Annotated in this window: 45 protein-coding genes and 1 pseudogene (2 of these 46 running past the window's edge); 17 read left to right on the forward strand and 29 right to left on the reverse strand. The window is 72.7% G+C overall.

Translation table 11 applies throughout. The annotated features are described in order from the left end of the window. On the forward strand, positions 1 to 526 hold the 3' end of the coding sequence (locus ACIBPC_RS13605) for an ABC transporter substrate-binding protein (RefSeq protein WP_398843881.1). The gene continues 824 nt to the left of window position 1, outside the view; 526 of the gene's 1350 nt are visible here — the last part of the coding sequence; its start codon lies off the left edge, out of view; its stop codon occupies positions 524 to 526. A gap of 476 nt (positions 527 to 1002) precedes the next feature. Here the strand turns inward: ACIBPC_RS13605 and ACIBPC_RS13610 are convergent, their stop codons facing one another. The 5 genes from ACIBPC_RS13610 to ACIBPC_RS13630 all read right to left on the reverse strand — a co-directional run bounded on the left by ACIBPC_RS13610 (position 1003) and on the right by ACIBPC_RS13630 (position 6137). Next, positions 1003 to 1749, reverse strand: coding sequence for a cupin (locus ACIBPC_RS13610; RefSeq protein WP_398843884.1), 747 nt, complete (start codon positions 1747 to 1749; stop codon positions 1003 to 1005). Continuing rightward, complete coding sequence (locus tag ACIBPC_RS13615; RefSeq protein ID WP_398843886.1) at positions 1743 to 2669, reverse strand: PmoA family protein; 927 nt, start codon at positions 2667 to 2669, stop codon at positions 1743 to 1745. The genes ACIBPC_RS13610 and ACIBPC_RS13615 overlap by 7 nt, the downstream gene beginning before the upstream one ends. Next, positions 2666 to 3787, reverse strand: a complete 1122-nt coding sequence (locus ACIBPC_RS13620) for a Gfo/Idh/MocA family protein (protein ID WP_398843889.1) — start codon at positions 3785 to 3787, stop codon at positions 2666 to 2668. The genes ACIBPC_RS13615 and ACIBPC_RS13620 overlap by 4 nt, the downstream gene beginning before the upstream one ends. A 204-nt stretch (positions 3788 to 3991) precedes the next feature. Continuing rightward, entirely contained in the window at positions 3992 to 5092 is a 1101-nt protein-coding gene (locus ACIBPC_RS13625) for a LacI family DNA-binding transcriptional regulator (RefSeq protein WP_398843892.1), read from the reverse strand. Positions 5093 to 5216: 124 nt separating this feature from the next. Next, positions 5217 to 6137, reverse strand: coding sequence for a LysR family transcriptional regulator (locus ACIBPC_RS13630; RefSeq protein WP_398843895.1), 921 nt, complete (start codon positions 6135 to 6137; stop codon positions 5217 to 5219). Positions 6138 to 6251: 114 nt separating this feature from the next. On the opposite strand from ACIBPC_RS13630, the gene ACIBPC_RS13635 reads away from it, so the two are divergent. Further along, entirely contained in the window at positions 6252 to 7523 is a 1272-nt protein-coding gene (locus ACIBPC_RS13635; RefSeq protein WP_398843898.1) for an MFS transporter, read from the forward strand. A gap of 88 nt (positions 7524 to 7611) precedes the next feature. On the opposite strand, the gene ACIBPC_RS13640 is transcribed toward ACIBPC_RS13635, so the two are convergent. Then, a complete protein-coding gene (locus ACIBPC_RS13640) occupies positions 7612 to 7995 on the reverse strand; it encodes a hypothetical protein (RefSeq protein WP_362967975.1) in 384 nt (127 codons plus the stop codon). Between the two features lie 353 nt (positions 7996 to 8348). Then, complete coding sequence (locus tag ACIBPC_RS13645; protein WP_362967974.1) at positions 8349 to 8879, reverse strand: hypothetical protein; 531 nt, start codon at positions 8877 to 8879, stop codon at positions 8349 to 8351. A gap of 715 nt (positions 8880 to 9594) precedes the next feature. Here ACIBPC_RS13645 and ACIBPC_RS13650 point away from each other — a divergent pair. Both ACIBPC_RS13650 and ACIBPC_RS13655 read left to right on the forward strand, forming a co-directional pair. Then, positions 9595 to 13140, forward strand: coding sequence for a ThuA domain-containing protein (locus tag ACIBPC_RS13650; protein WP_398843901.1), 3546 nt, complete (start codon positions 9595 to 9597; stop codon positions 13138 to 13140). A 292-nt stretch (positions 13141 to 13432) separates the two neighbouring features. Beyond that, positions 13433 to 15817, forward strand: a complete 2385-nt coding sequence (locus ACIBPC_RS13655) for a ricin-type beta-trefoil lectin domain protein (RefSeq protein ID WP_398843904.1) — start codon at positions 13433 to 13435, stop codon at positions 15815 to 15817. Positions 15818 to 15909: 92 nt separating this feature from the next. On the opposite strand, the gene ACIBPC_RS13660 is transcribed toward ACIBPC_RS13655, so the two are convergent. From ACIBPC_RS13660 to ACIBPC_RS13685, 6 genes are read right to left on the reverse strand one after another with little or no spacing between them, the layout of a single operon-like run. After that, complete coding sequence (locus ACIBPC_RS13660) at positions 15910 to 17388, reverse strand: glycoside hydrolase family 76 protein (RefSeq protein WP_398843906.1); 1479 nt, start codon at positions 17386 to 17388, stop codon at positions 15910 to 15912. A 38-nt stretch (positions 17389 to 17426) separates the two neighbouring features. Continuing rightward, entirely contained in the window at positions 17427 to 18356 is a 930-nt protein-coding gene (locus ACIBPC_RS13665) for a sugar phosphate isomerase/epimerase family protein (protein ID WP_398843908.1), read from the reverse strand. Then, positions 18356 to 19603, reverse strand: a complete 1248-nt coding sequence (locus ACIBPC_RS13670; RefSeq protein ID WP_398843911.1) for a substrate-binding domain-containing protein — start codon at positions 19601 to 19603, stop codon at positions 18356 to 18358. Before ACIBPC_RS13670 ends, ACIBPC_RS13665 begins: the two co-directional genes overlap by 1 nt. After that, positions 19600 to 20613, reverse strand: a complete 1014-nt coding sequence (locus ACIBPC_RS13675; RefSeq protein WP_398843914.1) for an ABC transporter permease — start codon at positions 20611 to 20613, stop codon at positions 19600 to 19602. The genes ACIBPC_RS13670 and ACIBPC_RS13675 overlap by 4 nt, the downstream gene beginning before the upstream one ends. After that, a complete protein-coding gene (locus tag ACIBPC_RS13680; protein ID WP_398843916.1) occupies positions 20610 to 21644 on the reverse strand; it encodes an ABC transporter permease in 1035 nt (344 codons plus the stop codon). Before ACIBPC_RS13680 ends, ACIBPC_RS13675 begins: the two co-directional genes overlap by 4 nt. After that, entirely contained in the window at positions 21641 to 23170 is a 1530-nt protein-coding gene (locus tag ACIBPC_RS13685) for a sugar ABC transporter ATP-binding protein (protein ID WP_398843919.1), read from the reverse strand. The genes ACIBPC_RS13680 and ACIBPC_RS13685 overlap by 4 nt, the downstream gene beginning before the upstream one ends. Before the next feature lie 137 nt (positions 23171 to 23307). Here ACIBPC_RS13685 and ACIBPC_RS13690 point away from each other — a divergent pair, with 137 nt between their 5' ends. Next, positions 23308 to 24528, forward strand: coding sequence for an ROK family transcriptional regulator (locus ACIBPC_RS13690; RefSeq protein ID WP_398843921.1), 1221 nt, complete (start codon positions 23308 to 23310; stop codon positions 24526 to 24528). Positions 24529 to 24967: 439 nt separating this feature from the next. Here ACIBPC_RS13690 and ACIBPC_RS13695 read toward each other — a convergent pair whose 3' ends face one another. From ACIBPC_RS13695 to ACIBPC_RS13705, 3 genes are read right to left on the reverse strand one after another with little or no spacing between them, the layout of a single operon-like run. Further along, the gene (locus ACIBPC_RS13695) at positions 24968 to 26938 is read right to left on the reverse strand and encodes a DUF3732 domain-containing protein (protein ID WP_398843924.1); all 1971 of its coding nucleotides are present in this window, start codon (positions 26936 to 26938) and stop codon (positions 24968 to 24970) included. Positions 26939 to 26942: 4 nt separating this feature from the next. Continuing rightward, complete coding sequence (locus ACIBPC_RS13700; RefSeq protein WP_398843928.1) at positions 26943 to 27428, reverse strand: three component ABC system middle component; 486 nt, start codon at positions 27426 to 27428, stop codon at positions 26943 to 26945. Between the two features lie 33 nt (positions 27429 to 27461). Further along, the gene (locus ACIBPC_RS13705) at positions 27462 to 28649 is read right to left on the reverse strand and encodes an ABC-three component system protein (protein WP_398843930.1); all 1188 of its coding nucleotides are present in this window, start codon (positions 28647 to 28649) and stop codon (positions 27462 to 27464) included. Positions 28650 to 28990: 341 nt separating this feature from the next. Between ACIBPC_RS13705 and ACIBPC_RS13710 the strand changes: the two genes are divergently transcribed. After that, positions 28991 to 29539, forward strand: a complete 549-nt coding sequence (locus ACIBPC_RS13710) for a GNAT family N-acetyltransferase (protein ID WP_398843932.1) — start codon at positions 28991 to 28993, stop codon at positions 29537 to 29539. Between the two features lie 12 nt (positions 29540 to 29551). Here the strand turns inward: ACIBPC_RS13710 and ACIBPC_RS13715 are convergent, their stop codons facing one another. Together ACIBPC_RS13715 and ACIBPC_RS13720 are read right to left on the reverse strand one after the other, a co-directional pair. Next, positions 29552 to 32356 (reverse strand): family 78 glycoside hydrolase catalytic domain, encoded by a 2805-nt coding sequence (locus tag ACIBPC_RS13715; RefSeq protein ID WP_398843935.1) that lies wholly within the window; start codon positions 32354 to 32356, stop codon positions 29552 to 29554. Then, complete coding sequence (locus tag ACIBPC_RS13720) at positions 32353 to 33639, reverse strand: MFS transporter (protein WP_398843938.1); 1287 nt, start codon at positions 33637 to 33639, stop codon at positions 32353 to 32355. Before ACIBPC_RS13720 ends, ACIBPC_RS13715 begins: the two co-directional genes overlap by 4 nt. Positions 33640 to 33805: 166 nt before the next feature. On the opposite strand from ACIBPC_RS13720, the gene ACIBPC_RS13725 reads away from it, so the two are divergent. After that, on the forward strand, positions 33806 to 34846 hold the full coding sequence (locus ACIBPC_RS13725; RefSeq protein ID WP_398843941.1) for a LacI family DNA-binding transcriptional regulator: 1041 nt from the start codon (positions 33806 to 33808) through the stop codon (positions 34844 to 34846). Between the two features lie 12 nt (positions 34847 to 34858). On the opposite strand, the gene ACIBPC_RS13730 is transcribed toward ACIBPC_RS13725, so the two are convergent. The 3 genes from ACIBPC_RS13730 to ACIBPC_RS13740 form a co-directional block, all read right to left on the reverse strand. Beyond that, complete coding sequence (locus ACIBPC_RS13730) at positions 34859 to 35698, reverse strand: GntR family transcriptional regulator (RefSeq protein WP_362968592.1); 840 nt, start codon at positions 35696 to 35698, stop codon at positions 34859 to 34861. A gap of 107 nt (positions 35699 to 35805) precedes the next feature. After that, complete coding sequence (locus tag ACIBPC_RS13735) at positions 35806 to 37245, reverse strand: cellulose binding domain-containing protein (RefSeq protein ID WP_398843945.1); 1440 nt, start codon at positions 37243 to 37245, stop codon at positions 35806 to 35808. 44 nt (positions 37246 to 37289) lie between these two features. Continuing rightward, positions 37290 to 38855 (reverse strand): beta-N-acetylhexosaminidase, encoded by a 1566-nt coding sequence (locus ACIBPC_RS13740; RefSeq protein WP_362963085.1) that lies wholly within the window; start codon positions 38853 to 38855, stop codon positions 37290 to 37292. A 507-nt stretch (positions 38856 to 39362) separates the two neighbouring features. Between ACIBPC_RS13740 and ACIBPC_RS13745 the strand changes: the two genes are divergently transcribed. Genes ACIBPC_RS13745 through ACIBPC_RS13770 form a run of 6 tightly spaced genes read left to right on the forward strand, consistent with a single transcriptional unit; the run spans position 39363 to position 44858 of the window. Further along, on the forward strand, positions 39363 to 40625 hold the full coding sequence (locus ACIBPC_RS13745) for an extracellular solute-binding protein (RefSeq protein ID WP_398843949.1): 1263 nt from the start codon (positions 39363 to 39365) through the stop codon (positions 40623 to 40625). Between the two features lie 32 nt (positions 40626 to 40657). Beyond that, positions 40658 to 41671: a carbohydrate ABC transporter permease gene (locus tag ACIBPC_RS13750; protein ID WP_398843951.1), complete on the forward strand. Its 1014-nt coding sequence runs from the start codon at positions 40658 to 40660 to the stop codon at positions 41669 to 41671. Beyond that, a complete protein-coding gene (locus ACIBPC_RS13755; protein WP_362963079.1) occupies positions 41668 to 42522 on the forward strand; it encodes a carbohydrate ABC transporter permease in 855 nt (284 codons plus the stop codon). Before ACIBPC_RS13750 ends, ACIBPC_RS13755 begins: the two co-directional genes overlap by 4 nt. A gap of 59 nt (positions 42523 to 42581) precedes the next feature. Next, complete coding sequence (locus tag ACIBPC_RS13760) at positions 42582 to 43070, forward strand: MarR family transcriptional regulator (RefSeq protein ID WP_362963077.1); 489 nt, start codon at positions 42582 to 42584, stop codon at positions 43068 to 43070. Between the two features lie 37 nt (positions 43071 to 43107). After that, positions 43108 to 43968, forward strand: coding sequence for an SDR family oxidoreductase (locus ACIBPC_RS13765; RefSeq protein WP_398843954.1), 861 nt, complete (start codon positions 43108 to 43110; stop codon positions 43966 to 43968). An 8-nt stretch (positions 43969 to 43976) separates the two neighbouring features. Then, positions 43977 to 44858, forward strand: a complete 882-nt coding sequence (locus tag ACIBPC_RS13770) for a dioxygenase (protein WP_398843956.1) — start codon at positions 43977 to 43979, stop codon at positions 44856 to 44858. A gap of 65 nt (positions 44859 to 44923) precedes the next feature. On the opposite strand, the gene ACIBPC_RS13775 is transcribed toward ACIBPC_RS13770, so the two are convergent. The 5 genes from ACIBPC_RS13775 to ACIBPC_RS13795 form a co-directional block, all read right to left on the reverse strand. Further along, positions 44924 to 46417, reverse strand: coding sequence for a tripartite tricarboxylate transporter permease (locus ACIBPC_RS13775; RefSeq protein ID WP_398843957.1), 1494 nt, complete (start codon positions 46415 to 46417; stop codon positions 44924 to 44926). A 3-nt stretch (positions 46418 to 46420) separates the two neighbouring features. Then, complete coding sequence (locus ACIBPC_RS13780) at positions 46421 to 46945, reverse strand: tripartite tricarboxylate transporter TctB family protein (protein WP_398843960.1); 525 nt, start codon at positions 46943 to 46945, stop codon at positions 46421 to 46423. Then, entirely contained in the window at positions 46942 to 47925 is a 984-nt protein-coding gene (locus tag ACIBPC_RS13785; RefSeq protein WP_362963067.1) for a tripartite tricarboxylate transporter substrate-binding protein, read from the reverse strand. The genes ACIBPC_RS13780 and ACIBPC_RS13785 overlap by 4 nt, the downstream gene beginning before the upstream one ends. A gap of 155 nt (positions 47926 to 48080) precedes the next feature. Beyond that, positions 48081 to 48785: a response regulator gene (locus tag ACIBPC_RS13790; RefSeq protein WP_398843963.1), complete on the reverse strand. Its 705-nt coding sequence runs from the start codon at positions 48783 to 48785 to the stop codon at positions 48081 to 48083. Next, the gene (locus ACIBPC_RS13795) at positions 48782 to 50455 is read right to left on the reverse strand and encodes an ATP-binding protein (RefSeq protein WP_398843965.1); all 1674 of its coding nucleotides are present in this window, start codon (positions 50453 to 50455) and stop codon (positions 48782 to 48784) included. Before ACIBPC_RS13795 ends, ACIBPC_RS13790 begins: the two co-directional genes overlap by 4 nt. A 194-nt stretch (positions 50456 to 50649) precedes the next feature. Here ACIBPC_RS13795 and msrA point away from each other — a divergent pair, with 194 nt between their 5' ends. The 4 genes and pseudogenes from msrA (at position 50650) to ACIBPC_RS13815 (ending at position 54896) form a co-directional block, all read left to right on the forward strand. Then, positions 50650 to 51159, forward strand: a complete 510-nt coding sequence (gene msrA, locus ACIBPC_RS13800; RefSeq protein ID WP_398843968.1) for a peptide-methionine (S)-S-oxide reductase MsrA — start codon at positions 50650 to 50652, stop codon at positions 51157 to 51159. A gap of 111 nt (positions 51160 to 51270) precedes the next feature. Beyond that, the gene (locus ACIBPC_RS13805) at positions 51271 to 52827 is read left to right on the forward strand and encodes a hypothetical protein (RefSeq protein WP_398843970.1); all 1557 of its coding nucleotides are present in this window, start codon (positions 51271 to 51273) and stop codon (positions 52825 to 52827) included. Between the two features lie 160 nt (positions 52828 to 52987). Next, positions 52988 to 53194 (forward strand): annotated as a pseudogene (locus tag ACIBPC_RS13810) (peptide-methionine (S)-S-oxide reductase); the annotation flags it as partial. 112 nt (positions 53195 to 53306) lie between these two features. Beyond that, positions 53307 to 54896: a hypothetical protein gene (locus ACIBPC_RS13815; protein WP_398843973.1), complete on the forward strand. Its 1590-nt coding sequence runs from the start codon at positions 53307 to 53309 to the stop codon at positions 54894 to 54896. A gap of 49 nt (positions 54897 to 54945) precedes the next feature. Here ACIBPC_RS13815 and ACIBPC_RS13820 read toward each other — a convergent pair whose 3' ends face one another. From ACIBPC_RS13820 to ACIBPC_RS13830, 3 genes are all read right to left on the reverse strand, one after another. Continuing rightward, positions 54946 to 55773 carry an alpha/beta fold hydrolase gene (locus ACIBPC_RS13820; protein ID WP_398843975.1) on the reverse strand — a complete coding sequence of 276 codons (828 nt, stop codon included), beginning with the start codon at positions 55771 to 55773 and terminating at the stop codon, positions 54946 to 54948. Positions 55774 to 56002: 229 nt separating this feature from the next. Further along, entirely contained in the window at positions 56003 to 56887 is an 885-nt protein-coding gene (locus ACIBPC_RS13825; RefSeq protein WP_398843978.1) for an NAD-dependent epimerase/dehydratase family protein, read from the reverse strand. Further along, on the reverse strand, positions 56884 to 57671 hold the 3' portion of the coding sequence (locus ACIBPC_RS13830) for a carbohydrate ABC transporter permease (RefSeq protein ID WP_398843980.1). 106 nt of this gene lie beyond the right edge of the window; the window shows 788 of its 894 coding nt (coding positions 107-894); its start codon lies off the right edge, out of view; its stop codon occupies positions 56884 to 56886. Before ACIBPC_RS13830 ends, ACIBPC_RS13825 begins: the two co-directional genes overlap by 4 nt.

Here is a 57671-nt window from a genome sequence, read left to right on the forward strand (position 1 = left end):
CGACCAGGGCGATCTGGTGACGGGCAGGACGGCGATGGGGTTCATCCCCGCGGGGATGTTCAACGCCTATCAGTCGGCCGCTCCCGACTACGGGTTCACCATCGCCGACTGGCCGACCGATCCGGACACCCACGAGGGCTTCCAGTACCTCAAGCCGTCCATGTACTGGGCCATCTCCTCGACCACGCAGCACCCGGCGGAAGCCGCCCTGCTGATCGACTTCTTCACCAACGACCCCCGTGTCGGGGAGCTGTTCGGGGTGGACCGGGGTGAGCCCGGCAACCCGCGCTTCCGGGAACTGATCGAATCCGATCTGGACCCGGGCACCCGGGAGGCGATGGCGTTCAGCAGCCGCGTCACGGCGGACATCCGTGACACGCCGCCGATCACCCCGCCGGGCGCCAGCGACCTGGAGACGGTGCTCGGCCGGTACAACCAGCAGGTCATCTTCGGTGACGCGAGCCCGGAGGAGGCGGCGGAGGACTTCCTCAACGAGCTGAACGACTCGGTGCGCGCGGCTGGTTGACGCCTGTCCGCCTGTCCGCCCTGTCCCGCTCCCCCGTCCCCGGCGCCTCCCGGGGGCGGGGGACGCCGCGTGAGGGGATGTCACGGAGCGTTGTCAGTGGTGCGTGCGACGATCCACGCATGAGGGATCGAAGCAGGACACAGCGGGGGGTGAGGCGGTGCCCCGGCCGCCGGGCGGTCACCGGGCGTTGGGTGTCCCGGCGCGGGGCGGTGGCCGGGCCGTTCGGCGCGGGTCTCCGGATGCGCGTGCGGCTCCGGTGGGTCCGGCTGCTGCACGGACAGGCGCCGCGACCGCCGACGCGGCTCGCGGGCGGGATGCCCGCCTTCGGGCGCCGGGTGGTGGGCGCCGGTCGTCGCGGTGTGGCGCGCGGTCTCGCGGGCCGGTGGCGGTGGCGGTGGCCGCCGGACGGCGGCGAGGCCGGCCCCGGCGGGCGCCGAGACCGGCCTGGGAGGGGACCGGGTGGGTGTGACGTCTTGTCAGTCGTCCAGCCGGTGGAGGGTGGTGCCGGGCAGCTCGTACTCGTCGCGGCGGCCGCACATGCCGTAGCCGCCGAGCCGCGAGGGCTCCGCGCCGTACGCGGTGGCCTCCGCCAGGTACGCCGGTTCACCGGCTTCGAGCGCCGCCAGGTGCGCGCCGGTGCGCTCGGCGGCGGCCAGCGCTCCCGCCCGCCACAGCTCGCGCCACTGGGGGACCCGGTCCCGGACCAGCCGCGCCGCCGCACGCTGGAACGCGAGGAACGGCTCGGGGTCGCCCGCCGCCAGCGCGTCCCGCAGCGGCAGATAGCCCTCCACCGCCAGGTCGCGGCGGCGGCGGGCGGCGGCCTCCGCCTCGGGCCCCGACTTCGCCGGGAGCGCCGCCTCCCCGGCATAGCGCTCCGGGTCGGCCAGCACGTCGGGCGGGAAGGTGAACACCGCGTCGCCGGCTTCCGGCAGCCCGCTGTTCTGCATCAGCACGGTGATGCGCAGGCCACCGCCCTGCACCATGCGGTGCACCGTGCCGGGCGTGAACCAGGCCACGGCGCCCTCTTCGAGCGGCGTGTCGCGGTACCCGTCGGGGCTGAGCGTCTGCACCGCGCCCCGCCCGCCGGTGACCGCATACGCCTCGGTGCACACCAGGTGCAGGTGCGGGCTCCCCCCGCACACCCCGTCGGCCGCCGCCCAGTCGTAGGCCCGCAGGTGGGAGAGTCCCACCGCGCCCGGCAGGGGCCGGGGCAGGCTCACCACGACAGCTCCGCCAGCGCGCCCGCCACCCGTTCGCGGTCCCAGGCGCCGTCGGCGACGAGGACCCGGTAGCGGAAGGCGAACGCGTCGCCCGGCGGCAGCTCGAACTCCTCGAAGAACGCCCAGGAGAACGCCACGGTGGGGATGGGCGTGGACCGCACGAACCAGTGCGACCCGTGCACCGCCCGCTCGGGGTCGAGGTTCTCCGGCGCGTGCGCGAAGACGAGCGTCGACGCCGCGTCCACGTCGTCGTGCGTGCCGGAGAAGGCGAGCCAGGGTCCCTGGGTGCCCATCAGCGCCTCCTGCCCCTCGGCGCCGCCGGGGCCGAACACCGTGCCGCCGGTGAGGTCCCGGGGCCCGCGCCACTGGAGGCCGGTGTACCCGGCCATCTCCCGCCCGGCGGTGGTCGGCGACCCGAAGCGCAGCGGCTCGTCGCGGAGGTTGGTCAGCCGGATCGACCAGTCGAGCGCCCAGGACCCGGCGGCCTCGTCCACCGCGTGGACGGTGACGCCGCGCCGTTCCCCGGCCCACTCGGCGCCGTCGTTCGCCACCCAGGTCAGGTCCTCGGCCAGCGTGAGCCGCTCGTCGGTGGCGGTGAGGTCGGCGAAGCCGTCGTGGCGCATCGAGCCGACACGCTCCGGGACGCGCTGGTAGCCCTGGTCGGGCCCGAGGTAGGAGTGGCCGCCCCAGAAGTTCTGGCCGGACAGGTGGCTGGCGGTCATCTGGAGGCCCTTGTGCCAGCGGTGGTCGTTGGGCCGGTAGCCGCTGACGAGTCGGCCCGACAGCGTGCGCAGCGGGTGCACGTACGGCTTGCGCGACTCGTACGGCTCCGGGTCCGGGCGGTAGACGTAGGAGAGCAGGTCCACGCCGCCCGCCGAGACGGTGATCCGCTCACCGTGGATGTGGTCGACCTTGATCGTCATCGCTGGGGCCTCCAGTCCGGGTGGTCGCCGTGCATGGCGGTGTAGTAGGGGTCGCCCTCGCCGATCTCCCCGGCGAGTACCGGCCGTCCGGTGAACGCGGACTTGTACAGCGCCGCCGCGAACTCGACGGTGCGGCGGGCGTCCTGGCCGCTGCCCGGGGGGCGCTCGCCCCGTTCGAGGGCGTCGAGCAGGGCGCCGAGCTGGGCCGCGTGCGAGCTGGGCAGGTCGTCGGCCGGGGTGCGCCAGCGGGCCACCCGCGCGTCGTCGCCGAGCCCGGGGCGCGGCGTGTACACCCAGTCCCCGTTGGAGTGGCCGTAGAGATGGGTCAGTTCGACGGTCGCCTCGGCGCAGTCCACGCGGATGCGGCTGACCTCGTCGGGCGACAGGACGCTGTTGACGACGGTGGCCAGCGCGCCGTTCTCGAAGCGCACCAGCGCGGTGGACACGTCCTCGCTCTCCACGTCGTGCACCAGCCGCGCCGCCATGGCGCGCACCTCGGTCCACTCGCCCAGCAGGTGGAGCAGCAGGTCGAACTGGTGGATGCCGTGCCCCATGGTCGGCCCGCCGCCCTCGGTCGCCCACCGGCCGCGCCACGGGACGGTGTAGTACGCCCGGTCCCGGTACCAGGTGGTCTGGCAGTGGGCGACGAGCGGGGCGCCGAGTTCGCCCCCGGCGATGAGCCGCCGCGCGTGCCGCGCCCCGGAGCCGTAGCGATGCTGGAAGACGACGGAGGCGTGGCTGCCGGTGGCGCGCTCCGCCGCGGCGACGGCGTCGTACTCGGCGAGGGAGAGGGTCAGTGGCTTCTCGCAGAGCACCGAGGCGCCGGCTTCGAGCGCCGCGACCGTCTGCTCCCCGTGGAGCGAGGGGGGCGTGCCGATGAGGACCAGGTCGGGGGACGCCTCGCGCAGCATGGTGCCGAGGTCGGTGAACTCCTCGGCCGCCAGGCCGGCTTCACCGGCCTTCCGCCGGAAGGCGGCCAGCCGCTCGGGGGCGACGTCCACGGCGGCGACGAGTTCGACGCGGTCGGCATGGGCCCGGAGGGCGGGGAGATGGCTGCCGGTGACGATGCCACCGGTGCCGACGACCGCCGCGCGCAGTCGGGACGGAGGTGAGGGCATGGGAGACGGCTCCTCGATTCAGAAAGCGCTTGCAGCACCCCACCCTACGATTTAAGTTATCGATCACACAAGACCCAGCGGAGCGTCGCCCACCGGCTGCCGGGAGCACGTTCCCGCAGGTCAGCCGGGCTTTCCGGCACCCTGGGCGCGGCGTGTCCTGGCGGTCAGGCGGTCAGGCGGTCAGGCGGTCAGGCGGTCAGGCGGTCAGGAAAGGGAGGCCGGCGCGGGGCCGACGGATCCGCGCGGCACCAGGCGGTTGATCCCGTCGCTGGTCAGCGGCGGGGCCACCGGCGCCTCTCCCCTGAGCAGGGCCAGCAGCCGGCCGAAGGCGACCCAGCCCTGCCGTTCCCGGTCCACGCTGACCGTGGACAGGGGCGGGTCGAAGTACCGCCCCAGTTCGTCGTCGTCCCAGCCGAACACGCTCACCCGCCCCGGTACGTCCACCCCGACGCTCTGCAGGCCCCGGATCACGCCGAACGCCATCTGGTCGTTGGCGGCGAACACGGCCGTCACCGGCGAGCCCGCGACGACGTCCCTGGCCGCGTCCCACCCGGCCCGCACGCTCCAGTCGGCCTCGACGACGGCATGCGAAACGAGCCCGAGATCGGCCACCGCCGACTCGTAAACGGCCCTGCGGTTGCGCGCCGACGGCCAGCTGGACGGCCCCGCGACATGGAGGAACGTGCGGTGCCCGAGCCCGGCCAGGTGCGCGACGATCTCTGCGGCCGGGGTGGCGTCGGCGAGGACGCCGCGCGAGCGCATGTTGTCGTCGTACTCCCCCTCGACGACCAGCGGGACGCGCAGCGCGGCGGGCGCGAGCGCAGCGATGTTGTCCGGGAGCGCGGCGAACGACAGCAGGCCGTCCACGTTCTCCGGCTGGAGGAGGGTGCCGATGCGGGCGGCGCGGGCGGTCGCGTCGCCTTCGAGGCCGACCACGTCCAGCAGGTACCCCGCCTCGTGCGCGGCCGCCGCCGCGCCCCGCAGCAGGCGGTTGGGGACGAAGCTCGTGGAGTCGGGCAGGATCACGGCGACCCGGTTGGTGCGCCGGGTGCGCATCGACCTGGCGGCGAGGTTGGGCCGGTAGTCGAGCGCGCGGACCGCCTCGGACACCTTGCGCACGGTGTCGGGCCGCATCGTCGGGTCCTTGCGCAGGAACCGGGAGACCGTCTGGTGCGACACCCCGGCGAGCCTGGCGACCTCGTAGATCGTCGCCGCCTTCCTGGCGGGCCCGGCCGCCGCTCCGGTCCCCGTCCGCGCGACGGTCGTCTCCGCGTCCCCCGGCGGTGTCGCGGGCTGCTCCGGCATCTGGTCGTCCCCTCCGGTCGGGTGTGGCGGCGTGGCGGCGGGCGGCGCCGGGGCACCGCCCGTGTGAACGTTCACCCAAGTCTGCCCTGCCCCCGCCCCCGGCCCGGCAGGGCGGCCCCGTGCGTCACGCCGGGAGGCGTTCGGGGGTGGGGGTGCGGGTGTGCTCCTCCGCCAGCAGGTGTGCGAGTGCGGTCAGTTGGGGGCCGGTGCGGTCGGTGCGCCAGACGAGGGCGAGCTGCGACGCGCCGAGCCCGTCCACGGGGACGTAGCGCACGTCGCCCCGGGTCGCGCGTTCGGCGAGCGGGCGGCAGACCAGCATGGTGTGCTCGCCTGTCGCGACGAGCGCCAGCCCTTCCTGGATGGTGCTGATCCCGGTGGTGGAGCGGATGGGCGTCCCGCCGGGGGTGGCGCGCGGCACGCGGGCGGCGCGCCAGTAGTCGGGGGCGTCGCCGACGGGGTGGAGGACGTCCAGACCGGCCAGTTCCTCGGCGTGCACGCGCGCGGCGGCGGCCAGCGGGTGGGTCGCGGCGACGGCGAGCAGCCTGTCCTGCGGCGGGAAGCGGAAGCCGGTGGTGAGTCCGGCCTCGCGCACGGGCAGTTCGACCACGGCGGCGTCGATCCGGCCGCCGAGCACGGCGGCGAACGGCGAGCCGAGCGGGATCTCGGTGAGCGCCACCGCCACGTCGTGGTGCCGCCGCAGACGGCGGAACGCCTCGGTGACCTCCTCGTACACCGCGCCGTGGAAGCCGACGCGCAGCTGGAGCAGGGCGCCGCGGCGCGCGCGGTCGCGGGCCTCGGTGATCACGGTGGACAGCGCCTCGAAGGCCGGGCGCACCTCGGCCACGAACTGCTCGCCGAAGCGGCTGAGCCGCACGCTCCTGCTGGTGCGGTCCACGAGCCGGACGCCGACCCGCCGTTCGAGCGCGGTGACGAGCTGGCTGACGCGGCTCTGCGAGCAGCCGAGGCGCAGGGCGGTCCGGCCGAAGTGCAGTTCCTCGGCCAGCGTCAGGAGGCATTCGATCTCCTGGACGTGGATCTGGTTCATCGCGTCCTCCCCGGCGCCCCGTCGATCAGGTGCGTCCCGTCGATCAGCCGGGCTCATCGGTCCATGAGGAGATCGTCGTTGTTCCCGGCCCTGTGCGCTGCTTGTTTTGAGGGCATGGATACGCAGGCACCGGTTCAACGTACCGGCTCGGAAGCGGCCCGCACCACGGCGGGGCAGTGGGCCTCGGTGGGGGTGCTCTCGACGAGCACCTTCGTGGTCGTGACGTCGGAGATGCTGCCGGTCGGGGTACTGACCCCGATGGCGGACGGCCTGGGGGTCTCCCCGGGCACGGCGGGGTTCAGCCTCGGCGTCACGGGCGTCGTGACGGCGGTGGCCGCCCCGGCGGTGCCGCGGCTGCTGGGCGCGCTCGACCGCCGTGCCGTGCTGGCCGTGGCGATGCTCGTGCTGGCGGCGGGCAACGCGCTGACCGCCTCGGCGCAGGGCTCCGCGTCGCTGTTCCTCTCCCGGGTCGTCCTGGGCGTGGGGATGGGAGGGGTGTGGGGGCTGGCGGCGGCGGTCGCGGCGCGGCTGGTGGCGGCGCGCGATGCCGCGCTCGCGGTGTCGGCGACGGTCGGCGGTGTGGCGGCGGCGTCCGTCGCGGGCCTGCCGCTGGGCACGCTGGTCGGCGACGGTCTCGGGTGGCGGGCGGCGTTCGCGTCGCTCGCGGTCGTCTCGGTGGTCCTGGCCGCCGGGCTCGGGGCGGCGCTGCCGCGCCTGCCGCGTCCGGCGGTGTCTCCGGGCGGCGAGGGACCGGCGGGGGGCGCGCCGCTGCTGCGCGGGGCGGCGGTGGCGGCCGGGCTGGTCGCGGTGGCGTTCCTCGTCACCGGGCACTTCGCGGCGTACACGTACGTGCGGCCCCTGCTGGAGGAGCGCACCGGGCTCGGGCAGGGGACGGTCGCGCTGGTGCTGCTGCTGTACGGGGCCTTCGGGCTGGTGGGCAACTTCGCCGCCGGTGCGCTGGCGGCGCGGCGCGCCCGTGCCACGGTGGTGGGGCTGGCCGCCGGTGTCTGCGGGGCGCTCGCGCTGCTGGCCCTCCTCGGCTCGGCCGCCGGTCCCGCGGTCGCCGGTGTCGCGCTGTGGGGGCTGGCCTACGGCGGGGTCTCGGTCGCGGGGCAGATCTGGATGACGCAGGCGGCGCCGCACCGGGTCGAGCAGATCACGGGGCTGTACGTGGGGGTCTTCACCGGGTCGATCGCCCTGGGGGCGTTCCTCGGTGGCGTCGTCGTGGAGGGGGCGGGGATCACGCCGCTGTTGTGGAGCGCGACGGCGCTGGCGGCCGTGTCCGTCGCCGTGGGGGTGCTCGGCCGGGGCGCGGTGCCGGGGGCGCGGGCGGGCGGTGGTCCGGTCGCGGCGTCGCGGGACGCGCGGGACGGCGCGGCGGCGTGAACCGGCCCGGCTCTTCCCCCGTCCGTCCGTGCCGGACGGGGGAAGAGCCGGGCGGGGAGCCGGTGATACGGCGGCGGAGCGCGGTGGGTCAGAACTTCTGCTGGCGGCGGAGGACCGGGATCATGAAGGTCCAGAAGAGGGCGAAGGCGGCACCGACGCCCAGGCAGATGAGCCCCACGGCCAGTTCGCCGGTCACCAGCATGAAGATGCCCAGCACCAGCACCACGGCCGTGGCGCCGATGCTCCTGCCCGCCTGGACGCGGATCCTGCTGCGCTGGGAGCTGCGGTCGCGGCTTTCGAGCTCGTCGTACTCCTCGCGCGACATACGGCCGGACTCGACCGCCGCCCATCTCTTGGCACGTTCTCTGCGGCCGATGAGGACACCCGCCACGACCAGGACGGCTGCCGCCGCGAGCAGCCACGGCCACCAGCCGTCCGGCACCCACGATCCGCTCCTTGCCAGCTCCACCATGACCAACTCCTCGTCTCGAACCCGTCGTTCGGATCTCCACCGGATACCCCGTACGCTCCCGTATGTGCGCGATCGGCGGCACCGTTCCGACGCGGGCCGACGCCCGGCCGACAGGGCGGCGTGGCGGCGTCCTTCACGGGGTGGGGCCGGGCTGCCCCTCACCGGCGTACGGGACGTGGCAGCGTGTCAGGCGGAGGGAACGGCCGGGCGGTGCGGATGCCGGGCGTTCCGCCTTGCCTCCATCATCGGACAGCGCCGGAACGACGCGATGGCGGCCGCCCCTTGGAGCGCCCGGTGGGAGGTGCCTGGTCGTGGGTTGGCCGTGCCGGGCCTCGGCGCCGGACCAGGCGTTGTCATCGCAGGGTTTCCAGGAGAGCGGCGCAGAGCTGCGCGTCACGCACGTCGGCGGGGATGAGCCGGTCCGCCTCGGTCAGCAGCGTGCTGGCCTCGCGGGTGACGTCGGTGTGGTCGAGGCCCGCCTTGAGCCCCACGCCTTCCCCTATGAGCCGAAGGCCCGTGCACGGGGTCGTGTCGACGTCGCGGGCCGTGAACCACAGTGCGTCCAGGCTGTACAGCGCGTCGACGGCGTCGTACGCGCCGAGGCGCCAGGAGCGGGCGACGAGCCCGCAGACGGTGTCCCAGAACAGCAGCGCGGGCAGTTCGCCCATCTCCTCGCGGGCCTGGAGGGCGAGGCGGGCGACCGCGTCGTCCTCGGCGTGCGGTGGCGGTGACGCCGCTGCCGCGAGCTCCCGGAGAGCGGGCCAGTCGCAGCCGAGGCGCAGCAAGGACAGTCCGACGGCACGCCAGCCGTCTCCGGCGACCAGCCAGCCGTCCGGGCAGGAGGCCACGGAATGGGTCACTTGGGCGAGGCTGCGCCGGTGCATGGGCCTGAGTCTAGGAAGTCCCTGTCGGCAGGCAGTACTTCGGATGGGCGTACGCGGTATGCCGATCGCGGCGGACGAGGAGCAGGGGGAGATGCGCGACGCGGGGGCGCTGCCCGATAGGGCGCACCGGCCAACCGGCCCGGGTCGGGCCGGGGAAGCGCCTGCGGGCGATCTCGCCGGTGCGGCCGCTGCTGTGGCCGCGGCCGGCTTGGCCGACCCGCTCATCGGCCGCTCCTCGGGGTCGGCACCGGCGGCGGGGAGACGTGGCGGTCTCGTCGGCGCAAGGGATCGTGCGGGCGCCTCCTGGAGGGTGATCGCAAGGATGCCGCTCGGAGCGCTGCGCGCGAAAGGACATCGCGCGGCGGGGCCGGACGGGTGCCCGCGCCGGGAGTGGCGGGAGTGCCGTGGGGTGCGCCGCTGACCGGGGAAGGGGCGGTGGCGGGCCAGGGGTGACCGTGCGGTGAGAAGTCAAAGTTCGTCGTGCGTCACGCAGAGCGCGCCATTTTCCGTTCGAAGAAGTCCTTACTTTGTCCCTTGACGAGCGGAACTTCTGCTCCGACAGTGCAGACGACGAACCGTACAGGTACATGACAGCGCATGAACCGTCAGGTCCGCACGGCTTTGCTCACCACCCGGCCGCCGCCCGGCGGCTCCCTCCGAGGCACGGCGCGTCCCGATCCCGTTCCGTCCGAACACGACCATCGGAGAGGAACCCATGAGAAGACCCCCGGGCCGCCGTCGCCTGACGGCGGTCACCGCCCTGCTCACCGCTCCCCTGCTCGCCCTCGGCGCGCTGCCCGCCGCCTCCGCGTCCGCGGCCGAGAGCGCCGCCCCCGAGTTCCACGCCCTGCTGTTCACCAGGGCGGCCGACTACGTCCACGGCTCCATCCCCGCGGGCATCGAGATGTTCGAGGAGGAGGCGGCCGAGAACAACTTCATGATCCACGAGACCGCCGACCCCGCGATCTTCAACGCCGCGGACCTCGCGGAGTTCGACGTCGTCATCATGCTCCAGAACTCCGGCATGGTCTGGGACACCGCGGCCCAGCGCACCGCCATGCAGAACTACGTGAACGGCGGCGGCGGGGTGGTCGCCGTCCACAACACCCTGGACATGGGCATCGAGCAGCAGTTCCCCTGGTGGGACGACCTGATCAACGGCGGCGCCCACATGCCGGCCCACTCCCCCGGCACCCTCCAGGGCACGGCCCACGTCGCCGACCGCGCGCACCCTTCCACCCGCACCCTGCCCGAACGGTGGGAGCGGGCCGAGGAGTGGTACAACTTCTCGCCCAACCCGCGCGGCGACGTGCACGTCCTCGTCACCGCCGACGAGACCACCTACAACCCGGGCGGCTCGGCCATGGGCGCCGACCACCCGATCTCCTGGTGCCGCGAGGCCGAGGGCGGCCTCGTGTGGGCCACCGCGATGGGCCACGAGGCGGCCGCCTACGACGAGGCGGCGTTCCGCGACCACCTCGTCGGCGGCGTGAAGTGGGCGGCCGGTGTGGAGCCGGGCGACTGCGGCGGCACGGTGTGGAGCAGCTACGAGAAGGTCGCGCTCGACGACAACACCGCCGACCCCATGGAACTCGACGTCGCGCCGGACGGCCGCGTCTTCTACGCCCAGCGCGGCGGCCAGTTGCGCGTCTACGACCCCGACAGCCACTCGACCGTCACGGCCGGGACGCTGAACGTCTACACCGGCGGCGAGGACGGACTCGTGGGCCTCGCCCTCGATCCGAACTTCGCGACGAACAACTGGATCTATCTGTACCATTCACCGGCGACCAGTACGCAGGACGTCAACCGATTGTCCAGATTCACCGTGCAGGGCAACACCCTCAACCTGTCGAGCGAGGAAGTCCTGCTGGAGGTCCCCGCCTACCGCGACCGCTCGTACCCCGAGCCGGGACACACGGGCGGCAGCCTCGACTTCGGCCCCGACGGGACGCTCTACCTGAGCACCGGCGACGACGTGGCGCCCAACCTGTCGACGCACTGGCAGGGTTACGCCCCGCTCGACTGGCGCGCCGGGCAGGAGCGCCTCGACGCGGCCCGTACGGCGGGCAACACGAACGACCTGCGCGGCAAGATCCTGCGCATCAGGCCGACGAACGACGGCGGTTACACCATCCCCAGCGGCAACCTCTTCGCGCAGGGCACGGCCAGCACCCGCCCGGAGATCTACGCGATGGGCTTCCGCAACCCGTTCCGCTTCACCGTGGACCAGGAGACGGGCTACGTCCACGTCAGCGACTACGGTCCCGACCGCGGCGGCCCCACCACCAACCGGGGTCCCGAGGGCCTGGTGGAGTACAACATCATCAAGCAGCCGGGCAACTTCGGCTGGCCCTTCTGCCACGGCAACAACCAGCCGTACGCGCCCTACAACCCGGACACCGGCGTGGTCGGCGCGAAGTTCAACTGCGCCAGCCCCGTCAACGCCTCGCCCAACAACACCGGCCTGCGGAACCTGCCGCCCGTGCAGATGCCCGACGTCTGGTACGGCTACGGCGCGTCCGCCGACTTCCCCGAGGTCGGCGAGGGCGGCTCCGCGCCCATGAGCGGCCCGGTCTACAACTACGACCCGGACAACCCGTCCCCCACCAAGTTCCCCGAGTACTTCGACGGCGCCAGCTTCTTCTACGAGTGGGCGCGCAACTGGGTGAAGGAGATCCAGCTCGACGAGGACGACGAGGTCCTCAAGATCAACGACTTCCTGCCGGACATCGACTTCATCAAGCCGATGGACATGACGTTCGGCCCGGACGGCTCGCTGTACGTCCTCGAATGGGGCAGCGCCTTCGGCGGCGGCAACAACGACTCGGGCCTGTACCGCATCGACTACGTCCAGGGCGGCCGCGCCCCCGTGGTCGAGGCGAGCGCGTCGGTCACCAACGGGCCGGCGCCGCTGACCGTGCAGTTCTCCAGCCAGGGCACCCGCGACCCGGACGGCGGGGCGCTCACCTACGCGTGGGACTTCGACGGCAACGGCACGTTCGACTCCTCGGCGCAGAACCCGTCGTACGTCTACCGGACGGTCGGCGAGTACACAGCGCAGCTGCGGGTCACCGACTCCGACGGCAACGCCGGGTACGGCAACATCCCCATCAACGTGGGGAACACGGCGCCGACCGTGCGGATCGACTTCCCGGTGAACGGCAGACTCATCGAGTTCGGCGACCAGATCCCGTACCGGGTGACGGTCACCGACCCCGAGGACGGCACCATCGACTGCAACAACGTGATCGTCAACCCGGCCCTCGGCCACGACGACCACGAGCATCCCACCACCGACCTCAGGGGCTGCCAGGGGACCCTGGACACCTCCAACCTCGGCGGGCACCCGGAGGGCGCCGACCTCTGGTACGTCCTCAACGCCCGCTACACCGACCGCGGCGCCACCGGCACCGGCGCCCTGACCGGCTACGGCCGCGCCGTCCTCCAGCCGCGCCACAAGCAGGCCGAGTACTACCACGCCCAGGCCGGGACGCGGATCGTCTCCCAGGCGGGGGCGGAGAACGGGCAGCGGATCGGCGACATCAGCAACGGCGACTGGATCGCCTTCGACACGATGAGCGTCGAGGGCGTCAACTCGGTGTCGTACCGCTTCTCCTCGCCGTCCGGCGGCGGTTCCATCCAGCTGCGCGCCGACTCCCCGACCGGCACGCTGCTGGCGACGACGCCGGTCACCAGCACGGGCGGCTGGGACACGTACCAGTCCACGCCGTCCGTTCCGGTCGCGGCGCTCAGCGGCACGCACCGGCTGCACCTGGTGTTCACCACCACGTCGGACAACTCCTTCGACGTGGACGCCATCCAGTTCGGCGCGCCGAGCGGGTACGAGACGCTCAGCGCCCGGCACTCCAGCAAGTGCGTGGACATCCCCGGGTTCTCCACGACACCGGGGACGGGCGCGACCCAGTACGCCTGCAACGGCGGGACCAACCAGCAGTTCACGGCACGTGACGCGGGCAGCGGCCGGGTCCAGCTGGTGAACCGGAACAGCTCGCTGTGCCTGGCGGTGGCCGACGGGTCCGCCGCGAACGGCGCCGCCGTCGTGCAGACCGCCTGCGGCAGCGCGACGAGCCAGCGGTGGCAGTTCACGGACGCCGGTTCGGGCTTCGTCCGGATCGCCGCCCAGCACAGCGGCAAGTGCCTGGACGTGGAGGCCGCTTCGACGGCGGACCAGGCACGCCTGATCCAGTGGACCTGCGGGACGGGCACGAACCAGCAGTTCCGCCGTACGCCGGTGTGATCCGTACCGGCTGAACGGCACCACCGCAGGTGAACCGTACGGCCCAGGGCCGTGCCGCCGGTCGCGAACCGACCGGCGGCACGGCCCGCCGAGGGCTGCCCGGACGGTGCGCGCCGCGCCGCCGGACCGGTTTTTCCCGGCGTGGAGAAGGCATGGACGGCTCCACCGCGAGTCCCTACCGTGTGCGTCACGGGCACTTTACGCGTACATGACATTTACGTGCGCGGGCCCGCCCGTCCCGCACCACCCCCGTTCCACCCCCTCGCTCCGCCTCGGCATGTCAGGAGGACATGTGAGAACACGGAAGCACCGGCGCACGCGCGCACGTGCGCTGGGTGTGCTCCTCAGCGGGCTGTTCTTCGCGAACCTCGCCTCGCCCGGCACCGCCACCGCCGCCGACGTCCCGCCCCAGGAACCGGGCGTGACCCTGCGCACCTTCGACGTCGGCATCCCGCTCAACGAGATCTGCCCCCTCAAACCGGGACAGACCCCCAACGTCGACAAGCTCCTGCCGACGATCGACTGGACGACGACCGACCAGTTCGGCGGCACCGACAACTTCGTCTCCCAGGTCATCGGCAACATCAACATCTCCCAGGCCGGCACGTACACGTTCCGGCTGATCAGCGACGACGGCTCCCGGCTGCTCATCGACGGCCAGGAGGTCATCGACCACGACGGGCTGCACTCCGCGACGCCGAAGGACGGCTCGGTCGCCCTCACCTCCGGCTACCACGCCCTGCACATCGACTACTTCGAGCGCGGCGCCGACCAGCAGCTCACCCTCCAGTGGCGGCCGCCGGGCGCCACCGCGTTCACCCTCGTCCCCAACTCCGTGCTCAGCACGGACGCGGGCGTCGTGCGCGTGACGGCGCCGGGCCGCAAGGAGTGCGAGAGCGGCTTCGACGCGCCGGGCGACGGCCTGCCGCTGACCGGCGTGCACCCCAACTACACGCTGACGAACCTGCGTCCGGCCGGTTTCGAGCCACAGGTCAGCGCGATGGACTGGCTGCCCGACGGCCGCCTCGCCATCACCACCTGGGGCGGCACCGACAACGTCACGGGCGAGGTCTACCTGCTCAGCGGCGTCACCGGCGCGACGAGCCCGAGCCAGGTCACGTACCGGCGCATCGCCCAGGGGCTCAGGGAGCCGATGGGCATCAAGTACGTGGACGGCAAGCTGTACGTCTCGGAGAAGCACCAGCTGACCGAGCTGAACGACACCAACGGCGACTGGGTCACCGACCAGTACCGGCGGGTCGCGCAGTGGCCGTACGGCGGGAACTTCCACGAGTTCGCCTTCGGCCTGCTCTACCAGGCGCCCAACTTCTACCTGAACCTCTCCGTCTCCATCAACTACGGCGGCGCGACGACCAATCCGCAGCCCGCGCCCAACCGCGGCACCACCATCAGCGTCAACAAGGACACCGGCCAGGTCTCGTACGTCGCCGGTGGCCTGCGGACGCCGCACGGCATCGGCTGGGGCCCGGAGAACGAGATCTTCGTCACCGACAACCAGGGCGGCTGGCTGCCCTCGTCGAAGCTGCTGCACGTCAAGCAGGACCGGTTCTTCAACCACTACATGAACCCGGCCGGGCCGTTCGACAACCGCGCCGTCAGCAAGCCCGTGCTGTGGCTGCCGCAGAACGAGATCGGCAACTCGCCCAGCACGCCCGTCACGCTCACCCAGGGCCCGTTCGCCGGGCAGCTGCTGATCGGCGACGTGACGTACGGCGGCCTCCAGCGCGCGTTCCTGGAGAAGGTGGACGGCGAGTACCAGGGCGCCGTCTTCCGCCACACGCAGGGGCTCGAAGCGGGCGTGACCCGGGTCAGCATCGGCCCGGACGGCTCCATCTACACCGGCGGCCTCGGCGCGGGCGGCAACTGGGGCCAGGAGGGCAAGCTCAGCTACGGCCTCCAGAAGCTCACGCCGAACGGCACCAACGGGTTCGACATCAAGTCCATGAGCCTGACGAACAACGGCTTCGTCCTCACCTACACGCAGCCGCTCTCGCAGGCCACGGCGGACGCCCTGGCGAGCAAGTACCGCGTGCAGCAGTGGCGTTACGCGCCCACGGCCGACTACGGCGGCCCGAAGCTGGACGAGGAGACGCTGTCCGTCTCGTCCGCCCAGCTGTCGGCGGACCGCACGCAGGTCACGCTCACCATCCCCGGCCTGAAGACCGACCGCGTCGTGCACGTCCAGTCGCCGCGGCCGTTCAGCTCCCAGTCGGGCGAGACGCTGTGGAGCACCGAGGCGTGGTACACGCTGAACGCCAGGCCCGGTGAGCGCGCGGGCCAGATCACCGGCCTCGGCGGCCTGTGCCTGGACAACAGCCAGAGCAACACCGCGGACGGCAACCCGGTCCAGACGTGGGCGTGCAACAGCAGCGGCGCCCAGCGCTGGAGCGTCGGCGAGGTGGACGACACGCTGCGCGTCCAGGGCAAGTGCCTCGACGTCAGCAACGGCGGCACGGCGGACGGCACGGTCGTGCAGCTGTGGACGTGCAACGGCACCGCCGCCCAGACGTGGCAGCACCAGGCCAACGGCAGCCTGCGCAACCCGCGTTCGGGCAAGTGCCTCGACATCCCCGGATCGAGTACCGCCGGGGGCACGCGGCTGACGATCTGGACATGCAACGGCGGCGCGAACCAGCGGTGGACCCTGCCCGCCTAGCGGGATGACCAGGCGCACCGTGTAAGACGGCACGAAGGGGCCCTGACCGGCCGGGAAGGCCGGTCAGGGCCCCTTTGCGTGCGGGCGGCGGATCAGCTCAGCTGGGCCGCGTTGAGCAGGTCGAGCGCGCTGTGCTGGCAGCCGTGGCCGACGGTGGTGCGCGGGCCGGCCCAGTGGGAGCTGTAGAGGTTCAGCTCGTTGCGGGCGTTGGCGTACGCGGCGTCGGCCTGCCGGTCGAGGTAGGCGTTCCACGGGTGGTCGGACAGGTACGCGTTGAGGGCGCCGAGGCCGCGGGCGTAGGCGCCCTTGAACGAGGGGCCGTCACCGGTGCAGCCGTCCGACTCGCCCGGCTCCCGCAGGATGCCGCCCGGGTTGAGGGATGACGAGCCGGTGGAGGCGTTGGCCAGGTTGCGGGCGGCGGTCAGCAGGCTGTTGTCGCCGGTGGCGCGGTGGAGTTCGGCCAGGCCGCCGAGGATGACGCCCTGGTTGTACGTCCAGGTGGGCTGGCCGTTGTTGGCGCAGCTGTCGTTCAGCCCGTCGTTGATCAGGTTGGACGAGTTGATCATCCCGCTGCTCCTGAACCAGTTCCACTCCTGCTGGGCCCGCTGCAGGTACACGGTGTCGCCCGGGATGCGGTTGTGCAGGGCGGCGTTGAGGTGGAGGTACAGCTCGTTGGTGATGGCGTTCTTGTAGTCGTCCGACTGCCGCCACTGGACGCCGCCGCCGCACTTGCTCGTCCAGTAGCGCGCCATGTGCTCGGCGTCGGTCCTGGCCGTGTCGAGGTAGCGGGTGTCGCCGGTCAGGTCGTACGCCTTGATCCAGGCGAGGCCCCACCAGCCCGTGTCGTCCAGGTAGTCGTTGCGGAAGTCGCCGCCCTGGTCGTCGCGTGCGCGCTCCCAGGTGCGGGCGATGGCGTAGGTGTAGCTGCCCATGCCGCTGATGCGGATGTTGTCGATCACGGCGGTGAGCGCGTTGGCCGACGTCCACCAGCCGTTGCCCTCGAACAGCCCGGTGTTGCGGTCGTACATGGCCATCAGGCCGGTGGCGGCGGCCGTGCTCCTGCTGCCCGCGTTGCGCGTGTCGCGCGCCCAGGGCGTGCAGGTGATCTCCGGGGCGCCGGACGCCTTGCCGCAGGCGCGCAGGGCGCCGACGCCCTGGTTGGCCCAGTCGTCCACGTTGTACATCTGGGTGCGCCAGCCGCCCCATCCCGCCGGGGTGGTCGTGGCGCCCAGCCTGCTGTTGTCGCCCCACGTCTTCCCCGCGTCGAACGAGCGGTCGAGCCAGACCTCGTCGCCCGCGCCGCCATTCTCGATCGACGCCCAGCCCATCGCCGAGGTGTCGTCGATGTGCAGGCGCACGGTGCGGCCGTGCACGGTGGAGCTGACGGGAACGCGGTCCTGCACCGCGTTCGAGGGGTCGCGGGCGTCGCAGTACGTGTTGCAGACGACCGCGAGCGGGACGACGGCGCTGTCCGCCGCCTCCCGTCCGTCGGCCTGTGCCAGGGGGGTTGTGCCGAGCAGCAGCGTGGACAGCACGACTGCGGCTCCCGATAACGTGCGGAACAAGGACATGTCACGCTCCTGCCGCGGCCGGTGCCGCGGTCACATGGTTACCTGTGGGGGATCGCCCCCTCGGTGGGGGCCGGGCGGCCGAGGGCCCGGCGCAGGAACGCCAGACCCTCGACCGCGATGGCGTCCTGGTGGGGTGCCAGGGGACGCCAGACCGAGGCGGCCACCGCGATGCTGTCGTTGTGCGCGGTGAACGACTCGATGCACAGCGGGCCGGTGTGGCCCGCCGCGCGCAGGGCGCCGAGGAACGCCGGCCAGTCCAGGTGGTCCCGGCCCGGCGTTCCCCGGTCGTTGGCGCAGACCTGTACGTGGGCGATGCGCCCGGCGGCCTGTGCCACGGCGGTGTCGAGGCCCGTCTCCTCGATGTTCTGGTGGTACGTGTCCAGGCACAGCCCGACCGCGTCGGCGGAAAGCCCTTCGAGGGCCTCCAGGGTCTGCGCGACGGTGTTGAGGAGGCTGGTCTCGTACCGGTTCAGCGGCTCGACGCCGAGGGTGATCCCGGCGGCGCGCGCGTGGTTCACGACCGGGGACAGGCGGTCGCGCCACTCGGCGAGCGCGGCGGCCCGTTCGTCCGGTGTCATGCGCCAGGTCCGGCCGACGGCGGCGTACATCGGGCCGGCAACCACCGGGGCGCCCACCCGCTCGGCGGAGTCCACGCAGCGCAGCAGGTACTCCTGGGTGCGCTTGACGGTGGCCGCGTCGGTGGCGACGAGGTCGCGTCCCGGCGGCATCACGGCCATCACGGCCGCCGCGGTGAGGCCGTGGCGGGCGAGCAGCAGGGCGACGGCGGCCGGGTCCCAGTCGTCGGCCTGCTCCAGGGGCAGTTCGACGGCGTCGAAGCCCCACGCGGCGAGCCGGGGCACCGTCTCCGCCAGGGCGGCGCCGTCCACCGGGGAGTGCCAGATCCAGGGGTTGGCGCCGATAGGGAAGCCGGGGGCGTCGGAAGTGTGAGGGGTGTCGGAGGTCGTCATCACTGGCCTCCCCAGTCCTGCGGGTAGCCCGGCAGGTCCTCGCAGCCGCACAGGCCGTAGTGCAGGGGCGGCATGTCGCCGGTGAGGTAGTCGTCGCGGTTCTCCTCGGTGATGACCGGCTGCGGCAGCACCCACTCGGACGGCACCTCCTCGCCCGCCAGGATGCGCAGCGCGGCGATGACCGGGGTGCGCCACTGGAACGTCGGGTAGCCGGGGGCGATCGCGGTCAGGCCACCGTCCCGCCAGGCCTCCAGGAAGTCACGCTGGTCCTCGCCGGTGATGGGCGGGACGTCCTCGCCCGCGTCCTCGAACGCCTCGATGGCCGCGACGGCGGTGGCGCCTGAGTCCATCCACACGCCGTCGATGCCGCCGTTGCGCTGGATCGCGTCGGTCACGATGGACTTGGTGGTGGCCGGGTCGCCCTCGGTGAACTCGACGCCCACGACGTCGAGTCCGCCCTCCTCCAGGGCGCGTTCGGCGGCGGCCCAGCGGTGTTCGAGCACGTCCACTCCGGGCGAGATGCGCAGGGCCAGCACGCTGCCGCCCGGCTCGACCTCGTCCACGAGGAAGTCGGCGGCGGCCGCGCCGTACGCGTACCCGCCGACCGGGTGGATGAAGGTGACGGGGCAGTCGGTGGTGACGCCGCGGTCGAAGACGACGACCGGCAGCCGCGTGCAGGCGTCCTCGATGGCCGGGGTGAGGGTGGCCGTCGTGTTGGGCGAGACGATCAGCAGGTCGCAGTCGCGGTTGCTGAGGTCCTGGATGTCGGAGATCTGCTTGTCGTCCTGGCCCTCGGCGTCCAGCACGGTGAAGTCGGTGATCTCCTCGTGCTGCGCGACCTCGGCCTCCATGGTCGTCAGGCCGACCTGGCGCCAGGGGTTGAACACGCCCGCGTTGGAGAAGCAGAGGTGGACGCCGTCGGCTGTGTCCGCCGCGTACTCCTCGGTGCTGACCAGCTCCGGGCTGAGCATCTGCTCCCAGGGGCGGTCGGCCGGGCCCTCGGGCGTCTCCTGGGCGAGGGCGAGCTGCCGCTGGTACTCGTCCTCCTCGAAGAACTCGGTCTCCGCCGCGTCGGTCTCCTGCGCGTCGCCGGAGCCGGATGAGCCGGAGGGTGCGCCGGGGGTGTCCTGCGGGACGTCGCTGCTGCACGCGGCGAGCAGGAAGGCCGACAGGAGCGCCGTCGCCGCGAGCGCGGGGCGGCGGGCCGTTCTGGAGCGGGCGGTGCGGAGCGTGCTGCGTGCGGTCATGCGGCGGGACCTCCGGTTGTGGTGGAACGGCGGCGCAGGCGGGACCAGTCGGCGGCCCCGATCGCCACGGCGGCGATGACGATGACGCCCTGGACCGTGGGTTCCAGGGCGCCGGACACTCCTCGCAGGTTGAGCAGGGTGAACAGCGCGGTGAGGGCGAACGCCCCGGCCATGGCGCCGACGACCGACCCCCGGCCGCCGCCGAGCAGCACGCCGCCGAGCACGACGGCGGTGATCGCCTCGAACTCCATGCCGCTGCCCGCCTGGGCGGAGACGCCGGAGAAGCCGCCGACGAGCACGGCCGCCAGCGCGGCGACGGCGCCGGAGAGGACGAAGACGGCGACGCGGACGCGGTGCGTGCGCACGCCGGACAGTTCGGCGGCGCGTTCGCTGTCGCCGGTGGCCATCAGGGTGCGGCCGAAGCGGGCGCGCATCAGCAGGGCGACGGCGACGCCCGCCGCGAGGCAGACGACGACCGCCCAGGGCAGGCCGAGGACGTCCTCGCGGCCGATGGCGCGGAAGTCGTCGGGCAGGCTGCCCCGGGGCGAGCCGCCGGTCCAGTAGAAGACGCCGCCTTCGAGGATCAGCATCATGCCGAGCGTGGTGATGAACGACGGCACGCCGAGGGCCGTCGTCACCAGCCCGTTCACCGCGCCGACGGCGGCCCCGGCGAGCAGCAGGGCGCCGGTGACGACGAGCCAGTGGGCGCCGGGGAACGCGTCGTAGATCTCGGCGGCGACCACGACCCCGGTCGTGACGACCGCGCCGACCGACAGGTCGAAGTGGCCGCTGACGATGACGAGGTACTGCCCGGCGGCCAGCAGCACCAGGGGCGCTGCGCGGCGGACGAACGCGAGGAGCCGGTCCGGTTCGTAGAACGACGGGTCGGTGACGGCGAGGGCGGCGAGCAGGACGAGGAGCAGGGCGTAGACGGGCAGGGCCGTGCCGAGCAGCTGCGTGAGGCGGGCGCGGCCTGGCGCGGCGGCGGGGATGGGGCGCGCGATGGTCATGCGGTCCTCCTCGCGGAGCGGCGGCGGCGTGTGTAGACGGCCACGGCCGCGATGATGATGACGCCGCGCAGGACGTTCTTGAAGAAGGGGTCGACGGCCAGCTGGTTGAAGACGCTGTCGAGGACGGCGAGGACCACGACGCCGCCGAGCGTGCCGACGACGCTGCCGCGTCCCCCGGCGAGGATGGTGCCGCCGAGGACGACGGCCGCGATGGACTCCAGGTCGTAGCTCGCCTCGGTGCCCGCCCAGGGCGAGCCCGCGCCGAAGCGCGCGGCGAGGAACAGGGCGGCGATGCCCACGCACAGGGAGCACAGGACGTGGGCGGCGACGACGGTGCGGCGGGTGCGGACGCCGGAGAGGCGTGCGGCGTGCTCGTCGCCGCCGGTGGCGTACATGTGGTGGCCGAGGCGGGTGCGGCGGCAGACGAACCACAGGGCGAACGCGACGGCGGCGAGGAGGAGTACGGCGAGCGGTACGGGGCCGACGCGGTCGTAGCCGAGGCGGCGGAACGTCGCGGGCACCGCTCCGGCGGGTCCCGTGTAGTTGTCCTCGATCCAGCCGCGCAGGATGAGGGCGACGCCGAGGGTGGCGATGAACGCGTTGACCTTCAGGCCGGTGACGATCAGCCCGTTGGCCAGGCCGACGGCCGTGCACAGCGCGAGGACGGCGAGGACGGCGATGAGGACGTTGCCGTCCTGCCCCGCCATGGTCTCGGCGGCGACGAGGGTGCCGAGGCTGGCGAGGAAGGCCACCGACAGGTCGAGCGATCCGGTGAGGATCACCAGCGTCTGGCCGAGGGCGATCAGGCCGAGGGCGACGCAGTTCTGGAGGATGCCGGTGATGTTGGGCTGGGTGAGGAACTCGCCGCCGCGCGCGGTGACGACGATCCAGCCGAGCAGGGTGACGCCGAGCGCGGCGAGCCAGATGCCCACGGCGGGGTCGGCGAGGCGGCGGCGCCACGTACCCGCGCCCGTGGCCGGGCGGCGGGCGAGCGCCGGGAGGGGCGCCTCGGAGGGCGAGGTGGCGGTCATCGGCCGGCACCGTCCTCCCCGGCGGAGCCGGTGAGGGGCGAGGCGGCACGGGGCGGCGCGGCCGAGGTGGCGAGCCGCATGATGTCCTCCTCGGTGGGGCCCGCGGGGAGTTCGCCCGCGGGGCGCCCGTCGGCCATGACGAGGACGCGGTCGCTCATGCCGATGAGCTCCGGCAGGTCGGACGAGATGAGGACGACCGCCATGCCCTCGGCGGCCAGTTCGCGCACCAGGGTGTGGATGGCGGCCTTGGCGCCGACGTCCACGCCGCGCGTCGGCTCGTCGAACAGCAGGACGCGGGGGCGGACGGCGAGCCACTTGGCGATGACGACCTTCTGCTGGTTGCCGCCGGAGAGGAAGCGGACCTCCTGGCGGGTGCCGCGCGAGGTGAGGCGTACGCGGTCGAGGAGGCGGGTGACGCCGTCGTCGCCGCGCGGGCGGTCCGCGCCGGACGGCGGCACGGCCCGCGTGACGAGCAGCGCGTTGTCCTGGACGGACTGCCGCAGGGCGAGCCCCTCGGCCTTGCGGTCCTCGGTCACCAGGGCGATGCCGGAGCGGATGGCCTCCCGGGGGCGGCGCGGGCGCAGCGGCCGCCCGCCGAGCGTCATCGTGCCCCGGGTGAACGGCGCGGCGCCGAAGACGGCGCGGGCCAGCGCGCTGCGGCCCGAGCCCTGGAGGCCGCCGACGCCGAGGATCTCCCCGGCGCGGACGGCGAACGAGACGCCGGACAGCCGGTCGTTGCCCGCGTCGTCGACGGCGAGCACCGTCCCGCCCAGGGCGGCGGTGTCGGCGCGCGGCGGGTAGTAGGCGCTCAGCTCGCGGCCGACCATGGACCGGACGATCTCGTCCACGGTGGTGCCGGCCGTGTCGACGGTGGTGACGTGGCGGCCGTCCTTGAGGACGGTGATGCGCTGCGACAGGGTGAAGATCTCGCGCATGCGGTGCGACACGTAGAGGATGCCGAGGCCGCGGGCGGTCAGCCGCCTGACCAGGGCGAAGAGGGTCGCCACCTCGTGCTCGGCGAGCGCGGCGGTGGGCTCGTCCATGATGAGGATGCGGACGTCCGCGGCGAGCGCCTTGGCGACCTCGACGGTCTGCTGCCGGGCCACGGACAGGTCGCGGACGGGGGTGTGCGGGCCGATGTCGGCCGCGTCGAGGTCGGCCAGCAGCTGCGCGGTGCGCGCCGCCATGGCGGCGCGGTCCACGAGTCCCCTGCGGGTGGGTTCGCGGCCGAGGAAGACGTTCTCGGCGACCGTGCGGTCGGGGAGGAGCGCCAGCTCCTGGTGGATGATGCCGACCCCGGCGGCCTGCGCCTGGGCGGGGTGGGTGAACGAGCGGGGCTGCCCGTCGATCTCGATCCGTCCCCCGTCCGGGACGTGCTCGCCGCTCAGCAGCTTCATGAGGGTGGACTTGCCCGCGCCGTTCTCGCCGACCACGGCGTGCACCTCGCCCGCGCGCAGGTCGAGGGAGACGCCGTGGAGTACTTGTATGCCGAGGAACTTTTTTGTCATGCCCTGCATCGACAGCATGCAGGCAATGTCGGGGCGCCAGAAAGGTCTGTCAATACTCAAAGCATGGGTAAGACCGAACGGAATCAAGGAAGTTGGTCCGACGACCCCGGCCACTTTGTCCCGTTGGAAGCAAAAGTCCGTCCGCTGGAGGCATCATGCTCACACCGTCCGCACCGGATGCGGGACAGGTGCTGCCCGCGCTCGCCTCGCCGGGCCGGGTCCTCGCGCTCGTGGCCCGCGGGGCCGCCGAGACACGCGCCGACATCGCCCGGCTGACCGGCCTCGCGCGTTCGACCGTCTCGCAGCGGGTGGACCTGCTGATCGAGCACGGCTTCCTCGACGAGGCGCCGGACGTGGGGGCGTCGGGGCGGCGGCTGCCGCGGCGGCTGCGGCTGCGGACGCGCGACCAGCTGGTGGTGGGGATCGGACTGGGCGCGACGCACTGCCGTGTGGCGCTGCTCGACGTGGGCGGGCAGGAGGTGGTCAGCCGCGAGGAGCCGCTGCTGATCTCGGACGGGCCCGAGGCCGTCCTGGAGGCGACGGTGCGCACGGCGCGCGCGCTGCTCGCGGAGTCGGGACGGTCCGCCGCGTCGGTACGGGCCGTGGGGGCGGGGGTGCCTGGTCCTGTGGAGTTCGCGACGGGGCGTCCGGTCGATCCCCCGATCATGCCGGGCTGGCATCTCTTCCCGATACCCCAGTACCTGGCGGAGCGGCTCGGCGCGAGCGCGCTCGTGGACAACGACGTGAACGTCATGGCGCTCGCCGAGCGGCACTGGGTGCTGCCCGACGTGCAGCATCTGCTGTTCGTGAAGGTCGGCACGGGCATCGGCAGCGGCGTCCTGGCGGGCGGGCGGCTGCACCGGGGGGCGCAGGGGTCGGCCGGGGACATCGGTCACATCCGGGTGGGCGCGGACGACGCGCCGTGCCGTTGCGGCAACACGGGCTGCCTGGAGGCGTTCGCGGGCGGCGCGGCGCTCGCGCGACGGCTGACGGCGTCGGGCGTGCCGGCCGCGACGGCGGCGGACGTGGCGCGGCTCGTGGCGGCCGGGGACCGTACGGCGGTGCCGATGGTGCGGGAGGCGGGGCGGCGGATCGGGAACGTGCTGTCGAGCCTGATCACGTTCTTCAACCCGGAGGCGATCGTGTTCGGCGGGGCGCTGTCGTCGGCACACGAGCTGCTGGCGGGGGTGCGGGAGGCGGTGTACGAGCGGTCGCATCCGCTGGCCACGCAGTACCTGCGCATCGCGGCGAGCGGGACCCGGGAGAACGCGGTGGCGCGGGGCGCGGGCCTGCTGGCGATCGACCACGCGCTGTCCCCGTGCCAGGTGGACGGACTGCTCGACGCCCACGCCGCGCCCACGGGCGCCGCACCGTAGCGACGGCGGGCGGAGCCGGTCGGCCACGGACGGCACAGGCGTGCCGCACTGCCCACCTCATCCTCCGCCCGGCGGAGCCGCTTTGCGGCGAGCGGGGTTCACTCGGTTCCTTCCGACGTAACCCCACCGGACCGGCTCGCAGCGCACAAGCGTCCCGGCAGGCTCGCATTCATCCCGGCCACCCGACAACGTGGGCCCCGGCCCTGCCCGGACCCACCGCGTACAGACGGCACATGCGCCGTGGCTACGGGCCATCGCGGGACAAGCCCCGGTACACCCGGCTAACAAGCCGATCTCCGGCTGGCCCCGCCGCGTCCTGCGCCGCGCAGCCGGTAGAGGGACGCGAACCACCGTTCCGTCAAGAAGTCGCTCGCCTCCGTCCGTTGTCCGTTTTCCGCAGTGTCTTCCGGGGAGACACGGCCCAGCCGGGCAACAGTCGTTACGACGCCGACGGCCCCAGGGTGGCCTCGTCGATCCATTCCTGAGGAATGAGCTTCTCACCATGGCGCCAGTTGTGGACCACCGAGTCTTGGAACCAGTCTTCGGCGAGATTGGCGTGGTCGCAGATGATCACCTGCAGGTCGGGGGAGAGCTCGTGCACCACGTCGTAGATAAGGCGAAACAGCCGACCCACTGCTTCGCGGTCGGTGTCGCTGCGAGGTTCGCCGGAGCGTTGGTCGACCTCGGAGCGATACCAGGCCTGTGTGGGCTGGTCGAGCATCAGGATCCGCGGTACGGGCCTATTTTGGCGAACGAAATAACGATGCAGCGCAAGGTGGGCGACGAGATGATAGCCGACCCAGTTCTCGCCGCTGCCGATACGGAAGAGCGGGGCCGGACCTTGCTCAGTGTCTGCGACGACGGTAAGGCGGCTCAGATCCAAACGCACGCTGCTGCTACCGTGCTCAAGCTGAAGGCGGTTCGCCCATGTTGTCATGTCTTGGCCGACCGCCACCAGCCGGGAAGTCACCTGCTCACGTTCCTCCGCAGGGTCGAGTTCCGCTTCCAAAGCGCTGACTCGCCCCTGAGCAAACTCCTGCAGCTGGCCCAGTCGCTGGAGCTCCGCATCCGAGGCAGCGGGCAGGGACGTAAGGGTGGCGTGGATGCGCCCACGCATGAAATCGCGCGCCGCGCCTTGGGGCAGTTGCTCCACGGCGGAGGCCGCTGCAGAGAGCTGGCGCAGGGCGGCCTCGACGGTGCGCAACTGCCCGCGAAGGCCATCGGAACGTTCGTCTATAGCCGTCAGCGCGGCGCGACGGGCAGGGCGGGCCGCCTCAATGCCGTTCAGCTGGTCGCTTAGTCGGCGAAGGTGCTGGTCCAGGTCGGCAACCGATGGATCGGGATCTGTCAGGGTACTGCCGCATAGCGCACAGGCCGTAAGCGGGATGCTCCCCTCGGGCGTGAGCCCCAGTAGCTGCAGGCTGCTCAGCCTGGCGGTCTGGGTGCGCACAGCGCCCTCGAAACCGACCTCAGTCGATTCTTGCTGTAGCAGCAGTTCCCGCTCAGCCGCGACAGCTCGTAGCTGGTGACGCAGGGTATCCCGCGCCTGGACCAACTGGTCCGCGCGTGTGGCACTCTGCCTGTCGGTCGCAGGAGCTGGTCTGGACTCCGCGGGGGCGATGGCCGCTTGAAGTTCGGCGACGGCCGCGGCACGTTCCGGCTCCTCGAGAGTTGCCACCATGCCGAGTGCATACGCTTCCTGCCACAGCGTTGACAGGGCGGCTCCGGCAAGCTGGGCAGCCTCCTGGGCTCTGCGGTAGGCGGTCTCGGCTGTCTTCAGATCGCGTCTTGCCGCGACAAGTTGAGCACGTCGCAGAGCCTGGTCACGAGGGACCGCGCCGAGGAAGTATGGGATCGTGCCCTTTAGGGTCTGGGCCATGCCCTGCTCACCCTGCCGGTGGAACAGGAAGTTCGGGTCGTCGATCTCGCTTTGCCGTTGCAGGCAGAGCAACGCGGCGTGACCGAGATGGGCTTCGACGTGGTGACGGGCGGACCCAGGCGGAGGTTCGTGAAGGTTTTCCTCGATGCCGATCCTGCGCCCAAGCTGCTCGCGTACCGCGTTAGAGTCCACGTCGGCTTCCAGTTCAGCAAACTGCAGAGCCTCCAGGTCGGTTCCCAACCGTAGCATGGCGCGCTGCGTCGAATTCCTGCCGGGGAGCGGGGCTGGACGGGCAACGAATGCCCGGCCGTGGCCTAGGTCGAGAAGCGCCGCGTACCAGGCAACGGTCTGAGTGATCGGCCCAATTGGCATCTGAAGGCTGTCACGCCCGAGGCAGTACTCCAGGATGTCCAGCAAGGCACTCTTGCCAGTCTTGGACTCGCCAGTGACGACGTTCAGCGATCCGGGCTCGAACTCCAAAATCCGCCGGTCACCGGTGTTGTTATAGAGGATGATCGCGAGGAGCTGCACTGGATCAGGGTGCCACGCCCAGCAGCGCAAGCACAGTTGCCGGACTATCGGTCTTCGCCAGCCACCGGCCCACAAGATTGCCCTTGCGTAGGATCTCGTTGAGCTGAGGCGGAGGGTGTACTCCGCGCGGCCGCTTGCGCGGGACGGCGTACAAGCGGCCCCCGTCGATAATGAGCACGTCGTAGGCCAGACCGAAGCGAATGCCCGCCCGGACCGGTTCCACGAGGCTAACCGAACGTTGTGGAAGCCCCGCTCGCAACACTGGGTTCCGAGACACCCAGGTGGCTAGGTGCGTCGCTGTGGACGCCGGAAGGGCTTCGCGTGTGCCCCGGTGCAGCACGAGCGGGGCGGCGACGAACGACAGCACCACAGGCACACCCTGCCCGGTCTCCTTGACGTGTCCCTCGGCAGTAGTAGCCAGGAGCGCAGCGATCAATGCCGGATTCAGCATCGCCGCGACGACGGAGGGGCGCTCACTCCATCCGGTCATCCGCGCTTCCCCCTGATCGGCCGCATGCCCAACTCAGGCATGCACTTGCAGTAGTTGCTTGATTCGATCCTCGAATTCAGGATGCCATCCAACCCTGCCAACGTCAGCCAACGCATGGCGGTGGCCGCGGGCGAAGAACGGGTCGTTGTAGCGGGAGCGAACAGTGATTCCTGTCTGCCCAAGCAGAGTGCGTAGCAGACTCCGGCCTGCTGCCTGTCTGGCCTTTTCGTCCACTTTCTCCGCAAGTCCCTCCATCATCCACTCGAACTCGCGTTCCCACTCGTCGACCAACTCGGCTTCGAAGCGTTCAAGTTCCGCGATTCCGATAAGGTCCTCGTCCACCCACTGAGTCGCCTGGGCATAGGCGCGGTAGTAGTCAACGATCGCTTTCTGCAGGTTACGGGGCGGGTAGGCGACCCACTCCATCTGCTGCACAAACGGACGGGTGCGATGCTGCTCACCAACCTCGTCCTCGTTCACGTCCATAAGCTGTACCAGCGTAGGCAGGTTTTCGCTGGTGAACTGATCCCGGATCTCAGCGATCGCAGCCTGGGCCGACCCCACGTCCAAGCTGGTCAGGCGGCCCTGCAGGAGAGCCAGCGCTTGGCCATCCCACCACTTCCATACCATGGCCATGAATAGTTGCTCATGACCGGTGGGTAGCGTCCACTGCAAAGCAGTCCGGGCCACGGCATGTACCTCCTCGGCATGCGGCGAGCCATCGGACACGCGAATGCGGTGCACGAACGTGCGCCGCACCGAAGGGCCGAGCGCAAGGAACCGGCGCCGCGTCTCACGCGTTTCACCCGCCCCCTCCTCGTCCGCGACCGCTTCCAAAATCCTCAGAGCGGACGCCTCGTCCCGGCCCTCAGTCCGCAGAAAGGCCATAGCGCTTCCCGGTGCCGCCACCTGCGTAGTCACCAGGATCAAAGAGGGGCCGCTGGCATCACCGGGCGAAGACTCGTCCATCCACACCCGGATGGTCTTCCACACATCCACCGCCCGATCAGTGAGCCGCCGAGCACTTCCACGGTGGTGTTTGATCTGCAGCAACTCTGAAGGGGTCCCCAGCACGTCCCAGGCGATGTCGTCATACATCTCCAGCGTGAGCGAGGAGTCCGGACGCTCGGGGCCAGAGCGAAGCAGTTCCACCAGCGCCCACCACGTCTGATGCTGGTAACCGACCGCACTGTGAGCGGCGTCGTGCGATCCCTGAGACATGTACCTGAGTGTCCAACAACGCAAAGCACCGGGTCCAGACGACAAACTGGACACTAGCGGAATGTTCGATCGACTCGAAAACGAAGGCGCTCAATGCGCTGCCCGGTTTCAGAGGCTCAGGTCAACCCCGCCGCAGGTATGTAGGTCCAGATCAGCGCGCTGCCCAGCCTTCTGGGCAGGCATCCCTTTCGAAGAACCGACTCCCCGCAGCCGTCCGGCCGATGGCGGGCGCGGGCAGCGGGTCCGGGGCCCGGGGGCGGCGCGGCGTTCACGACTGTCGCACACGTGAACGAGGCCCGGGACGCTGGACGTCCGGGCGGTGGTGGGCGATCATCCGCACGGTGACGGAGACCACAGGCCCCGCGGGCGAGCGGGTGCGTTTCACGGCGCTGACGGCGGAGGCGCTGACGGCGCTGCTCGACGGCGACATCCCGCGCGCGAGCGAGGAGGCGGGCGTCCCGCTGACCGACTGGTTCACGACCCGCGAGGCGCAGTGGGTGTGGCGGTTCAGACTCGGCCAGTTCGCCGCCGACCCGGCCGCCGTCCGGTGGGCCCTGCCGCAGGCGGTGACCGTGGACGGCGGCCCGGCCGTCGGGTACTGCGGGTTCCACGGGCCGCCGGGCGAGGCGCGAACGGTCGAGATCGGCTACTCGGTCGCCCCCGCGTTCCGCCGCCGGGGCTACGCCACGGCGATGGTCGCCGGGCTGCTGCGGCGTGCCGCGGCCGAGCCGTCGGTCACGACCGTGCGCGCGTCCGTCCGCCCCGACAACACCGGCTCCCTCGCCACCCTCGAACGCTTCGGCTTCCTGCCGGTCGGCGAGCAGTGGGACGAGGAGGACGGCCTGGAACTGGTCTTCGAGGTGCCCGCCGCCGGGGGCGGGCACCTCTGACGGCGGCGGGCGTCACTCCCCCGCGAGCACCGCGTCGAGCGCCTCCTGCAACCGGTCCACCCGGTCCCGGCGCGCCCGGGGCAGCACGACCTCGGCCAGCCGCTCCGGCGGCAGGTCGAACCCCCGCGCGGCCAGCGGGAACGTGGCGGCCAGGTCGGGCACCGCGCCCTCCTTCACCAGCACCTCTCCCAGCGCCGTCCACAGCGCGGCGTCGTCCACGGCCTCGCGGATGCTGGCCGGGCGCCGCCCGTCACCGGACGCCCAGGGGACCTCGAACCGGTGCTCGCCGGGACCGACCCGTTCGCCGCCCGTGGCCGCCGCGCCGGGCAGCCGTACGGTCGCGTGCGCGCCGGGCGGCACGGTCACCTCCACCACCAGCCGGTCCCCGGTGACCCGCCAGCCGGCGGCGGCCCGCCCGTACGGCGTGTCGAGCGCGGCCCGCGCCCACGCCAGCCCCGGGCCCGGCACCGGGCATACGTCGATCTCGCGGTAGCCGGGCGCCGCGGGCGCGAGCCCCGCGACGCGCCGGTGCAGCCAGTCGGCGACGGCGCCGAGCGCGTAGTGGTTGAACGACGTCATCTGCCCGGGGTTGACGCTGCCGTCGGGCAGCATGCTGTCCCAGCGTTCCCACATGGTGGTCGCGCCCATGGTGACCGGATACAGCCAGGACGGGCAGGACTCCTCCAGCAGCAGCCGGTACGCGAGGTGCGCGTGGCCCGCCTCGGTGAGCGCGTCGGTGATCAGCGGGGTGCCGACGAAGCCGGTGGCCATGCGGAAGCCGTTGGCCCGTACGAGGTCGGCGAGGCGGTCGCCCGCCGTGGCGCGCTGCCGCGGCGAGGGCAGCAGGTCCCAGACCAGCGCCATGGCGTACGCGGTCGGGGTGTCGCTGAGGAGGCGCCCGGCGGGGGTGGCGAAGGTCTCGGCGAACGCGGTCCTGACGTCGGCGGCGAGGCGCGCGTACCGTGCCGCGTCCTCGTGGTGGCCGAGGAGGCGGGCGGTGTCGGCGAGGATGCGGGCGCTGCGGGCGAAGTGGGCGGTGGCGACGAGGTCCTTGTCGGTCCGCGCGGCGCCCGGCTCGTCCGGCGGGGCGGCCGGGTCGAGCCAGTCGCCGAACTGGAAGCGGCCCGCCCACACGTGGTCCTCGCCCGCGGCGCGGTCCAGGTGGTCCACCCAGCGGCGCATGGCCGGGTACAGCTCGGCGAGCGTGTCGCGGTCGCCGAACCGCTCGTACAGCGTCCACGGCACGACGGTCACCGCGTCGCCCCATGCGGCGGCGGCCGGGAGGATGTTGCGGTGCACGTCGGGCACGGCGAACGGGACGGTGCCGTCCGGGTGCTGCTCGGCGGCGAGGTCGCGCAGCCAGGAGGCCAGGAACGCGTCGCAGTCGGCGAGGAACGCGGCGGTGGGGGCGAAGATCTGGATGTCGCCGGTCCAGCCGAGGCGTTCGTCGCGCTGGGGGCAGTCGGTGGGGATGTCGAGGAAGTTGCCGCGCATGCTGCGGCCCACGTTCTCGTGCAGGGTGCGCACGCCGGGGTGGGAGCAGTCGAACGTGCCGGTGGGGCGCAGGTCGGAGCTGAGGACGACGGCCTCGGCCCGCAGGATGTCCTCGGGGGCGACGCCTTCGACGGTCGCGTAGCGGAAGCCGTGGAAGGTGAGGGGCGAGTCGAGCGTCTCGGTGCCGCCGCCCGCCAGGATGTAGCGGTCGGTGGCGGCGGCGCCGCGCAGGGGGCGGGTGCTCAGCTCGCCGTCCTCCAGCACCTCCGCGTGGCGGACGGTGACCTCGCGGCCCGCCTCGCCGCGTACGTCGAGGCGGACGCGGCCGACGACGTTGGCGCCGAAGTCGTAGAGCAGCGCGCGCGCCGGGGTGCGGGTGGGGGGCGCCGCCGGGTGGTGCGCGACGGGGCGCACGGGGGGCGTGTCGGCGGGGAAGAGGCGGCCGGGCGGGATGTCGAGGACGTCCACGGGCCCGGGGCCGCCGCGCGGGCGGCGCAGGTCGGTGGTCTGGCCGTCGTACAGGTCGTCGGCGAGGACGCCGGTGTCGTGCGCGTGCCAGGTGCCGTCGGTGGCGATGACGTGCGTGCTGCCGTCCGCGCACTCGACCTCCAGCTGGGCGAGGAGGGCGAGGCGGTCGCCGTAGACGGCGCGTTCGCCCGCGCCGCCGAGCTTGCCCCGGTACCAGCCGTTGCCGAGGAGCGCGGTCAGCTCGTTCGTGCCGGGCCTGAGGGCGGCGGTGACGTCGTGGGAGCGGAAGCGGAGGCGGTGGCGGTAGGAGGTCCAGCCGGGGGCCAGTTCCTCGTCGGTGACGCGGTGGCCGTTGAGCCGGGCGATGTGGATGCCGAGCGAGGTGAGGTGGAGGCGGGCGCGGGTGGCCTCGGCGGGCAGTTCGAACGAGCGGCCGATCAGCGGGGCGGGACCGTGCGGGGCGCCGAGGGTGCGCGGGGAGACGAAGCGCGCCCGCCAGTCGCCGGCGTGCAGCAGCGTCGTCTCGAACGGGGCCGGGTCGCTCCACGGGGTCCAGCGGCCGTCCGCCTGGACGGCGACCTCGACGGTGCCGCGGGCGCGGGACGGCAGGAGCGCGAACGGCCAGGGGGCGCGTACCTGTTCCGGTGACGCGGTGGTGCGGGTCTCGGTGCGGCCGTCGGCGTGGGTGAGCCGCAGGCGGTGGGCGGTGGGCGCGCCGCCGGGGAGGGGCGGGAGCTGCCAGGAGAGGCGGGGCGCCGCGCGGCCGAGGACGGCGGGGGCGCTGCCGGGGGCGGCGGCGTCGTCCGCGAACCGGATGGCGGACGGGGCGGCGTACGCGGAGGTCGCCGCGGTCACGGCGCGACCGCCTCGGCGGCGGCGGGCAGCGTCGCCGCGTCGTCCTCGCGCTGCTTCCGCGCGCGGGCCAGGGGCACGATCCACAGCCAGGCGACCAGGCCCGAGATCAGCACGCCGACGAGGAGGATGGCGATCAGCGCGTCGTGGCTGACGTCGAGGATGCGCGGCGTGACCAGGGCGAATCCGGCGGAGACGAGGCGGGTGAAGGCCATGACGACGCCCTGCGCCGTGCCGCGCAGCAGGGTCGGGAAGAACTCCTGCGCCCAGACCTTGAACATGATCTCGCCCGCGAAGGCGCTGCCGATGGTGACGCAGAGCTTGAGGATCACCAGCGTCGTGAGGTTGAGGCCGAAGACCAGGGTGACGGCGGCGCCGCCCGCCATGAGGACGATGCCTGCCGTGAAGATCGACATGCGGGCGGGGCCCTCGACGTTGCGCATGTAGAACAGGACCGCGCAGATGCCGACCGGGTAGGCCAGCATGCCGACGAGCGTGGCCGTGGAGACGGCGGCGCCCGCGACCTCGGTGAACAGGTAGGTCTGGAACTGGCCGAAGGTGTTCGCCGCGAGATTGCCGATGGCGTAGAAGAGCCCGAGGGCGATCACGGCGGCGGCCATGGGGCCGGCGAGCAGGTGCCGTACGGAGTCGCCGCGCTCGGCGGCCGCCGGGACGTGCCGCTGCTCGGCGTGGGCCGCGCGCCACTCCTCGGACTCGCCGAGGCGGCTGCGCAGGACGAGCACGACCAGCGAGACGACCAGGACGTGGCTGTACAGGATGCGGGCGCCGAGGACCTCCATGTCGGAGACCAGGTAGCCGATCAGGTAGGCGGCGAACCCGCCGACCGACCAGAGGGCCTGGGACGCGGCGACCATCCGGGAGCGGCGGCCCTCGGGCGCCTCCTCGGCGACGAGCGCCAGGGACGTCGGGATGTCGGCGCCCATCGCGAGGCCGGTGACGGCCACGCCTATGCAGAGCATCCAGGAGTTCACCGCGAAGGCGAGCAGGGCAAGACCGGCGGCGAAGACGACGAGGTCGTAGGTGAAGACGCGGCGGCGGCCGAGCAGGTCCCCGAGGCGCCCGCCGAGGAGCGCGCCGATGCCGAGTCCGAGGGTCAGCATCGCGGAGAGGAAGCCGATGGTCCAGGAGCTGAGGCCGAGGTGGTCCTTGTAGAGCACGAGGGCGGTGCCCGTGCTGATGATGGTGGCCGCGTCCATGTAGGAGGCCATGCCGCCGAGGACGGCTGTCCGCCAGGCGCGCTTGCTGCCCGTAGCACTGATCGACATTGATCCCTCTTTGCGCTGTTCCGACGACTCTAGACAGATCTGTTTGTTTTGCGGCGTGCTGTCTCACCGCCGCATCATGTTCGTAGATCGATCTACAAAGCGCAAGGGTCCTGCCGTACCGATCCCGGCGCGGGAGGGAGCGGCGACGCTCGGTTAGGTTGGGGGCATGGACCGCTCACCGCTCCGCCGACCGACCATCTCGGACGTCGCCGAGGCGGCGGGGGTGTCACGGGCGGCCGTCTCGAAGGTGCTGCGCGACGCGTACGGCGTCAGCCCCGCGATGCGGGAGCGTGTCGGGGCGGCGATCGACGAGCTGGGGTACCGGCCGCGCGAGAGCGCCCGCGCCATGCGCACCTCGACGCACACGGTCGGCGTCGCCCTGCCGATGCTGCGCGGCCAGTTCTTCGCGGACGTCCTCGACGGGATCTACGACGCGCTCGACGCCACCCCGTACCGGATGCTCGTCGCGCCCTTCGACCACGAGACGGAGGAGCGCAACCCCGGCATGGAGGCCCTGTGGGACCGGTCGGTGGACGCCATGATCGTCGTCTCGCCGACCGTCGCCGCGTCCTGGCTTGAGGAATTCGCGCGGCGGGTGCCCACCGTCGTGGTCGCCCGGCACGACGCGGCCGTGGCGTACGACAGCGTCGTGGACGACGACCGGACGGGCGCCGCGCTGATGGTCGAGCACCTCGCCGGTCTCGGGCACCGGCGGATCACGCACGTGTCGCACGTGATCACCGAACCGCCGCGCAGCCTGGCGCAGAGCCCGCACAGCGTGCGCGAGGACGGGTACCGGGAGGCGATGCGGCGGCTCGGCCTGGCCGAGCACATCCACGTGGTCCACACCCGTGGCAGCGAGCAGGGCACCTGCGACGCGACGGCCCGGCTGCTCGACGAGGGGCACGCGCCGACCGCCCTGTTCGTAGGCTCGGACCAGGGTGCGTTCGGCTCGCTGCGGGCCCTGGCGGAGCGCGGTCTGGGCGTCCCGGCGGACGTGTCGGTGGCCGGATACGACGACACCCAGTTCGCCTCGCACCCCCGTTTCTCCCTTACCACCATCGCGCAGCACGGCGCCGAGATGGGCCGCAACGCGGCGCTGCTCGCGCTGGAGCGCGTCGAGGGCCGCGACGCGGCACGCCGCTGGGTGTCGCACCCGCGCCTGGTCGTCCGCGACTCCACCGGCGCGCCGCCCGCCGGGAGTTGACGGCGTGACGCGCTAGTCGGCGGGGTGGATGTCGCCTGTCGTGGTGGACAGGATGGGGCGGCCCGTTGCCGGGCCCGCGGGGGGCATGCCGGGGTGGTGGCCGCCTTGCGGGGCGGTGGCGGGCGCCGCGGTGCCCAGGGTGAGGCGGGACATGATGCGGTACCGGTCGCCCCGGTAGAGGGAGTGGCAGTACTCGACGACGCGGTGCTCGTCGTCCGTCGTGATCCGTTCGAAGAGCAGCGCCGGGGAGAACGGCGGGACGTCGAGGAGGTCCGCCTCCTCCTCGCTGACGACGGTGGGCTCGATCGACTGGACGGCCTCGCGGACCCGGATGCCGTGCCGTTCGCGCAGGTGGTCGTAGAGGTCGCCGGTGGTCAGCTCCTCCTCGCCGAGTCCCGGCACCAGGTCGGCGGGCAGGTGGAGGTACTCGACGGCCATCGGGACCGACTCGACCAGGCGCAGCCTGGCGCAGTGGACGATCCGCCCGGCCGGGGACATCCGCAGCTTGCGGCCGACGCGGGCGCCCGCCGCCTGGACGCCGTGCGCGAGGACCCGGCTGCTCCAGGCGCCTGAGGCGGGCGGGACGGTGAACGCGTCGGCGCGGGAGACGAGTTCCTGTGTGATCTTGCCGGGGGCGATGAACATGCCGCGGCCGTGCTCCCGTACGAGCTGGCCGGTCGCGACCAGTTCGTCCACGGCGGCGCGCAGGGTGGGGCGTGACACGTCGAGCCGCGCGCACAGGGAGCGTTCGGAGGGGATGGCGTCGCCCGGCCGCCGCTCCTCGATGAGTTCGAGCAGATGGTCGCGTACGCGGTCCCGTTTGAGCGCTGCGCCCTGCGGCCCCCTGGGCATCCCGGCCTCCCCGCGTCCCCGTGTCGGCGATGGTCGTTGACCAGCATATGACCAGTTGGGTCCGGCCGGTGCGCGCCGGACGCGCGCACCGGCCGGGCGGAGGGGGGTCAGGAGGCGGGGACGGTGTCCTGGAAGGCGACGCCGTCGGCGCGGTAGTCGGCGACGAGGGCGTTGACCTGCTGCGGTGTCAGCACGGTGTCGGCGGCGTGGAAGACGTAGTCCACCTGCTGGTCGTACGCGCGGGGGGTGGTGCTGGTCTGGCCCGCAAGGTCGATGAACCACTGGTTGAAGTTGATCGACATGGCGCGCTCCGGCAGGTACGGCTCGCCGTGGACGCCGAAGAGGCGGCCGTCGACGTAGTAGCGGATGCTCTGGCCGTCGATGGTGATGACGAGGTCGTGCCAGCCGGCGAAGCTGGTGCGCTCCTCGCTGTGGGCGTTGACCGCCTCCCAGGGGTCGGGCCGGTAGGTCTCCCAGGAGGTGGCGTACAGGATGTTCGACGGCTCGCCCCAGCCGCCGTTGGGGAGGTACTCGAAGTCGTACTCGGCGTAGTCCGGGTGCATCGGCGCCTGGAGGTCGTTGATGGTGAAGAACGTCTGCACCAGGCGGTCGCCGTCGGGGCCAGAGCGGGGGGCGTCGGAGAAGCGGACGCGGGCGGCGTAGGTGCCGTTGCGGAACTTGACCGACGAGGTGTACAGCTCGGACTGCTCGGTGCCGGCGGCGGTGCCGTTGGTGCCGGACTCCAGGTTGAGCACGGTGGAGCCGCCCGAGGTCGGGAACGTGATGTTGTCCGCCGCCCAGGTGGCGCCGGGCACGCCGGGGCCGCCGGAGTTGGAGCGGACGACCCAGCCGCGCTGCGCGAGGCGGGGGTCGGTGTGGCCGGTGTAGCTGAAGTCGTCGAACAGCGCGCGGGACGGGGGTTCGCCCGGCTCGCCCGGCTCCTCGGGCTCGCCCGGGTCGTTGCCCTCGGGCGCGGTGCCCCAGACGAGGCCGCCGTCGAACTGCACGGTGACGCGCTGCCAGGGGGCGTACGAGGTCTGCGCGCCGTTGAACGAGTAGTCGTCGGACTGGGTGAGGCGCTGCCAGTCGGTGCGGTGGTAGCGCAGCTGGAGGTCGCCGGTGTCGGCGCCGGGGGCGAGGGTGCCCGCGCCGCCGGTGAAGCCGACCTCCAGGTAGCGGTCGGCGGTGGCGGTCGGGGCGTTCAGCAGGCCGAACGTGCCGGTGACGTTGGCGCAGCCGCGTACGGCCCAGGAGCAGCTGAACCGGTAGCCGGTGCCCGCCGATTCGGCCGTGAAGTAGTAGCGGATGGTGAGCTGGCTGAGCTGTACGGGCGTGGTGCCGGTGTTGACCAGTCGGAACCAGGGTTCGGCCTGGTCGGCGGTGCCCGAGGAGCTGCTGGTGCGGTACTGGGCGACCACCTGGGGGCCGTCCGCCGCGGTGGTGGCCGGTGCGGCGGTGGCGGTGACGCCCGCGCCCGCGGCCAGGCCGAGGACGGCGGCGAGGACGGCCAGGCGGCGTAAGGGGCGTGCCGTACGTCTGCGACGCATCGTTTCTCCTTCTCCGGTGGGGTGGTGCGACAAGGGGGTGCGGGTCAGAGGCGGGCGGCGGCGTTCTCCAGGCCCGTGGGACTCGGTGGCGTGCGGTGGCGCACGCCGAGGGCGTCGAGCCGGTCGCCGTGCCGGACGAGCCGGGCGGCGAACGACCTGGGGCCCTCGCCGCCCGCGTCGCCGGGTGCGCGCCAGGCGACGTCGGCGAGGGCGGCGAGGCGGGGGAACGCCTGGTACTCGACGTGGGCGGGCGTGGGCATCAGCTCGCTCCACAGCTGCGCCTGCGTGCCGAGGACGGACGCCGCGTCCGCGCCGTACTCGGCGGCGGGTGCCGGGTCCCAGCCGGTGATGTCGTCGAGCGTCACGGGCCCGGGCTGGCCGAGGCGTTCGGCGGGGTCGTCCGACCTGGCGTAGTCCAGGTACGTGTGGCGGAACGGTGTCGTCACGACGCGGTGGCCGCGCGCGACGGCGGCACGCGCGTGCGCCGTGGTGCGCCACGGCATGGTGAGCACGTCAGGCGGGAGCGCGTCGGCCTCGCCCTCGTCCCAGGTGACGGGGGTGCGGCCGTGCTCCTGGAGGAAGGACGCGATGCGCCGCAGGAACCAGCCGCGCAGCGCGGGTGTGCCGGGCAGCCCCTCGTCGTGGACACGCTGCCGCGCCCTGGGGTCGCTCTGCCATTCCCCGGCGGGGCACTCGTCGCCGCCGATGTGGACGTAGGGGGACGGGAAGACGTCCATCACCTCCGTCAGGACGGCGCGGCAGAAGTCGAGGACCTCGTCGTGGACGCCGAGCACCGTGTCGCACACGCCCCAGTCGGTCCAGACGGGGAGTTCGCGTCCTGGGACGGTGCCGAGGTGGGGGTAGGCGGCGATGGCGGCGCGGGCGTGGCCCGGCATCTCGACCTCGGGGACGACGGTGATGCCGCGGGAGGCGGCGTGGGCGACGAGGCCGGTCAGTTCGGCGCGGGTGTAGGAGCCGCCGTGGGGGGTGTCGTCCCACTGGCCGCTGGTGCGCCGGCCCAGGCGGGAGCGGGTGCGCCAGGCGCCGGTGCCGGTCAGGGCGGGGTAGGCGGGGACGGGCATGCGCCAGCCCTGGTCGTCGGTCAGGTGCAGGTGGAGGACGTTGAGTTTGTGGAGCGCGAGCAGGTCCACGAAGCGGTGGACGAAGTCGATGGGCATGAAGTGGCGTGCGACGTCGAGCATGGCGCCGCGCCATGCGAAGCGGGGCCGGTCGGTGATCTCGACGCAGGGCAGTTCCCAGGGGATGCCGCGTACGGGGGTGGCGGACAGGGCGGGGGGCGGCAGGAGTTGGGCCAGGGTGTGGACGCCGTGGCGCAGGCCGGCAGGGGTGGCGGCCCGGAGGATGACGGCCTGCGGGCTGACGGTCAGGCCGTAGCCCTCGGGGCCCAGGCCGCCGAGTGCGTGGTCGAGGGTGAGCGTGACGCGTCCGTCGGCGCGGGCGGGCAGGGGCAGTCCCGTGCCGGGGGTGATGGCGGCGCGCAGCAGGTCGGCGGCGTCCTCGGTGCCGGGGGTGACGCGCAGGGCGGTGTCCTGGTCGAGGACGAAGTGGCCGGATCGCTCCAGGAGATGGCTGGGCAGCGGGACGAGCACAGGGGCCTCCGGTCCTGGGGGTGCCCGGACCGGCGGCCGGGCATGCGGGGGATCGCTGTCCGCGACAACCGATCCAATTGGTAAGCCAAGGGCCGGTATTGGTAAGAAAGTGGCAGCAGTCGGAGGGCGCCGTCAAGAGGTCTGTTCGGGCCAGCCCGGATGATCAACGACAGCGGCGCGGCCGTCAGTTGGCGCCGCCGCCCGGACGCGGCACAGGAAACACGGGGGCCGTCGATTCGTTACCTGCGGGCGGTGGTCGGCCCCTTGACGGGTTCAAAAGGTCTATGCCACCTTCAACTCTCATCACCGCGCAGCAGGCCAATTGGTCACGTCAGCCGTCTCCCGCCCCGTACGTCACACCAGGCTCCCGCGCACCGTCCCAGGCGGCTCCGGCCGCTCCCCCGGCCCCGTCCGCCACAGCCCGCCGCGCTCCGCCACGGCCCGCCCCGCGGCGCCGTGGCCCCCCGCACCACCCGGCCCGTCCCGTTCCAGACCCCGAGGTGAACCGTGAAGATCCGCACCCTCGCCTGCGTGACCACCCTCGTCACCGGCATCGCCCTGAGCGGCTGTTCCAGCGGCTCGGACGACTCCGGCGGGTCGGACGGGCCGCGCACCCTCGACGTGTGGCTGATGCGCGACAGCGTCAGCCAGGAGTTCCAGGACGAGTTCACCACCGCGTTCGAGGACGCGCACCCGGACATCCGGCTGAACATCCAGATCCAGCAGTGGAACGGCATCGGCGAACGCGTCACCGCCGCCCTCGCCAGCGGCGACGCCCCCGACGTCATCGAGGTCGGCAACACCCAGGTCGCCCAGTACGCGTCCAGCGGCGGCCTCACCGACCTGAGCGACCGGGTGGACGACCTCGGCGGCGAGGACTGGCTGCCGGGCCTCGCCGAACCCGGCGCGTACGAGGGCGCCCAGTACGGCATCCCCTACTACGCGGCCAACCGCGTCGTGATCTACCGCACCGACCTGTTCGAGGCCGCCGGGATCGACGCCACCACGCTGACCACCCGCGACGCCTGGCTGGAGGCCACCGAGGCCCTGAACGAGCCCGAGGGCCAGCAGGGCGTCTACCTCCCCGGCCAGAACTGGTACGTGCTGTCCGGCTTCATCTGGGACGAGGGCGGCGACCTCGCCGTGGAGAACGACGGCCGCTGGGAGGGCGCGCTCGACACCCCCGAGGCGCTCGCCGGGATGGACTTCTACCGGCAGCTGCAGGCGCTCGGCCAGGGCCCGCGCGACTCGGACGAGGCGGAGCCGCCGCAGGTCGAGGTGTTCGCCTCGCAGGAGGTCGCGCAGATCGTGGCCGTCCCCGGCGGCGCCCGGCTGATCACCGAGCAGAACCCCGAACTGGAGGGCCGCATCGGCTTCTTCCCCGTCCCCGGCATCACCGCCGACGCGCCCGGCTCCGTCTTCACCGGCGGCTCCGACCTCGTCATCCCGGCGGCGGCCGGCAACCAGGACGACGCGTACACGTTCATCGAGGAACTGACCGGCGACGACTGGCAGTCCCGGCTCGCCGCCGCGATGAGCTATGTGCCGAACAAGACGAGCCTGTCCGGCGTCGTGGCCGACGACCCGGGCACCGCCGCCATGGCCGCGGGCGCCGCCAGCGGCCGCGCCACGCCCAACACGCCGACCTGGGCCGCCGTCGAGGCCGAGAACCCGATCAAGGACTACATGACGGCCGTCCTCACCGGCCAGGACCCGGCGGACGCCGCGGCCGAGGCGTCCGAGGTCATCACCCGGGCGATGAACCCCTGACCCGGCGCCCGTCGGAAGCGAAGGGACATCCGATGCCGGTCACCGGCCCCCGCACCACCGCGTCCGCGCCCCCGCCCGCCTCCCCCGGGACCGCCGCGGTCGCCACCGCGCCCGGCGGACGCGCCGGGCGCGGGGCCGCCCGTACGCGCCGCCGCGCACGCGCCGCCGGCTGGTGGCCGTACCTGCTGATTGCCCCCACGGTGGCGGGCGCCGCGTTCCTGCTGGTCTACCCGCTGCTGCGCGCCCTCGTCATCTCGACGCAGCGCTACGGGCTGCGCGAACTCATCAGCGGCGACGCCGAGTTCGTCGGCCTGGAGAACTACCGCACGCTGCTGACCGACCCCCGTTTCTGGGAGGTCGTCCGCAGGACCTTCCTCTTCATGGCGGTCAACGTCGTGCTGATCGTCGTGCTCGCCACGCTCGTCGCGCTGCTGATCGCGCGGCTCGGGCGCTTCGGCAGGACCGCCGTCCTCAGCGGCCTCGTCCTCGCCTGGGGCATGCCGGTGATCGCGGCGACGACCGTGTTCCAGTGGCTGTTCCACTCCGAGTACGGCATCGTCAACTGGGCGCTGACGAGCCTGGGCCTCGACTCGTTCGACCGCTACGCGTGGCTCGCGAACGGGCCCGCCGCGTTCACCATCCTGGTGGTGCTGGTGGTGTGGCAGTCGGTGCCGTTCGCCGCGGTCACGCTCTACGCGGCGCTGACGACCGTGCCGGCCGAGCTGAACGAGGCGGCGCGCCTCGACGGGGCGAGCGCCTTCCAGACGTTCCGCTCCGTCACCTTCCCGATGCTGCGGCCCGTCTTCATGCTGGTCATCTGCCTGGAGGTGATCTGGACGTTCCGCGCGTTCGTCCAGATCTGGGTCATGACGCAGGGCGGCCCCGGGGACGCCACGACACTGCTGCCGGTCTACGCGGTGCAGACCGCCCTCGCCGCGCAGCGGTACGACCTGGGGACCGCCGCGTCCGTCGTGACCGTCGCGTTCATGTCGGGCGTCCTCGTCGTCTACTTCCGCCAGCTCTACAAGCAGGAGGCCGAGCTGTGACCGCCACCGCTCCCCCGCGCCCGGTCCGCCGCAGGCGCCACCCGCTGCGCAGCGGTGCGGCCGTCGTGGTGTTCGTCTTCTGCGTGTTCCCCGTGTACTGGATGATCTCCACGGCGTTCAAGCCCACCGGGGACATCCAGACGGACAGCCCGCGGCTCGTGCCGTTCAGCTGGACGTTCGACCACTTCAGGACGGCGGTGGAGGCGGACGGCTTCTGGCTGTACTGGCGCAACAGCCTGCTGGTCACCGTCAGCGCGGTGCTGCTGGCGCTGCTGGTGGCGCTGGCCGCGTCGTTCGCCGTCGCGCGGATGCGGTGGCGGGGGCGGCGCGGCTTCCTGCTGATGGTCTTCGCGGCGCAGATGGCGCCGTGGGAGTCGCTGATCATCCCCATCTACCTGATGTCGCGCGACGCGGGGATGCTGGACCGGCTGCCGACGCTGACGCTGGTCTACTTCATGATCACGCTGCCGTTCACCATCGTCGTGCTGCGCAGCTTCCTCGCGACGGTCCCCGCCGAGCTGGAGGAGGCGGCGCAGGTGGACGGCTGCACGCGGCCGGCGGCGTTCCGGCGCGTGGTGTTCCCGCTGCTGGCGCCGGGGCTGATGGCGACGTCGCTGTTCGGGTTCATCACGGCGTGGAACGAGTTCGCGTACGCCAACTTCCTGATCATCAACGACCAGGACAGCCGGACGCTGCCGGTGTGGCTCACGTCGTTCCAGAACACCTTCGGCACCGACTGGGGCGCCACGATGGCCGCGTCCACGCTGTTCGCGCTGCCCGCGCTGCTGATCTTCCTGCTCATGCAGCGGCAGGTGACGTCCGGGTTCGCCGCCGGTTCCGTGAAGGGCTGAGAGGAGCACGCGACCGGCCCGCCCGCCGTTCACTTGACGCTTCAAGTTACGGTGGGGGCATGGACGACGCGGACACCGCCAGGTGGCTGGACGAGGACGAGCAGCGGGCGTGGCTCGCGCTCGTCAGCACGGTCGTACGGCTCCCCGCCGCGCTGGACGCCCAGCTGCGGCGGGACGCCGGGATCAGCCACTTCGAGTACCAGGTCATGGCCGGGCTCTCGACCGCCCCGGGGCGCACCCAGCGCATGGGCGAGCTGGCGCGCTGCTCGGACGGCTCGCTCTCCCGGCTGTCGCACACCGTGCGGCGCCTGGAGGAACGCGGCTGGGTCCGCCGCACGGCCGACCCGGCCGACGGGCGCCGCACGCTGGCCACCCTCACCGACGACGGGTGGGCCAAGGTCGTGGCGACCGCGCCGGGGCACGTCGCCGAGGTCCGCCGCCTGGTGGTGGATCCGCTCACGGCCGCGCAGCTGGCGCAGCTGCGGGAGATCGGCTGCCGCATCAACGACGCGATCGGCCCCGACCCGTCCCTGCCGTCCGTCCCCTGACACCCCCGCCCCCATCGCACGAGAACGAGGCACCACCATGATCGTCGTCACCGCCGCCACCGGCCCGTTCGGCCGTCTCGCCGTCGAGGCGCTGCTGCGCCGCGGCGTGCCCGCCGGGGAGGTCGTCGCCGCCGTGCGCTCCCCCGAGCGGGCCGCCGGTCTCGCCGCGCTCGGCGTCGTGGTCCGCGAGGCGGACTACGACCGGCCCGGCACGCTCGCCGCCGCCTTCGAGGGCGCGGACCGCGTCCTGCTGGTGTCGGGCAACGACGTCGGCCGCCGCATACCCCAGCACCAGGCCGTGATCGACGCGGCCCGCGCCGCCGGGGTGCGGCTGCTGGCGTACACGAGCGTGCTGCACGCCGACGACGCCACGCTGTCCATCGCCCCCGAGCACCGCGCCACCGAGGAGTACCTCGCCGCCTCGGGGCTGCCCCACGTCCTGCTGCGCAACGGCTGGTACACCGAGAACTACGCCCCCACCGCCCGCCAGGGCGTCGCGACCGGCACGGTCATCGGCGCCACCGGCGAGGGCCGCATCGCCTCCGCCTCCCGCGCCGACTACGCCGACGCCGCCGCCGCGGTCCTGACCGGCGGGGACGTCCACGCGGGCGCGGTGTACGAGCTGTCGGGCGACACCGCCTGGACGATGGCCGAGTTCGCCGCGACCCTCGCCGACGTCGCCGGGACCCCCGTCGTCCACCGCGACCTCACGCCCGACGCGTACGCGGCGGCGCTCGCCGGGAACGGCGTCCCCGAGGAGGTGGCGCGGATGCTCGCCGGGATGGAGACCGACATCGCCGCGGGCGCGCTCGCCGACACACCGGGCGACCTGGCGCGGCTCACCGGCCGCCCCACCACCCCGCTGCGCGACACGCTCGCCGAGCTGCTGAAGGACTGACGAGCCGCATGCCCGGTCTGCTCGACCCCGCCGTTCCCGCCGGGGCCTACGACGCCTTCCTGCCCGGCGCGCTCCCCCGCGCCCGCGCCCACCGGGCGTGGACCCCGGCCGACGGGCCGCTGCCCGCGCTCTACCTGAGCCACGGCGCTCCCCCGCTGTTCGACGACGGGCCGTGGATCGACGCGCTGTTCGCCTGGGCGCAGTCGCTGCCGAAGCCACGCGCGGTCCTCATCGTCTCCGCCCACTGGGAGACCGCACCGCCGACACTGTCCGCGCCCGCCGCGCACACCCCGCTGGTGTACGACTTCGGCGGCTTCCACCCGCGCTACTACCGCATGCGGTACGACACGCCGGACGCCTCCGCGCTCGCCCGCCGCGTCGCCGCGACGATGCCCGACGCCGAGCCCGTGCACCAGCACCCGGCCCGCGGCCTCGACCACGGCGCGTGGGTGCCGCTGATGGCGATGTATCCCCTTGCCGACATCCCCGTGCTCCAGCTGTCCCTGCCCACGCACGACCCGGCGCGGCTGCTCGATCTGGGCCGCCGCCTCGGGCCGCTGCGGGAGGAGGGCGTGCTCGTCGTCGGCTCGGGCTTCATGGTGCACGGACTGCCGTTCCTGACCCGGGAGATGCTGACGGGCCGCACGGTGCCCGGCTGGGGCACGGACTTCGACGCCTGGGCCGCCGACGCGGTGACGCGCGGCGACCTGGACGAGCTGTCCGCCTGGACCGACCGCGCGCCCGGCATGCCGTACGCGCACCCCACGCCGGACCACTTCCTGCCGCTGTTCGTCACGCTGGGCGCGGCCGGCGACGCGCCGCGGCCCGCCCGTTCGGTGATCGACGGCCACATGATGGGCCTGTCGCGCCGCTCCTTCGAGATCGGCTGAGCCCGCACCGGCGGGGTGACCGCCCGGTGCGGCGGATGGGGGGCCGCCGCACCGGGGGTCGTCCGTCAGCCCGCGCGCGGGGGGCGGCGCGCGAGCGGACGGAGCAGGGGCCAGAGCAGGACGGCGGCGACCAGCGCGTAGACGCCGGTCGACAGGGGCGTGTCCACGAGCCCGGACAGGCTGCCGTCGCTGATCTGGAGGGCGCGGCGCAGCTGGAGTTCGGCGGTCGGCCCGAGGATGACGCCGAGGACGGCGGGCAGGACCGGCAGCCCGTACCTCCGCATCAGCAGCCCGAGCAGGCCGATGACCAGCAGCAGGAAGAGGTCGAACGCGTCGCCGCCGACCGCGTACGCGCCGACCGCCGCGAAGAAGAGGATGCCCGCGTACAGGTAGTGGCGCGGGATGCGCAGCAGCTTGGCCCAGACGGGCGCCAGCGGCAGGTTGAGCACCAGCAGCATCACCATGCCGACGAAGAGGGACGCGATCAGGCCCCACACCAGCTCGGACTCGCGCTCGAACAGCAGCGGCCCCGGCTGGATGCCGTACGTCTGGAAGGCGGCCAGCATCACGGCGGCGACGGCCGTGGTGGGCAGGCCGAGGGTCAGCATCGACGCGAGCGTCCCGGCGGCGGAGGCGGAGGCGGCCGACTCGGGGCCAGCGACGCCCTCGATCGCGCCCTTGCCGAACTCGTCGCGGTGGCGCGAGAGGCGCTTCTCCGCCGCGTAGGAGAGGAAGGTGGGTATCTCGGCGCCTCCGGCGGGGATGGCGCCGAAGGGGAAGCCGATCGCCGGGCCGCGCAGCCACGGTTTCCACGTCCGGCGCAGGTCGCCCCGTCCGAGCCAGGGGCGGCCGACGGGGATCGGCCCGTCGGCGCGGCGGCGCAGGTGCATCGCCACCCACAGGGCCTCGCCGATGGCGAACAGGCCGACGGCGACGATCACCACGTCGATGCCGTCGGCGAGCTGGAGGACGCCGAAGGTGAGGCGCTGCTGCCCCGTCGTCGCGTCGAGGCCGACGAGCCCGATGGTGAGGCCGGTCAGCAGCGACGCGAAGCCGCGTATCCGGGAGCCGCCGAGGACCGACGTGACGGCGATGAAGGCGAGCACCATGATGGCGAAGTAGTCGGCGGCCTGGATGTCCACGGCCCAGTCGGCGATGAACGGCGCGAGCAGCACCAGCAGCAGCGTGCCGATCATGCCGCCGGTGAAGTGGCCGATGGCGGCGGCCGCGAGTGCCTGCGCGCCGCGTCCCGAACGGGCCATCGGGTAGCCCTCGATGGCGGCGACGACGGAGGCGGTCTCCCCCGGGGTGTTGAGGAGGATGGACGTCGTGGACCCGCCGAACATGCCGCCGTAGTAGATGCCCGCGAACATGATGAACGCGGCGGTGGGTTCGAGGCCGTAGGTGACGGGGAGCAGCAGGGCGACCGCCATGGCGGGGCCGATGCCGGGGAGGACGCCGATGGCCGTGCCGAGCAGCACGCCGAGGGCGGCCCACAGGATGTTGCCGGGCGACAGGGCGGTGCCGAAGCCGTCCAGCAGGGAACTCAGGGAGTCCACGGGTTACAGCACCTCCATCAGCGGCCCGCCGGGGAGCGGGATGCCGAGCAGACTGTCGAAGACGACATAGGTGACGACGGACAGGGCGGCCGCGATGAGCGGGTCGCGGTGGTGGGCGCGGCTGCCGAGGACCCAGGCGGAGCCCCAGAACATGAGGGCGCCGGAGGCGGGGAAGCCGAGGGGCCCGATCAGCACCGCGTTGCCGAGGAAGACGGCGGCGAGCAGGAGGACCGTACGCGGGTCGCCCTGCGTGGCCGGGTCTGTGTCCTCACCCTGCTCGGTCTCGCCCCGCCCGCCGCGCAGGACGTCCACGGCGAGCAGCACCGCGACGAGCAGCAGCGCGGCGCCGACGACGGCGGGCACGGTGCGCGGGCCGACCGGTCCGCGCTGGGCGATCTCCAAGTCCATGGTGAGCACGTCGCCCAGCACGAGCGCGCCGAGCGCGAACAACAGGACGCACACGCCCAGTTCGGAGTGGTCGCGCAGCCACTGGCGGGCGGGGGCCGAGGGGGTGGGGGGCACGGTCACAGTCCCAGCTCCTTCAGGGTGTCCTCCACGCGGCGGTCCTGCGCGGCGAGGAAGTCGCCGAACTCGGCGCCGGTCATGAACGCGTCGGCCCAGCCGTTGCGTTCCAGCGCCTCGCGCCACTGCGGGGAGTCGTGCAGCGCGGTGACCAGCCGGACGAGGCGGTCGGTCTCGGCGTCCGAGAGGCCCGGGGGTGCCACGATGCCGCGCCAGTTGGTGAAGGTGACGTCGAGCCCGGCCTCGGTGAGCGTCGGGGCGTCCATGCCGGGGGCGCGCTCCGCGCCGGTGACGGCCAGGACGCGCAGCTCGCCCGCCTCGATCTGGTCGAGGTACTCGCCGACGCCCGAGACGCCGAACGCCACCTCGCCGCCGAGCACCGCCGCGAGGAGTTCGCCGCCGCCGTCGTAGGAGATGTAGTTGGCGTCCCGCGGGGTCACGCCCGCCGCCTCGGCCATCAGCATGGCGGCGAGGTGGTCGGGGCCGCCGGGCGAGGAGCCGCCGCCGAAGGGCAGCGACCCGGGGCGCGCGAGCCAGTCCGCGAGCAGGTCGTCGAAGTCCCCGTAGGGGGAGTCGGCGGGGACGACGACGATGTCGGGCTCCTCGGTGAGCCGCGCCACGGGGGTGGTGTCGGTCAGCGAGACGCCGGTGTGGTTGGTGTGGACGGCGCCGACGACGCCCAGGCCCATCGACATGGCGAGCCGCCCGTTGCCGCGCTCCGACACGAGGCGGCTGAGGCCGACCGTGCCGCCCGCGCCGGGGAGGTTGAACACCTCGATGCCGTCGGTCAGTCCGGCGTCCTCCGCGCTCGCGGCGGCGGTGCGCGCCGTGATGTCGTAGCCGCCGCCCGGCTCGTTGGGGACCATGAACCGCAGACCGGGGATGCTCGTGCCACCGCCGCCGGAGTCGTCCGGGGTCAGCAGGGGTGGCACGACCAGCACGATCAGCGCGGCCGAGAGCACGGAGACGAGGAACCGCAGACGCACGCCGGCACCGCCTTCCTGTCGTCAGCCGCGGAGCGCCGCGGCGCCGGTCCGCGTCGGTGCGGACGGGCGCCACATCGTGCCTACGGCCGCGGCGGGGTGTCCACGGGCGGCGGGGTTGCGGACACAACCGTCGTTGTGGTCGCAGAGTTCACAGGTCAGGGGCGGGCGCCCGGCGCGCGGAAGCGGCGCTCGGGGCGGCCCGTCCCGCCGTAGCGCAGCGACACCTCAGCCTGCCCGCGTGCGGCGAAGTACTCCAGGTAGCGCCGCGCGGTGACCCGCGAGAGCCCCGCGCGCTCGGCGCACACGGACGCCGACAGCGCGCCGTCGCCCGCCTCGGCCGCCGCGGCGAGGACGCCGCGCACCAGCTCCGCCGTCTCCTCCGACAGCCCCTTGGGCAGCCCGCGCGCCGGGCGCGGCGGCGGCGCGGCGCCGAACACGCGGTCCACGTCGTCCTGGCGCGGCGCGGCAAGCGCGGCCAGGTCGCGGCGGCGCCTCGCGTAGTCCCGCAGCCGCTCCTGGAGCACGGGCACGTCGAACGGCTTGACGACGTAGTGCACGGCGCCGCCGCGCAGCGCGCCCCTGACGGTCTCCATCTCCCGCGCGGCCGTGATGACCAGGACGTCCGCGTCGAGCGGCCCGTCCTCCCCCGCGCGTATCTCCCGGAGCACGTCGAGGCCGCTCATGTCGGGCAGGTAGATGTCGAGCAGCACCAGGTCGGGCCGCAGGCGGCGGACGCCGTCCAGGGCCTCGCGGCCGGTGTGGGCGATCCCCGCGGTGGTGAAGCCGGAGGTGCGCTCCACGACCTTGGCGTGCAGGCGGGCCACCATGAAGTCGTCGTCCACGACGAGGACGCTGATCACCGTACGGCCTCCCGCGGCTGCGCGGGGGCGGCGGCGGGCCGCTCGTCCGGGGTGCGGGGCAGCCGGGCGAGGAAGGCGGCGCCGCGCACGCCGACGCTCCCGCCGCGGCGGCGGCAGACGAGGCGGGTGATCGCCAGGCCGAGGCCGCGTCCGCTCGCCTTCGTGCTGAAGCCCTGGCGGAAGATCTCCTCGGCCAGGGCGGGGGCCACGCCGGGCCCCGAGTCGGTGACCTCCACGCGTACCTCTCCGTTCCGTGCGCCAGGCGCGGCGGCGGTCTCCGCCAGCCGGACGTCCACGCGGGCGTCAGGGCCGGTGCCGCGTACCGCGTCCAGGGCGTTGTCCACCAGGTTGCCGAGCACCGTGACGAGGTCCGTGACCAGGGACTCGGGCAGGGTCCCCAGCGCGCTGTCCGGCGTCACGCGCAGCGCGGTGCCCTGCTCGGCGGCCAGGCTGGCCTTGGCGATCAGCAGCGCGGCGAGCGACGGGTCGGCCACGGCGGCCTGGACGTGCGCGGTGCGCTGCGCGTGCGTGCCGCTGACACCCCGCACGTAGCGGCTGACCTCGGGGTACTCGGCCAGCTCGACGAGGCCCGCGATCACGTGCAGGTGGTTGGAGAACTCGTGCGCCTGCGCGCGCAGCGTGTCGGTGGCGCCCCTGGCCGTCTCCAACTGGTGTTGCAGCGTCGTCAGTTCGGTGAGGTCGCGCATCGTCGTCACCGAGCCGGGCGGCTGGCCCGGCGTGTCGAGCGGCATGCGGTTGAGGGTCAGCACCCGGTCGGCGGTGACGACCACCTGGTCCCTGACCGCGCCCGCCCCGCCCGTCAGCGCCTCGCGCAGCACCGGGTCCACGCCGAGGCCGGCGAGCGTGCGCCCGGCGGCGCCGGGCGGCAGGCGCAGCAGCTCGCGCGCGCTGTCGTTCACGAGCGTGACCCTGCCGTGCCCGTCGAGGCCGAGCACACCCTCCTTGATGCCGTGCAGCATCGCCTCGCGGTGCTCGGCGAGAGCGGTGATCTCCCCCGGTTCGAGGCCGCGCGTCTGCCGTTTGACGCGGCGGGCGAGCAGGTAGGACCCGGCCACGCCGAGGCCGCTCGCGATGCCCAGGTACAGCAGCAGGTCGGGGGCCGCCGCCTCGACGCGCCGCGCGAGGCTGCGCTCCTCGCTGCCGACGGCCACCAGGCCGAGGCGCACGCCGTCCTCGCCGAACACCGGGACGTGCGCCACGAGCGCCGTCCCGCCGCCCACCCCGACCGTCCCCACCCACGACCGGCCCTCCAGCACGTCGCTGCCGCCCAGCTCGACGCGCCCGCCGATCCTGCGCGGGTCGGCGGAGGTGAGCAGGCGGCGGTCCCACGTGGCGATCTCCACGAACGACGCGCCCGACACGCCGCGCGCGCTCTCCGCGGGCGCGTGCAGCGCCCCCACCCGGTGCGGGTCCGCCAGCCCGACGCGGACGACGCGCTGCGCGGCGACCGACTCGGCGGTGCTCAGCAGCCGCCCGCCCTCGGTGCGGCGCCAGTCGGCGTTCGCCTGCACGACCGAGACCCACGCCACCACGCCGAGCACGGCCACGACGATGGCCAGCTGCAGCGTGAGCACCTGCCCGGCCAGGGACATGCGGACCGCCATGCGGGCGGGGGACATCCGGGGCGGGGGGAACCGCCTGCGTTCCATGGCGGACCTCCTCGGGGCGCCTTCGCCTGGGGCGGCGGGCCGTCCGCCGCCGCGCGCGGACATTCTGTCCCCCGGCGGGCGCGGCGTCGACGGCCCGGCGTCCCGACCGGCCGCCCCGCCGCCGGGCGCGTATCCTGCGCAGAGAAGGGGCTTCCCAGGTGGAGGCACCGGCCACGGCGGCAGGAGGGTACGGGATGGCTGGGACGACCGAACGCGCGGTGCTCGCCGGTGGCTGTTTCTGGGGTGTGCAGGACCTGGTCCGGCGCTTCCCCGGCGTGGTCTCGACCCGGGTCGGCTACTCGGGCGGCGACGTGCCGAACGCCACCTACCGCAACCACGGCACGCACGCCGAGTCCATCGAGATCGTCTTCGACCCGGAGAAGACCTCGTTCCGCGAGCTGCTGGAGTTCTTCTTCCAGATCCACGACCCGTCCACCCTGAACCAGCAGGGCAACGACATCGGCACCAGCTACCGCTCGGCGATCTTCTACACGAGCGACGAGCAGAAGCGCGTCGCCGAGGACACCATCGCGGACGTGAACGCCTCGGGCCTGTGGCCCGGTCCCGTCGTCACCGAGGTGACGCCGGTCGGCGACTTCTGGGAGGCGGAGCCGGAGCACCAGGACTACCTGGAGCGCTACCCGGACGGCTACACCTGCCACTACGTCCGCCCCGGCTGGAAGCTGCCCCGCCGCGACAGCTGACGCGCCGCCCGCCGGGGACCGGTCAATTCCCCATCACAAATGTTCGGCACGGATGGACACTTGCCCTGCCGCCGGTTTAGCGTTCGCTGAGTTCGCACCCGGGAGGTCGTGTTGTCCGCAGCTGTTTTCACCGAGACCGAGGTGGAGGCCGCGGCAGGGGTCACCCCGTGGAAGACACAGCGGAAGTTCAGCGGCGAGATCGATCCCGACCACATGGCGGAGAAGGCCGTCGTCTACCGCCGGGCCTTCGAGGAGGCCAGGGTGGCGGGCGACGTGGCCGAACTGGCCTCGCGCATCTCCGGCGAGTCGGGCCAGGTGGACGACTCGGCGATGGCCGACCCCTTCGAGCGCACGGCCGGCACCGACCGCGACCTCGCCGACCGGGGCGAGGGCATGGAGGCCGCCGCCGACCTCCTGTCCCGCTCCATGCGGGTCGCCGTCCAGCACGAACGGCAGGTCCGCTCGATCGTGGAGGAGCGGCTCGATCCCGGCCTCGCCGAGGTGAGCGCGGCGGCGGAACGGGCCATGGCCGACGCCCCCGCGCCGATGCGGTTGGCGGTCAGGACCGCCCACCTCATGGAGCTGGTGGCGCGGGCGCAGCGGGCCGACACCGAGATCGACGACGAGATCGCCGCGTACCGCTCGACCCTGACGCGCTACGGCCAGGAGCTGTACGAGAACGGGTACGACCTGGCAGGCGGCCCGCTCGGGCTGTGGCGCAGCCCGGACATGGCGGAATACCTCGCCGCCGGGCTGAAGGATCTCCTCAAGGACGGGAAGCCCGACCCCGACGACCTCCTCCGGTACACCAGCGTCCTGAACGCCCTGTCGCGGGACGTGCGCGCCGGCGGCGGCGAGCCGCGCGACCTGGAGAGGGAAGAGGCGGTGTTCCTCATGACGTTCCTCGGCGAGCTGGACTCCGACACGCTCGCGGCGCTGGGCAACCTGGGCACCGACCACCTGGAACCCGCCCAGGCCGACACCCAGCGCGAGGCGTTGCAGGGCGTCGCCGACGGCCTGATCATGGTCGGCTACCTCAACGACGACAGCCTCGATCTGTTCCCCGAGGTCCCGCTGGGCGACGAGTTCCTGTCGCCCAGAGAGGGGCCGCTCTTCGACCACGAACCGGGCACCGACGAGTTCAAGGCGGCCCTGGAGAAATGGAACGGCTTCGGGGCACTCATGAAGGAGGCCGGCATGCCGCCGGAGCCCGCGCACGCCATCCAGCTGGCCCACGCCGCCGTGGACGTCCAGGAGCGCTCGTCCGGGCAGTACGCGCCCCGCGACTATTTCCTGTTCGAACTGTCCCCCGACACCTGGGTGGAGAACACGGGCGGCTCGGGACTGCTGCACGCGGCGGCGCTCAACGAGGACGCCGCCGCCGACCAGTTGCGGGGCACCGACATCGCCGAACGGCTGCTGCGCCAGCAGTGGGAGGACAGCAGCGGCGTGGCGGCGTACATCTCCCAGGGCACCGGCGACTTCAGCGCGTCCCCCGAGTCGGAGGCCGCCGCGCGGCAGGCACGCACGAACGTCCTGGACGCCGCCGACACCTACAAGGACGAACTGGCGGGCAAGGGCGACCAGGACAAGTACGGCCACACCGACCACGCCCAACTCCAGGAAACCCTCGACATGCTGCGCGAGGACCACGCGACAGCACGCTGACGCCGCCGGTGGTGGCACTGCGTCGGCTCGTACTGCGCAAGTGACAAGCCCGGGCGCACAGATGCCGCGAGGAAGCCGGTGAGCGCACGGGGTTCGGAACCGTCTCTCCGATCCGCCAGGGCGGCGAGGAGACCGCTGCCCGCGCGGAGCCCGGCCGAGCGACGAGGAGAAGCGTGTCGCGGAGGATACCATCGCGGACGTGAACGCCTCGGCGCTGTGGCCCGGTCCCGTCGTCACCGAGGTGACGCCGGTCGGCGACTTCCGGGAGGCGGAGCCGGAGCACTACGACTACCTGGCGCGCTACCCCGACGGCTACACCAGCCACTACGTGCGCCCCGGCTGGAAACTGCCCCGCCGCGACAGCTGACGCACTGCGCGGGGGCCGGGCCGTTCGCTGCCGAAAACGTCTGCGACATTGGACAGTTGACATGACATCGACCTAACCTTTGCCGGGTCGGCGAACGGAAGGTCACAGGCAGATGGTGTCGTACTGGTGGGATCTGGCGCTGGGCGAGGTGCAACCGTTGCTCATGGCGGTGAAGAAGGTGGAACTGTTCGTCATGGAGATCGACCCCGAGGACATGGCCGACACCGCCGCCGTCTACCAGCAGGCGGTCGGGGAGGCCAAGGCGGCGAGCGAGCTGGCCGAAGTCGCCTCGCACCTGTCCCGCGAGTCCGGCTCCGTCGACCACACGGCGATCGCCGACGCCGACCAGCGCACGGCCGACACCGACGGCGCCCTCGCGGGCCGGGGCACGGGCATGGAGCAGGTCGGACAACTCCTGAAGCTCGCCATGGACATCGCCCTCCACCACGTGTCCCAGGTCACATCGATCCTGGACGACCAACTCTGGCCCGAGTGGGAAGCGGCGCAGGCGTCATACGCGCGGGCCAGGGAGGAGAACCCCGAGCCGCTGCTGCCCATGATCAGGGCCAGGCACCTCGCGGATTTCACGCCGGTGGCGCAGGAGGCCGAGGAGAAGATCGACGACGAGATCGCGACGTACCGCCGGGCCCTCATGCGTCTGGGCCTGGAGCTGTACGAGCAGGGGTACGACCTGGCCGACGGCCCGCTCCAGCTGTGGTCCTCCGGGTACATGGCGGAAGACGCCGCCGCCAAGGTCAAGGAACTCCTCGCGGACGGGAAGCGGCCCGACCCCGACGAACTCCGTCTGTGGACCAGCGTCCTCAACTCCCTGTCCCGGGACCTGCGCGGCGGCGGTGGAACGCCACGCGAACTGACCGAGGCCGAAGCCGAGTTCGTCCTGCGTTTCTTCGGAGAGCTGGACTCCGACACGCTCGCGGCGCTGGGCAAGCTGGGCACCGACCACCTGGAACCCGCCCAGGCCGACACCCAGCGCGAGGCACTCCAGGGCATCGCCGACGGCCTGATCATGGTCCGCAGCGTCGTCGATCACGATGACTGGTACGGGAACATCTACCTGGGCCCCGAAGAGCGGGATGAGGCGGATCAGCTGCTCCGCGAGTTCACGGAACCGAAGGAGGGCCCGCTGTTCGACCACGAGCCCGGCACCGACGAGTTCAAGGCGGCCCTGGAGAAATGGAACAGCTACGGGGCCCTCATGAGCGAGGCGGAGCTGCCGCCGAGTGCCGCGTTGAGCGACCAGCTGGCCAAGGCCGCCGTGGACGTCCAGGAACGCTCGACCGGTCAGTACGCGCCCCGTGACTACTTCCTCTTCGAACTCTCCCCCGACACCTGGGTGGAGAACACGGGCGGCTCGGGACTGCTGCACGCGGCGGCGCTCAACGAGGACGCGGCGGCGAAGCACCTGAAGGACCCCGACACCGCCGACCGGCTGCTGCGCCAGCAGTGGGAGGACAGCAGCGGCGCGGCCGCGTACGTCTCCCAGGGCACCCAAGACCTCAGCGCGAACCCGGAGCCGGACAGCCCGCAGGACCAGGCACGCCGCAACGTCCTGGACGCCGCCGACCGCTACCGGGAAGAACTCGCAGGCAAGGGCGACCAGGACAAGTACGGCCACACCGACCACGCCCAACTCCAGGAAACTCTCGACATGCTGCGCGAGGACCACGCGACAGCACGCTGACGGGCGAGCAACCCCCGTCCCGGAGACGGGGGTTGCTCGCGCGGCGGGGTCAGCTGCGGAGGAAGGAGAGGAGGTCCTTGTTGAAGCAGTCCTTTGTGCCGGGGACGTTGGCCAGGCCGTGGGCGCCGCCCTCGTAGATCTTGAGGGTCGCGTCGGGGATGATCTCGGCCGCCTTCTTCGACGCCGCGTCGATCGGGACGACCTGGTCGTCGTCGCCGTGGATCAGCAGCGTCGGGATGTCGAACTTCCGCAGGTCCTCGGTGAAGTCGGTGGCGGAGAAGGCGTCCACGCACGCGACGGCCGCCTCGATGCTCTCCTGCATCGCCATCAGCCAGAACGACTGCTTGAGGCCGTCGGTCACCTTGTTGCCCGGCCGGTTGGCGCCGTAGAACATCTCGGCCGTGTCCATCCAGAACTGGGAACGCTCGTTCAGGATGCCGTCCTTGATGGTGTCGAAGACCTTCTGCGGCGTGCCCTCCGGGTTGCTGTCCGACTTCAGCATGACCGGCGGGACGGCGCCGACCATGACGGCCTTGCCGACGCGGGCCGTGCCGTGGCGGCCGATGTAGCGGGCCAGTTCGCCGCCGCCCATGGAGTGCGCGACCAGGGTGACGTCCCGCAGGTCGAGCGCCTCGATGAGGTCGTGCAGGTCGTCCGCGAACGTGTCGAAGTCGTACCCCGTCCACGGCTGGTCGGAGCGGCCGTGGCCGCGGCGGTCGTGCGCGATGCCCCGGAACCCGTTGTCGGCGACCAGCTTCATCTGGTCCTCCCACGCGTCCGCGTTGAGCGGCCAGCCGTGGATGAACACGACGGGCGGACCGCTGCCCCAGTCCTTGTAGAAGATGTCCGTACCGTCACGCGTGGTCACGAAGGTCATGCGACTCGTCCTCTCAGGTGCGGCTGCGGGGGTGTCCGGGGTCCGGCACCGCGCGGGGCGGCTGTGTCGGCGCGGGACACGTTCTCCTTCGACGCTACGGCCGGCACCCGAACGGCGCAAAAGGAGAGAGGCGGGGCAAAAAGGGAGGAAAGTGCGTCGAGGGGGGTTTGGGGCGGGCAGGGGTGAGCCCCCGGTCCTGGCGGGCCGGGGGCTCGTGGGGCGCGGTGGGTCAGGCGGTGGGCCGCCAGGAGTGCGTGGTGCGGAAGCCGAGGAGGCTCTCCGCCCGCGCGGTGTCGTACAGCCCGGCGTGGTCCGGCAGGTCCCGCCGCAGCGGGACGTCCGGGAAGTGGGCGGCCAGCAGGTCCTTCGTGGGGACCTCGGCCGCCGTGTCGGGCGCCGAGACGTTGACGACGTGGTGCCCGGCCGTAGCGGTCCGCAGGGCGGCCTCGACCGCCCCGGCGGCGTCGCGGGTGTCGAGCCAGCCCCACAGCTCGCGGCGGTTCGACGCCGGATCGGCGGCCACCTCGTCCAGCCGCGCCCTGAGGCGGTCGCCGTCGCCGACGAAGGGGAAGCGCAGGCTGATCACCGGCGTGCCCCAGCGGCGGGTGGTGAAGGCGGCGACCTCCTCGGCCAGGACCTTGGAGAGCCCGTACGCGTCCACGGCGAGGGTGGGGTGCTCCTCGTCGATCGGCAGGTGGTGGGGCGTGAGGTCGCGGCCGGCCCAGGCGAGGCCGAGGGCGGAGAGGCTGGAGGCGGTGACGATCCGCCGGACGCCCGCGCGGCCCGCCTGGTCGAGGACGGTGTAGCAGCCGGTGACGTTGATGTCGAGCAGGTCCGCCTCCGGGACCCCGCCGGGCGACGGGATCGCCGCCAGGTGGACGAGGCCGGCGACCGGCCCGTCCGGGCCGGTCAGGCACGAGGCGACGAACTCCGGGTCGCGGACGTCCCCCACCACGTGCCGCCCGGCGGGCGGCGCGTCCCGCGGGGCCGGTACGCGGTCGGTGCCGGTCACGTCGAAGCCGGCGGCCGCCAGGTGCGCGGCCACGACCCGGCCGATGACCCCGGCGGCGCCCGTGACCAGCACGGAGTCGCCGGGGCCGAGCGGGGCGGTCATCCCTTGACCGCCCCCATGAGGCCGTTCACGAAGTAGCGCTGGGCGCTGAGGAAGAGGAGCACGATCGGTACCACCAGGATCAGAGCAGCTGCCATGAGAGTGTTGTACTGCACGACGCTCTCGGACTGCATCGCCTGGAGGGCGATCGGCAGGGTGTACGAATCCGGGTCGTTCAGCGAGACGCGGGTGAGCTGGTACTCGTTCCACGTCGGGATCGCCGTCAGCAGGGCGATCGTGATCAGCGCCGGGCGTCCCAGCGGCAGGTAGATCGAGGCGAAGATCCGCAGTTCGCTCGCGCCGTCCATCCGCGCCGACTCGCGCAGCTCGGCGGGGACGGTGGAGAACGCGTTGGTCAGCAGCAGGACGGCGAGCGGCGCCGTGCCGTTCACGAACGGCAGGACGAGGCCCCAGTGCGAGCCCAGGATGTTCAGCTCGTGCTCCAGCAGCACGATGGGCAGCAGCGTCACGACGCCCGGCACGAACAGCAGCACCAGGAAGAGCCGGTACAGCGCGGTGCGGCCGGGGAAGCGCAGCACGGCGAACGCGTACGACGCGGCGGCGTAGACGACGACCACCAGGACGGTGGTCAGCAGCGTGACCTGGAGGCTGTTGACGAAGTAGTCGAAGAAGTGCAGCTGGTTCCAGGTGTCGGCGAACGTCTGGAGGGTCGGGTTGTGCGGGATCAGGTGCCCGCCCTCCAGCACCTCCTCGCTGTCCTTGAACGCCGCCGAGACCATCCACGCGAACGGGTAGAGGCTGATGGCGGCGTACAGCGCGAGGAGCA

Origin of the sequence: Streptomyces sp. NPDC049879, assembly GCF_044461265.1 — a bacterium.
Classification (GTDB): domain Bacteria; phylum Actinomycetota; class Actinomycetes; order Streptomycetales; family Streptomycetaceae; genus Streptomyces.

What these genes read in the sequence shown, in the direction of transcription:
- ACIBPC_RS13615 (WP_398843886.1), bottom strand. Translation starts at nt 2,669, where the DNA reads ATGACGATCAAGGTCGACCACATCCACGGTGAGCGGATCACCGTCTCG.
- ACIBPC_RS13620 (WP_398843889.1), bottom strand. Translation starts at nt 3,787, where the DNA reads ATGCCCTCACCTCCGTCCCGACTGCGCGCGGCGGTCGTCGGCACCGGT.
- ACIBPC_RS13625 (WP_398843892.1), bottom strand. Translation starts at nt 5,092, where the DNA reads ATGCCGGAGCAGCCCGCGACACCGCCGGGGGACGCGGAGACGACCGTC.
- ACIBPC_RS13630 (WP_398843895.1), bottom strand. Translation starts at nt 6,137, where the DNA reads ATGAACCAGATCCACGTCCAGGAGATCGAATGCCTCCTGACGCTGGCC.
- ACIBPC_RS13635 (WP_398843898.1), top strand. Translation starts at nt 6,252, where the DNA reads ATGGATACGCAGGCACCGGTTCAACGTACCGGCTCGGAAGCGGCCCGC.
- ACIBPC_RS13640 (WP_362967975.1), bottom strand. Translation starts at nt 7,995, where the DNA reads ATGGTGGAGCTGGCAAGGAGCGGATCGTGGGTGCCGGACGGCTGGTGG.
- ACIBPC_RS13645 (WP_362967974.1), bottom strand. Translation starts at nt 8,879, where the DNA reads ATGCACCGGCGCAGCCTCGCCCAAGTGACCCATTCCGTGGCCTCCTGC.
- ACIBPC_RS13650 (WP_398843901.1), top strand. Translation starts at nt 9,595, where the DNA reads ATGAGAAGACCCCCGGGCCGCCGTCGCCTGACGGCGGTCACCGCCCTG.
- ACIBPC_RS13660 (WP_398843906.1), bottom strand. Translation starts at nt 17,388, where the DNA reads ATGTCCTTGTTCCGCACGTTATCGGGAGCCGCAGTCGTGCTGTCCACG.
- ACIBPC_RS13665 (WP_398843908.1), bottom strand. Translation starts at nt 18,356, where the DNA reads ATGACGACCTCCGACACCCCTCACACTTCCGACGCCCCCGGCTTCCCT.
- ACIBPC_RS13670 (WP_398843911.1), bottom strand. Translation starts at nt 19,603, where the DNA reads ATGACCGCACGCAGCACGCTCCGCACCGCCCGCTCCAGAACGGCCCGC.
- ACIBPC_RS13675 (WP_398843914.1), bottom strand. Translation starts at nt 20,613, where the DNA reads ATGACCATCGCGCGCCCCATCCCCGCCGCCGCGCCAGGCCGCGCCCGC.
- ACIBPC_RS13680 (WP_398843916.1), bottom strand. Translation starts at nt 21,644, where the DNA reads ATGACCGCCACCTCGCCCTCCGAGGCGCCCCTCCCGGCGCTCGCCCGC.
- ACIBPC_RS13685 (WP_398843919.1), bottom strand. Translation starts at nt 23,170, where the DNA reads ATGCTGTCGATGCAGGGCATGACAAAAAAGTTCCTCGGCATACAAGTA.
- ACIBPC_RS13690 (WP_398843921.1), top strand. Translation starts at nt 23,308, where the DNA reads ATGCTCACACCGTCCGCACCGGATGCGGGACAGGTGCTGCCCGCGCTC.
- ACIBPC_RS13700 (WP_398843928.1), bottom strand. Translation starts at nt 27,428, where the DNA reads ATGACCGGATGGAGTGAGCGCCCCTCCGTCGTCGCGGCGATGCTGAAT.
- ACIBPC_RS13705 (WP_398843930.1), bottom strand. Translation starts at nt 28,649, where the DNA reads ATGTCTCAGGGATCGCACGACGCCGCTCACAGTGCGGTCGGTTACCAG.
- ACIBPC_RS13720 (WP_398843938.1), bottom strand. Translation starts at nt 33,639, where the DNA reads ATGTCGATCAGTGCTACGGGCAGCAAGCGCGCCTGGCGGACAGCCGTC.
- ACIBPC_RS13725 (WP_398843941.1), top strand. Translation starts at nt 33,806, where the DNA reads ATGGACCGCTCACCGCTCCGCCGACCGACCATCTCGGACGTCGCCGAG.
- ACIBPC_RS13730 (WP_362968592.1), bottom strand. Translation starts at nt 35,698, where the DNA reads ATGCCCAGGGGGCCGCAGGGCGCAGCGCTCAAACGGGACCGCGTACGC.
- ACIBPC_RS13735 (WP_398843945.1), bottom strand. Translation starts at nt 37,245, where the DNA reads ATGCGTCGCAGACGTACGGCACGCCCCTTACGCCGCCTGGCCGTCCTC.
- ACIBPC_RS13750 (WP_398843951.1), top strand. Translation starts at nt 40,658, where the DNA reads ATGCCGGTCACCGGCCCCCGCACCACCGCGTCCGCGCCCCCGCCCGCC.
- ACIBPC_RS13760 (WP_362963077.1), top strand. Translation starts at nt 42,582, where the DNA reads ATGGACGACGCGGACACCGCCAGGTGGCTGGACGAGGACGAGCAGCGG.
- ACIBPC_RS13765 (WP_398843954.1), top strand. Translation starts at nt 43,108, where the DNA reads ATGATCGTCGTCACCGCCGCCACCGGCCCGTTCGGCCGTCTCGCCGTC.
- ACIBPC_RS13770 (WP_398843956.1), top strand. Translation starts at nt 43,977, where the DNA reads ATGCCCGGTCTGCTCGACCCCGCCGTTCCCGCCGGGGCCTACGACGCC.
- ACIBPC_RS13795 (WP_398843965.1), bottom strand. Translation starts at nt 50,455, where the DNA reads ATGGAACGCAGGCGGTTCCCCCCGCCCCGGATGTCCCCCGCCCGCATG.
- msrA (WP_398843968.1), top strand. Translation starts at nt 50,650, where the DNA reads ATGGCTGGGACGACCGAACGCGCGGTGCTCGCCGGTGGCTGTTTCTGG.
- ACIBPC_RS13815 (WP_398843973.1), top strand. Translation starts at nt 53,307, where the DNA reads ATGGTGTCGTACTGGTGGGATCTGGCGCTGGGCGAGGTGCAACCGTTG.
- ACIBPC_RS13820 (WP_398843975.1), bottom strand. Translation starts at nt 55,773, where the DNA reads ATGACCTTCGTGACCACGCGTGACGGTACGGACATCTTCTACAAGGAC.
- ACIBPC_RS13825 (WP_398843978.1), bottom strand. Translation starts at nt 56,887, where the DNA reads ATGACCGCCCCGCTCGGCCCCGGCGACTCCGTGCTGGTCACGGGCGCC.